Consider the following 57,671-nt stretch of genomic DNA (forward strand, 5'->3'; position numbering starts at 1 on the left):
GCTCTCCACGTCGACATGACCAGGTAGAGGAAGCGATGCCTTCCTTGTCGAAAGGAGAGTTGGGATGGAATCGAACGAATTCACTGTGGCGCTCTTTGCGTTCTCGCCCGAAGGCATTCGCCTTCTCGCCCGCAGTGCTGACCCCGGGCTCGTGGATTCGGTCCGCGAACTCCTGACCGCTGAGCGCAGGCGGGATCTCGCTCGGCTGTGCGGCAGCCCGGTGAGAGCAGTTTTAGCGGGCGATCGTGCGTCTGATGGCGACAGCGGAACGAGCAAATGAGCGGAACCGACAAAACGAAGGGCCGCCGGCTGGCACCAGCGACCCATTCGGGCGCTTGGAGATTGAACATGTTGAAAGATACCAAAATTGGCGGAATGAGTAGCGAGGAAGCGGACCTCCGCGCAGAAATCGGAGAACTCAACGATTTCGACTTTGGTCGGCAACGCAGCGACATCGCGTGTCGTCACAGAATTTCATTCAAGACTCTCGATCGAATCTACGCCGAGGAACATAAGCCGCTCCGGAAGGCGCGAAGTGGCCTGACCCTGACTGAAATCGAACTGTGGCCGGAGGTTGTGGACGGGGCGGACATGCTGGACGGCCTGTCGAAGGCCATCCGGCGCTTTATCGTCCTTGATCCCGAGTCATGCGATGCCGTCGCGCTATGGATCGCCCATGCGCACGCTCATGGGGCATTCGCAATCTCGCCGATTCTTCTGATAACCGCCCCAACCAAGGGTTGTGGGAAAAGTACGTTGCTGGATGTAATCGCTCGTGTGGTCCCGCGTCCACTCTTGAGCGCGGCAACGACTGCTGCGGCGCTTTATCGGAGTGCCGAGCGCATTCCCACAATTTTGTGCGATGAAGGGGACACCTACCTGAGTAGCGATATGCGGCTGGTCACGTTCTTCAACGCGGGTCATCGTCGCGGAGTTCCATTTCGTCTCTGCGAGGGTGAGGACAACCGGCCACGTGAATATCCCTCGTGGTGCCCGAAGGCCATTGCGCAGATCGGATTGCCGAGAGTGCCGCAGATCATCGATCGGTCGATCGTTGTCGAACTGCGCCGCAAGCGTCCCTCGGAACAGTGCAGAGAGTTTTCGTTTCTTGAGTCCTACCCGGATATTCACGAGGTTGCGAGGCGCTGTGCACGATGGACGGACGACATTATGGAGACGCTAGGGGGAATGCGCCCCGTACTTCCGCAGGGATTCGAGAATCGGCTGGCAGATAATTGGCGCCCCCTGTTCGCAATCGCAGAGGCTGCCGGTGGCGATTGGCCAAACCGTGCGCGCCGGGCCGCCTCTGCACTCGGGGAGATAGTGGACGATGACTTGGAGATCATGCTGTTAGAGGACTTTCGGGAGATTTTTGACGATCGAGATTTCGCGTTTACGGAGCAGGCAGTCAGTTTTCTCAATGGTATGTCGGAGCGACCTTGGAATTCGCTTCGACAGGGACGTGGAATCGACGGAAATCGGGTCGCAAGAATGTTGCGAGGCTTCGGCATCCAGCCAGAGCGAATCCAGAATGGGAGCACACGAAGACGTGGCTATCAACCTGGGCAATTCACCGAGGTGTGGTCGCGGTATCTCGAAGGTTCAAAGGATGGAGAGAGCCGGAACAGCTTCTTGGACCCGTCCGACCCGTCCAGCTTGTCCGCTGATCTGGGCCTACTGGACACAGTGGACGGGAGGGACGGACCAGCTTCAGGGCCGTCTGTTGAGTCGGAGCTTGGAGCCGGAACGTGAAAAGCACTCAGCAAACGATCGAACCGCTTCGAGTGGCTCTCCGTCCACGCGAGGCCGCAGAAGCGCTGGGTATTAGCGAGCGGAAGCTGCGTGATTTACTCCCTGAACTCCCGCATCTCCGCTTGGGCGGCGTAGTTCTGATTCCCATTACTGAACTCAAAGACTGGCTTGCGGAACGAGCGAAAACCGCTGTGGCCGAGTCCAAGACAGCTGACGAAATTCTTTCAAGCCTGAAACGCCGAAGACCGTGATGGTTTCGGTATGGTTCAGTTGGAGGTAGTGCCGTGGCAGCGAAAGTCCGTTGGTATCGCGATGCCTGGTGGGTCCGCACCCATGCGCATGGCCGCCGGAGCGACAAGCGGCTCGGCCCGACGAAGGCGGACAAAATTCACGCGCAGACGATCGCGAGGGAAATCAACGCCAAGCTCGTTCTGGGCAATTATCAATCCCACCCTCCCGAGAAACAGGATCAAATCACGTTCCAAGACTTCGCTGAGCTTTGGCTCTCCCGGGAGATCGACCTTCCCTTCGAGCGTCGCTCCGCTGGCCATGTTGCGGCCGGCACTGCACGCACCTACCGACTCCAGATCGAGAAACATCTCGTTCCGTTCTTCGACGATTTCGATCTCCGTACTTTCAAGCGAAGCGACATCCAGCGATTTTATGATCACTGCATCGATTCGGGCAGACCCAGGAGCCCGAAATCGATCGATATGGCGATCAACGTGCTGCGCATGATCCTGGGCTATGCAGAGGGTCAGGAGTTGATCGAGACCAACCCCGTAGAAGCCTGGAAGCGTGGACGGAAGCGCCGGAGGGCTTCTTCGACTGTGACCAAGATCGAGCGCACCAAGGTATTCACCGCCGAGGAATTGACCGACCTTCTGAACCTGGCCGCCGAAGAGTTCACCGAGCACCATCCCTTGCTGCTGTTCTTGGCCCACACGGGGGCGAGAATCGGCGAGGCGTCGGCACTTCGCTGGGAAGACGTAGATCTCGAAGGCGGGACCGCCCGAATTGCGCGAAGTTTTTCGAGCGATATCGAACTCGGTCCGACCAAGACGGGTCGCGAGCGCATCGTCGAACTCTCGAACGATCTAGTGCACACACTCGCGAGGTTCCAACCCAACGTGTTTCCGATCCCAGAAGGCTTGTTGGTGTTCCCAGCCGAGAATGGTGGATTTCTCAGGGCAGCGAACTTCCGCGAACGAGTCTTCAAGAAGTTGGTCCGAGCGACCGTCGGCCCTCACCGGGGTTTGTCTCCCCATTCACTGCGCCACACCTGGGCGAGCCTCCACATGGCCCGGAGCACGCCGCTAAAGTGGATTCAGGAGCAGGGTGGATGGGCCTCAGCGAAGGTCTTGCTCGACACCTACGGCCACTTCATGCCGAGTGAATCGCACGGGTATGCGGACGCAATCATGGGTTCAAACGGCTCTGGGACGGCTCCAACTCTCAGGGCCGCCAATGACCTCAACGACCAACCCGCTCAACCCCCCGAAACTGCAGAAGATCTCACCACCCGCCCCTTCGCGATCAATCCCAGATCCCCGATCATGCACTTAACAGAGCCGCCGCCCTTCTTTAGAAATTCGCTCACGTCGACGGTGATGGGGGTGACGCCGCGATCGCGGACCTGATCCTGCAATCGATCGGATACGCCCATGGGCATGACCAGGAAGCAGTCTCCTTCGCGTTCGTAGCTGAAGGAATTTGCTGCGTAGTGTTGGGCGTCTTCTTTGGACAGTTCGAGGATGTGATCTTTGAAGTGTTTTGTGAGTCGCTTCATGTCGTCGACATCGATCGCGTCGCGGTAGACCATCAACTCGCGGCGGCTCGGCCCGAAGGCGCATAGTGCGGTGTCGCCGTGGTAGTGCGCTTCCAACACGAGACCAACCTTGATGATCGGGGTCGGGGCAATCTTGGGCGCCAGCAGGGTTTCCACCCGAACGTCGGTGCGAAACCCGTATACCCGTTTCCAGGGCGGGATGGCGAGAGTCGGCACGAAGCGCTGAATCTCGAGCGCACCGTGGGTAAAGAGATAGACGTCGCCGGCTGGAAAGAAATCGGCTTCGCCCTCGAAGCGGTACTGCTCGTCGATCTCGGAGATCAAGAAGCCTTCGGCTTCGAGCACCCGGCGGTAGTGGGCCTTCTCTCCGGCGCGAGTCGGTAGCAGGTTTGAAAGGGTGAAGACCTTTGACTTGACGCTGTCGGGATGGTCGACATCACTCTGGCATCCCGCGTTTGCGGGATAGACGAGTCCCGGTTGCTCCGGGTCGGGCGGTACGACGATGACCCGGATGTCGAGATCTTCGAGGGTGTGCTTGAGGCCGCGCCATTGTTCGATCGCCCGCTCGCGATCTACTTTGCGCAGCGTACCCCAGCGCGTACGGGTGTGGGGGTTGGCGCCGCCCTGGACGCTGAAGTGGGACGGGTCGCCCATCAAGACCGTGCGCTGGTAGTCGCAGTCCTGGTGTTCGTTGTCGATCTGCACCTACTCGTCCTTTACTTAGCCCTTTACCCGTCCTTGGGCCTGGGAAAGCCGGGTGGCAAACTGTTCGGGCTGAATCCACCTTCGCTCTCGAGATGTGCCTGGGTGTAGGTTGTATAGATAGAAGCAGTAATGCCGGCGGGCCGGTCGTTGCCGCTCTTCCCCAGTCCGCCAAAGGGTAGCTTGCCACTCGCTCCGGTGGTCCCCTTGTTCCAGTTCAAGATTCCAGTGCGAATGCGACCCACGCTGTAGTCGAAGCTACGTCGCTCTCGAGTGAAGACCGCTGCGGCCAACCCGTAATCTGAATCGTTGATGGCCGCGATCGCTTCGTCGAGGTCGCTGATCGGATAGAGAGCCGCCTCGGGTCCAAAAATTTCCTCGCGCTTGTAGGGATGGTCCTGGTCTGCGTTATGAAAACGCATGAGTCCGGGGCCCACGTAGGGTGAGGGAAGCCCGGGATCGACGTGAAGGATTCTTTCGCCTCCGGCCGTGAGTGCGAACTCTCGATAGTGTTCGACTTTTGCGGCTGCCCCCTTGGAGATCAGCGGGCCCATGAAGACACCGTCATCAAACGGGTGACCGATTCGAATCTCTCGCAGGGTTGCGATCAACTTGTCGGCAAATTCATCGGCGATCGATTGCGCTACGAAGATCCGGCTCGCGCAGGTGCAGCGTTGTCCCGTGCTGACGCAGATCGATAGCGCGGTCTCCGCGACTGCGAGGTCGAGTTCGGCATCGTCGAGCACCGCGATCGCGTTCTTGCCTCCCATCTCCAGGGCCAGGATCTTGTGCGGCTGGTCGAGCACCGCCTCCGCGATTTCACGCCCCACGGCATAGGAGCCGGTAAAGAGAATGCCGTCAACTTCCGGGGCCTCGGCGAGAGCGCGACCCGTATCGGCACCGCCTTGAACAATTTCGAGTACACCGCGCGGCAGCCCGGCGTCTTCCCATAGCTGCGCCATGAACGCGCCGGTGGCCGGGGTGAGATCGCTCGGTTTGAATACGACGGTGTTGCCCGTCGCAAGTGCGGGAACGATGTGTCCGTTGGGTAGATGCGCGGGGAAGTTGAACGGTCCATAGACTGCCAACACGCCGCGCGGGTGATGGGTTGCTCGTGCGCCGCCACCGACATCCTGCACGGAGACCTGCTCCATGCCGAGGCCGAGACTCGTGTCCACTTTGGCGGCGATCAACTTGGCTTCTCCGTTGGCGTCCCAGAGTGCCTTGCCGGATTCCAGCGCGATGAGCCGCGCAAATTCGTCGACCCGCTCGGACGCGATATCGCGAAAGCGGCGCAGGACTGCGGCGCGCTTGTCGAACCCCGCATCCCGCCAATCGGGAAACGCGTGCTTGGCTCGGTCTACAGCTGCGCGTACTTTGGCCGCGTCGGCGATCGGGAAGCGTCCGAGTTCGCGCTCCGGTTCGGCCGGAGATGTACTGATCAGCATTTCACTCATGGCAGCGGTGTGACGGTTACCCGTTCTCCAGCCGCTACGCCGAGGGCTTCGCGGCATTCCTTGGTAACAAGAGGCGTGCCCCACTCTTCTATTGGGACCACGGTTGCGCGGAAACCCCGCTGCGTTTCGCTCGACAGCAGCGCCAGGGGTGCCCCCGCTAGATCGTGTTCGTCGCTGCAGTCTCCCGGGAGCACGAGTTCGCGTCGCTCGCGTACCGATGTAATCGCGTCTCGCGACGCACCGTAGTAAGGACCCCCGTCGAAGGGATCTACCTGGTTGAGGTAGCGGAAGCCGATCTTCTCGAGGATTCGCACCGCGGCTTTGGCGGTCTCGTTCGGCGTACCGATCGTCTCCTGCACGTTCTTTGGAAACAGATTTGCGTAGACGGGATCTCGCGGAAACAGATCGGCGATGAATTGTTTGTTGCGGGCCGAGAGATGGTCTGCTTCGCGGTAATCGAGCCCGGTGAAGTGTTGACCGAACGCGTCCCACAGGAGGTTGCCGCCCGATTCCTTGAACGGAGAGAGCATCTCCGCCGTGATCTCTCGCTGGAATCGATCGGGGTGCATCGACATGTAGGCGAAGCGCACGATCGAAAGGGCTTTGCCGCACTTCTGCGGGTGGTTGCGGTACGCCGGGTCGAGGATCAAGCCGCCGATTTCGGTCGGCCCATCTTCGGTGGAACGCAGCCGGAGTTTTGTATGGACGAAGCGTTTTCCCAGTTCGACACTGCTCCGCTCCTCGGTCGACACTTCGAACCAGTAGTACGGGCTGCCGGGAACGCCGTGTTTGGAGATGATCATCGAAGTCCCGATGACCTTGTCCGCCTCCTGGTCTTTCATCACAAAGACGTAGATTGGCGGATCGTTGGAATTGCCGTGCTGAGCGAAGGAATGCTCAGAGTGTGCAATGCGATGCTTCAGGAACTCCCGATCGCGCGGAAGGTTCATCGAATCGAGTTGCTCGGCCAGGACGAACAGGTCGTCCAGATCCTCGGCCGCAATGGGCCGTAGAATCAGCACGGGAGTCCTAGCTCTTCGCGCACCTGGACCAAGGCCTTCTCCAGGATTGCAAAACCGGCTTCGAGTTCTTCGTCCGTCGTGTTCACCGCGGGCAACATGCGAATCTTGCTCGGGTTCGAACCCGCCCCCAGGAGAATCAAGCCATCGTCGAACGCCGCCTTGAGAACGGCACTCACGACTTCGGGTGCGCCGTTCCAGGGAACGAACGCCTGCATGGCTCCCGTGCCCGAACAGGGGCCGATCGTCTTGGGCATGCGCTTGGCAAGAGATTGGAAGCGTCGCCGGATACGCCCCCCAAGCAGCGCAATGCGTCCTTCCGACCCGAGATAGCCTTCAGTTTCAAGGCGATCAATCATGTGTGCGCCCACCGCCATGCCGACGGTGCTCCCCGCGTAGGTGCCGGCGACGAGACCTGGTCGCGGGTTGTATTCTTTGCAGAACAGCGTGGCGCTGCCCTGCAACAACTTGCCCGCTGTAGCGATGTCGACCAGGTCATCCAACTCGAGCTTGCGGAACGCAAACAGTTCGCCGGTCCTCACAAAGGTCTGCACTTCATCGACCCACACCGCAATCTTCGCTTCCTTGCAGAGACCCATCACGTCGGCAAAAAATTCGCGCGGTGCGGTGTTGAACCCGCCCTCTCCCTGAATTATTTCGAAGCACATGCCGGCAATTTGTCCCGGGTATCTGCGAAGATGCCCCTCGAGCGCGGCCAGGGTTTTGTCAGTTGAATCGGGATCGCTGGGGTCGTAGAACGGCACGTAGAGCACGTTGCCCTTCAACGGGATGCCCTCGCGGAAGGCGGGGCGGTCGGTCATCTCGGCCGTCGCCATCGTGCGACCGTGAAATCCACCTTCGAAGACCACGATCTTCTCGGCCGGGGCATGTTTTTGAAAGATCATCTTGAGGGCGTTTTCGTTTGCCACGGCCCCCGACAACGAAAGCCAGACGTGCTTGAGGCGCGGGCCCGAGTGTCGCAGCAACGCTCGCGACAAGCGCAGTTCCTCCGGGCCGGGCATCAGATGTCCCTGGAAGACGGCATCATTTGCGGCGGCCACGACCGCCGTTTCGAGGAGTTCCGCGTCGTTGTGGCCAAACGCGTAGACCCCGATGCCGCCGATGAAATCGAGCTTCATGGTGCCGTCGGCCAGCCACACCCTTGCACCTCTTCCCGCACCGGAGGTGAGGATCGGATAGATGAGCGGACGCCCTCGCATCCGTTCGAGTTCGCGGATGGATTTGGCGTAGGCTTTCGGACCGAGGGATCGGTCGGCGGCTTCATGTTGCACCGCTGCGATCAGTGCGCGAGCGGCTTCGCGCACCGGTTCCGATCCCACCAGCGAATCAATCGGTGAAGGTTTTTTTCTGCGCGCCATGGCGCCCTTCCTATCGGCGCTTTCGCCGTCCCCCTTTTGCTGGAAATCAGATTCGCACGGCTCTTCGAGAGCCTAGGCGCCCACTTGCCTATCCCTGGAGATTTACGCCCTTAGCCGATATCGTAGTGAAACCGCATCAGCCGAGGCTCAGTCCTTTGTCGTCGATCTGGACCGCTTCGCGGCGAGAGTCGGCATTCTCATTGTGATCTCTGCGTAATCTCCGATAAGAAATGTGTCGACCTACAGACTAATGGTGTCAATTGAGGCACGGTGGCCGGGAATTTGGGGGTATTGAATTGGCACTGCGCCGCAAAAAATCGCGGGCGAAGAAAAAAGCCAAGCGAATGAAGGAAAGGCCGGGACCGCTCGCCAGGGTTTTGGCCAGCGGTCGCGCCATCCGAGCCGCCGCCGAGGCCCCAGCGCTGCCCGCGCCTTCAGTGGTGCCGCCTCCGGCTGGGCACGCGCCGGTGAGTCTCGGCGAAGAGACGAAGATCGCGACCTATAACGTTCATCGCTGGTGTGGGGTCAACGGCCGCGCGGCGATCGACCCCGCTCGGGCGGGTTTCGTCATCTCCGAACTCGACGCCGACGTGATCGCCCTGCAGGAAGTCCTGCGCCCGTACGACAAAGAAGATCCCCTGCTCGCGCTGTGTAGTGCACTGGGTCTGTACTTCGTGTTTGCGGCGACGCGGGTCCACAAGCGCGGCGAGCAGGGCAATGCGATTCTTTCCCGCTTTCCGATCGAGTCCTGTTCCGTTTTCGATATCTCAAATTCGCGAATCGAAAAACGAGGGGTGCTCGCCGCTCAGTTTAGCAATTCGGAACGCAGTCTTTCGGTAATCGCTACCCATCTGTCCCTGGTCGATCGCACGCGATCGCGCCAGGTTCAATCGTTGTTGCAGCACCCCGAACTCAATTCGGGGCCCGCCGTGTTACTCGGCGACATGAATGCCTGGCGCAAATGCAAAGCCACCCGACGACTCGAAAATGAATTTGCGCGGCATGAAAACCAGCAGTGGCCGGCTTCGTTTCCCGCCCTGCGGCCGGTTCTGGCGCTGGACCGCATCTACTCGATCAACGCCGAAATCAAGGAAGTGTATTCGCACAATACACCGTCCTCCCGGCGCGCTTCGGACCATCTACCCATCGTGGCCCGGATACGACTCTCCGGCTAGCAGCCTGTTGAAGAACCCTGACCGAGTCAGGTGCGGTCGTTCGCCCCGAGATCAAGGCGCGGAATCGTGGGCGTAGCCGTAGCTACGGCCGCGGTTTCGCAACGCAGAGATCGGGGTGAAGGGCCGTGCCTGGCGACCGAAGGGTTTTTCAACGGGCTGCTAAATCTCGATCAGCTTCCAGCGACCTCCGCGAAAGCGACCCATCAACACCGCGGTGAGCACGGCGGTAGAGACGAGTCCGCCGATCCATGCCCAGGTCAATCCGCCGTCGAGATAGATTCCCAGAATGTAGGCGGCTGGCAGAAACATGAGCCAACTGATCAGGAAGCGCAGCACCATGGGCCAACGCGTGTCGCCGGCGCCGCGGAGTCCACCGTCGGCAATGATCGAGAGCGCGTCGAAAACTTGATAGATCGCACCGACCAACATCAGGGGCCGCCCTAGTTCGAGGACCCGCGGGTCGTCGGTATAGAGTCTGAGCAGTGGCTCGGCTGCAAACACCAGCAATAGACCCACGACCCCGGCCATTGCGAGACACAACCGCACACCCGAATAAAAACTGCGCTCGGCCGCCGCCAGGTCCTTGGCGCCAATGTATCGACCAACCAAGGTCGAAACCGCGATGCCCAGGCCATAGGCCTGCATGAAAGAGATGGACAGCAGTGAAACGAACACCTGGCTCGCCGCCATGGGGGCGTCGCCCATGCGCGCGACCAGGGTGAGGAACAGCGCATACGAAGACATCTCGAGCCACCACTGTCCCCCTACCGGGAGACCCATGCGCATCAATCGCCGGATATCGCTCTTGATTGGCGCGACCATCTGGGTGGCAAAGGACCGCGCGACGGCAGCGCGCCGAAAGAAATAGAAGAGCGCAAAAAAGTTGGTCCACTCGGCGACCGAGGTCGCGATTCCCGCACCCGCGATACCGAGTTCGGGCAATCCCAACTTGCCAAAAATCAATCCATAGTCGAGCACCGCGTTCAACAGGTTGGCGACGATGCTCGCATAGAGCGGGGTACGGGTATCGCCGACGCCGCGGAAGAACGAACTCAACGCCACTGCCGCGATCAACCCTGGGCACCCCAGTGCGCGGGGCTGCATGTAGTCGATGGCGTAGGGGGCGATCAACGGATCCGGGTCGAGGAAACCGACGAGCAGACCGGCCCCAAAATACAGGGCGGTGCTGAGCAGCAACGTCATCGGTCCCAGCACGTAGATCGCCTGCCAGGCCCAGCTTCCACATGCGCGGTTGTTCCCCGCTCCGTAGTGTTGAGACACAAAGGTCTGGACGCAGGTCGTGGTGCCGACAAAAAAGCACGTCAACGTCCAGAGCCAGACTCCTCCGAAACCTACGCTGGCGAGCTGTGGTGAACCCAGCTGGCCCACCATGATGCTGTCCACGATTTGCATTGCGGTAATCGAGAGGTGAGTCAGAACCACAGGAAGCGCGAGTTTCACCACTTCGGCGGTACCACCGCGCAAGGGGGCGCTGGATTCAGGTCGCGGGTCGGGCGATTGCCGGGATCGGGTTTCGGACGGGTGGCTCATCGGGAAAGGCTCCAGGAGACGACGACGTTTTGGTCATCATTGAGGTCGGGGCGCGGTGCAAAGACGGGGCGCGGTGCAAAGACGAGGCGCGGTGCAAAGACAGGGCGCGGTGCTTCGCGACTGGCTTGTTCCTGAAACCCGGACTATCGGAATCGCGTTTCTGGAACTCGCTATCGCGTCTGTCGCGTATGACGATGACTGCGGAATGAGTCAATGCGCATCATTGGAGTCCTCCTGAACGAAGCCGACCTTTACCACGGGCTAGAGCGTCGTGCAAACTGGTTTGGGGGTTTCTGTGCAAAGATCGACTACACTCGCTCCAGTCGAGCGCTGAGGTGAAGACGATGAGCCGAGCAAATCCTGCGAGAAAGCATTTGAGTGCGGTGCTGATTCTCGCGTTTCTGGCCCTTGATTTTGCGGGATGCGCGAGCTTTCGCGCCGCGCGCTTGTACAACGAGGGGACGGACGCGCTGAACCTGGGCGACTACGAAATCGCGATTTCGCGACTTGATCGCGCAGGCCAGCTGGCGCCCAGAGCGTCTGAGATCCAAAACCATCTCGGCCTGGCGTTTGCATCTACTGGACAGCACGAGAAAGCCCTGTCAGCATTTGAGAAGGCTGTTGATCTCGATTGCTCGAACTCTGCTGCGGTCCACAATCTGGCCAGCGAGCGAGCTTCAGCCCAGAGCCAGTTGAAGACGGGGCTGAAGACAGACACGATATCTGAGCAAGTGCCGTGAGGAGTGCCGCAAGATGAGCGACGAACGAAAGCGGAGTTGGGCCGAGATCGACCAGTTGCGCGACGGCTCGCGCAGAGGCGACCGCGAACGCCCTCGCAATGAGGCGAGTCAGATGCGAACCGAGCAGGCGACCCAGACCTACCTCAAGGAAATCGACAAGCTCTTCTCATCGACCGGCCGCAGCGCCGAGGCGGATGCCCTCGTCAAACGTTTGCGCGACGCCCATGGCACCCCCGAACTCGCAGAAGTTTGCCGGACCTTTCGCGATGCAGTGGGACTGCCCCGAGAAACCGCCCTGCTTTCAATTTTCTTGGATTGCAACGAAGCCGAGCTTGTCGTTGACGCGCTTTCGACCCTGCTCATGTTGCTCGAGCAGGAAGAAATCGAACTCGGCAAGGGCGTTCTGAGTCAGCTCCGCGTCCTGTCCCAGGACTTCGACAACAGCATCGCCGAAGTCGCGGAAGATATTCTCGCAAAGCTCGCCTGAGGGTCTAGCCCATGCGACCCATCGAACTCCAAGTTGGTGGCCACCCCCTATGAAGTACGAAGAAGAACGCGAAAAGTTGGCGAGGTACCTCGACGGTACGGGGTTGAAGCACACAAAGCAGCGCGACGTCATCTTGATCGCATTTCTGGACACTCACGAGCACATCAGCGCCGAGCAGCTGTATCAGGTGGTCATCAAGGAAGCGCCGAGTATCGGTTACACGACGGTGTATCGGACGTTGAAGCTGTTGGTGGACGCTGGCCTTGCCCAGGAGCATCGCTTTGACGACGGCCTCACCCGCTACGAGGTCGAACACGCTCACCACGACCATCTCGTTTGCCTGCAGTGCGGCAAGATCATCGAGTTCAAATCAGAACTCATCGAAGACACGCAGATTGCGATTGCAGATGGATACGGCTTCAAGGTTCTACGTCACCGACACGAACTCTACGGCCATTGCTCGGACTGCCAGGACGCGTAGCGATCGCGATCATTCGGTGCCCGCCGAATTCGCATTCAAGTAGAGCGCGCGAAAATCCGATCCAACCCCCACGGTCGACGAACTGGCACGCCCGTCCTGAGGCGGTCAGCCGCTAGCCGCGGTACTGGGGAAGCAGCTGCGGATCCACTTCGCTGAGCAGGGGCGCCGCAGCGTCCTTTTCGGAAAGCAGCGGTTCCTCGATTGGCCACGGAATTCCGATCGCCGGATCGTTCCACCTCACACCGAATTCTCCCGTGGGATCGTAGACATCGCTGCATTTGTACTCGACCTCGGCGGTCTCACTCGTCACCACGAATCCGTGAATGAAGCCCACCGGCACGAAGAGTTGGCGAAAATTTTCGGCCGACAAGGTGACGCCAGCATATTGACCGAAGGTGGGAGAGCCCCGGCGCACATCGACCGCGACGTCGTAGATCTCGCCGGAAAGGACCCTCACGAGCTTGTCCTGAGGGCGAGCGGTTTGCGCATGCAATCCCCGGAGCGTTCCGCGAACTGAGCGCGAATGGTTGTCCTGGACAAAGGTGACCGTGATCCCTCCCTCACGGAAGCGATCGACGTGGTAGTACTCCAAAAAAAAACCCCGATCGTCACGGTGCACGGCCGGTTCGACCAGGATCACTTCGGGAAGCTGGGTCGGGGAAAATTTCATTTGCGCGGTCCCGCTTCGTTGGCGAGTTGCAGAAGATACGCGCCGTAGCTGTTCTTGCGGAGCTCCTCTCCGCGTTTGATCAATTCGTCTCGGCTGAGATAACCTCGGTGAAAAGCAATTTCCTCCAGGCAGGCAATCTTGAGTCCCTGTCGCTCCTGGATCGTCTGGATGAAATTGGATGCCTGCTGCAGGGATTCGTAGGTACCGGTGTCCAGCCACGCGATACCGCGTCCCAGCACTTCGACTCGCAGATTGTTGGTCTCGAGATACCGCATATTCAGATCGGTGATTTCGAGTTCGCCACGGGGAGAGGGCTCCAGAGCCTTGGCGCGCTCGACTACCGAATTGTCGTAAAAGTAGATACCTACAACTGCATAGTTCGAGCGGGGCTTTTCCGGTTTTTCCACAATCTCGAGCGCGCGAAAGGATGCATCGAACTCGACGACGCCATAGCGCTCGGGATCAGCTACCCAGTATCCAAACACGGTCGCGCCGTCCTCGCTCTCAGCCGCGCGCACGAGTGGCTCGACCAGACCGTGGCCATAAAAGATGTTGTCCCCCAAAGCGAGCGCTACCCCGTCGCCAGCGATGAACTCCTCGCCAATCAAGAATGCCTGGGCGAGACCTCCCGGTGAGGGCTGAACCGCGTAACTGAGTTCGAGTCCGAATTGGCGGCCGTCCCCGAGCAGGCGCCTGAACGACTCCAGATCGTGGGGCGTCGAAATGATCAGAATCTCGCGAATTCCCGACAACATCAGGGTCGAGATCGGGTAGTAGATCATGGGTTTGTCGTAGACGGGCAGCAGCTGCTTGCTCACGCCCAGGGTGATGGGATGAAGGCGCGAGCCCGAACCCCCGGCCAGCACGATGCCCTTCATTGAAACTGACGACATCGACAAAATTCCCTTCTAGTTCTGCGGCTCTCGCGGTCGTGCCCGAGAGCGACCCGGTGGCCGCGATGAGCGCCGCAAGTTAGCTCGAATTGCGGGATTTTGCGGTTGCCGGGGCCGCAGCGGTGGAAGCGATGGGGTTGGCCGCTGCGGACGAGCCCCGGGGCCCGGAGATCAGGCTCGATCTCCGGGCCTCAAGCCTTCAGAAGGCGTCGGCCGCGAAGCGCGTGGGCGGTGGCCCCACAGAGAACGATGCAGAGTACGCTGGCACTCCAGGGGGATAGGCTCGGAACCGGTGGAGCACAGCTGCCGGTTTCTTGGCAAAACATCAATCCGTTGGGAACGGTCGATTGGCCCCACTGGTTGTCCCCCCAACATGTCACGCCGTTGTCGTCGATCGCACAAGTGTGAAAACTGTGCGCGGCAATGTCGCTCGGGTTCACGAGTCCTGAGGGGACCGCCGACGCGCCGTAGCTAGTGAGCCCCCAGCATGTCACGCCGCTGTCGTCGATCGCGCAGGTGTGATAAATCGCTGCGGCGAGGGCGCTGGGGTTTACCAATCCGCCGGGAACGGTCGATTGGCCTTCCATGCTCGCCCCCCAGCAGGTGACACCATTGTCGTCGATTGCACAGGTGTGATCGTAACCCGCGGCGAGCTGGGTGGGGTTCACGAGTCCGCCGGGAACGTTTAGCTGGCCTACGTTATTTCTTCCCCAGCAACTGACGCCATTGAAGTCGATCACGCAGGTGTGATTTTCGCCGGTGGTGATGGCGACGGGGCTCAACAGCCCACCCGGCACGGTCGATTGGCCAAAGTTGCTGCTTCCCCAGCACGTCACACCGACGTTGTCGATCGCACAGCTGTGCTTGGAGCCTGCGGCGACGTGGGTAGGGTTCACGAGCCCACCCGGCACGGATATTCGACCGTTGCCACCGCTCCCCCAGCACGTGACGCCGTTGTCGCTGATCGCGCAGTTATGCGCTTCACCCGAGACGACGACTGTGGGATTCGCGAGGCCGGCGGGCACGTTCAATTGTTCGCTCTCGTTCCACCCCCAGCACGTGATGCCAATGTCGTCGAGCACGCATGTATGGCTGGAGCCCGCCGCGATGTCGTACGCTGAAACTTCACTGGCAACCAGCGTCAGGAACAGAACGAGCATGAGCCGGTGTGGCCACAACGAATACGACGGCACATGCTGTAGATTGATGTTAGAACGATCGCGTGGACTCAAGACAGCCTCCTCTGCTCAGCTACTTACCAACCCAACTACTCAGCCTCTCGAGCATCGATCTTTGCTGCGCGGATAGGCAAGATAGCCGCAATTTTCCTGCAGCGCAGGTGTAATTGAGGGGCTCCATCCGCAGTGGTCGTGGGAGCCGGGCCACTGCGAAGGCGAAATTTTGTGAATTATTGCGAAGTTGCCCACTGCCGTTGCCGGTTGGCCGTCGCGTCGATGAACACAACGGTCCCCCAAAAAAAACGCATCGGATTATTTGCGGGTCGAACGGGCTCTACCACGCTGGGGTCATCGGGTTGGGTTGGCGACTGCGAATCAATCGATCTCGGAAAACCCGAGCCGGGCGGACGCCCTCAGTTGCTGAACTCGGAGATCTTGCAGTCGCGAAAGGTGCCCCGTAGCCTCACCCGCCCTCGGGCGAGCATGGTGATGACGGTGTCGATCACGACCTGGTCGTCTTTGGAGATGGCGCTTATTTCGTAGACGAGTTCGAGCAGGGTGATGGATTCGGGGAGATAGGAGAGCAGCTCCAAGTTGATGGCTCGGCGGTTTTGCGGAACGTGCACTGCGTACGCTGCTCCCATGACGACGATTCCCTTGCACTGATGCACTGATTCCAATGCATTTTCGGTGCCAAAAATGAGCGCTGCCGTGCCGATTTGCGCGGCGTTTGAATTCAGGTACTTGGCGGCGGGCAGGTCTGAATTTCCGGGCAGGGCGGAGCCAAAGTGTCAATTTTGGAACACGCGAGTGACGTTTTTGAGTCGGGACGCCATCGGAGTTTGCATGCAGAGGGCCGGATGAGTCGCTCGTCAGTGCTTCTCGCAACCCAATCTCTGCAAAAGTTCGCAACTGCACGCGACGCTTGGGGGGGGGCGTCGCTGTCAAGAAATTGGTCGGTTCTGAGATTCGGTTCGAGTTGTGAGAGCCTCGGCGATGGCGCTGGCCTCTACGTGTGTTGTTTCCGCCAGGTCCGCAATGGTACGCGCCGTACGCAATACGCGTCTCGCCGCTCGGGCCGAGAGCCCAAACCCATCGACGGCGCGCCCGAGCAGGGTGTTGGCTTCGGGTGTTGGTTTTACGTATTGGTCGAGCTGGGCGTCCGGGATTTCGGCGTTCGAGCGCACGCCGCGTCGATGTTGAAGCTCGCGGGCGCGGACGACGCGCTCCCGCAAGGTTGCGCTCGTGGGTCCCGAGCTGGGTTGCTCGAGGTCTCGCCAGGCCTGCGCGGGCACGTTCACGTGAAGATCGATGCGATCGAGAAGCGGGCCCGACACCCGCTGCTGATAGCGTGCGATCGTCGCGTCGTCGCAGCGACAGTCCCGAACACCGCTCTGGTACCAGCCGCACGGACACGGGTTCGCTGCGGCGATCAGCTGGAAATGAGCCGGAAAGACACAAGAGAATCCCGCGCGTGCGAGACGAACCGAATGCCCTTCCAGCACCGCCCGCAGCGATTCGAGGGAACGGCGATTGAACTCCGGAAGCTCGTCGAGAAACAGCACACCCCGGTGCGCGAGGGAGACTTCGCCGGGCATCGGGGGATTGCCACCCCCCATCAAGCCCGCCGAACTCGCGCTGTGGTGGGGAGCGCGAAACGGCCGCTGCCGAATCATTGGGTGCTCGGCACTCAGCTGTTGCGCCGCGCCGTGAATTCGCGTGGCATCGAGCGCTTCGTCGATCTGCATGGGTGGGAGAATTCCGGGGAGTCTACGCGCGAGCATCGTCTTGCCCGAACCCGGTGGTCCGCAGAGCAGCAGGGCGTGCCCGCCCGCAGCGGCGACTTCGAGGGCGCGCTTGGCGCCTTCCTGCCCCCTGACATCGCTGAGACAGTGAACTGACGTCGGCGGATCTTCGACGAATGGGGGTGGGGTGTGGACTTCGATCGCACTGGCACCTCGCAGGTGGGCGAGGATCAATTCCAGATGTTTGGCTCCATGGATTGCGATACCCGGGGCCACGCTTGCTTCGCGAGCGTTCTCCTCGGCCACGAATGCCGAAGTACAACCCTCATCCCGGGACGCCAGCGCCAGCGCCAGGGTTCCGCGCACCGGTCGCAGCCGTCCGTCGAGTGCGAGTTCCCCCATGAAGGCAGCGTGCTCCAGCGCTCCGTGTTCGATCGCTCCCGCGGCGGCGAGAATCCCGATTGCGATGGGCAGGTCGAGACCCGCGCCGGATTTCTTCAGACCTGCCGGGGCGAGGTTTACGGTAATCCGCCGGTCTGGAAATTTTTCGCCAATGGCCGAGATGGCGGCCCGTACCCGGGCGGCGCTTTCTCGCACTGCGGTTTCGGGTAGACCCACGATGTCGATGCGAGGCAACTGGGAACTGATCCGGACCTCGACCTCGACGCAAACGCCGTCGACGCCCGAAAGCGTGGCACTGTGAACTCGAGACAACAATATGACCTTGAACCTTCCCGGGACCGGGAGGGGGCAGCACGCCAGTGGCGAGCGGAGCCAGAAGTCAAGAATGAAGGAGACAGGGCTCACAGGGGTGAATCCCTGCCTCCTACTTCTGAAGAGTCCCGTGAGGACGGGACACCTATTAATGAAGTGGTCGGCAAAAGCCGAATGTGTCAGATAAGAGCGGAACCCTGCAAAGAAAAAGTCGAAACTAGTCCCGAGCGCGACATCATTCTCGTGTTTTAAGGCTAGTTTGCATTCCGTGGCTCCGCTCCTCACTGGATCGTGTGATTTGCGTCCGTCGGGAACCCCAATCGGCAGAGAACGCGCAAGTTTCACCCCATAGTTTTCGCAAGCAGATTCTGGAATCGGGTCGCAGATGGAACGAATGGTGAAAATTCACACGGTGAAATCGGGCGCAGGGCGGGTTTGCCTGGGATTTTCGCTGGCCGTCTGCCTGCTGCTCACGGGCTGTCAGTCAACTGGGTCCGGGAGTACGCGCGGTGACGTTCCGGGCTGGCAGGGATCCAATGCGAGCGGTGCACAGTTCTTCGCCCCGGCCGCGTGGAGACATATGCGCGCGCTCAACAAGATTGGCTCCCGGGTTTCGGGAAGCGAGGGCTCTGCCCAGTTCCGGAAGTACCTGCGAAGCAGTCTGAGCGAATTCGAGATCGAGTTGAAAGAGCGGGAGGTGTCGGTAGCCGACAACGCGGGCAAGTCCTTCAAACTCACTCATCTGACCGCGGTGATTCCGGGCCACTCTCGGGACGTGCTGCTGTTGGCGGCCCACTACGACACATCCCCCGAAGCGCTGTCTGCGCCGAGCCTCAATGACCAGCGGGCTTCGGGCGCAGCGCTGTTGTTGGAACTTGCTCGGGTGCTAGCTGCCGGGACGACGCCCTCGTATACAATCTGGCTCAGCTGGATTGACGGTGATGCATTGGAAGCGAGCCCGGGTACTCCCTCGCAGGCTCGCCTGGGGAGTCAGAGTCTGTTGGAGGAATGGATTGTCGAACAGGAGTTTTCGCGCATTCGCAGTGCGATCTTCTTCGGGAATGTCGGGGAGCGAGATCGACCCGTCGTACGCGATATCAACTCGCCGCGGATCTACCGCGAAATATTCTGGGAGTCCGCGCATGATCTTGGCTACGTCGAGACGTTCCCGGCAGATAGCCACTATGAGGAGTTGGAAACCGGCCGAAAGATTTTTGCAGAGGCCTCGCTGCGCGCGTCGATCGCCCTGGCGAACCAACAGTGTTCTCAAGCTGAAGCCCCGGTTGCCGCGAGCCGTTCCGAGATCGGTGGACAGCCTCGCCGATTATCCGCTGGTTTTGAGGCCGTGGGCAACGTGACCCTGGAAGCTCTGGCGAGAATTGCCGGCAGATTGCAGAAGATCGATCACTTCGCCCAGTCGCCACTCACCGCGGGACGCGAGATCTCCCCGTGACCCTCCCGACGGGACTGGCAGCAATGCGGTCCCCGATTCCCGTCCTCGTTTTGTGGTTTTGCTTCGCCGCGCTCTCGCCCCTCGCAGGCGGCGCTCTCGCCTTTGCGGCCACAGTCGAATCCGGCAGCGACGCCGCGACGGTCGTGATCGACATCGTGTCCCCAGCTCCGGGTGAGACCGTTCGAAACCGTGTTCACCTCGCTGCAATTCGCGGCTCTGCACGTTCGGGCGCGGAAGACCCGCTCGATTTCGATGTCATGATCGCGATCGACGTCTCCAAGTCGACGAGGTTCCCGAGTGGCATCGATGTCGATCAAAATGGCGAGATCGGCTTCAACCCCCACGAAGAGCTGATCGCTCCCGGCAGCTATCCGGACGAGGTCGTCTGCAGCGATCCAGCAGACAGCATCCTTAGCGCCGAGATTCAGGCGGCGCGCATGCTGGTTGATTCGCTCTCCCCGGGGCGCAGCCGGGTCGGAGTCCTGACCTTTTCGGGAGATGTGGATCTCGAAACCGGCGAGCGAAACGCGCCGGATCAAAAAGACGCCACACTGCGAATTCTACTGACCGACGATTTTGCGTCCGTGATCCGTGTGCTCGGCGAAATCCACGCAGAAGGCCCGCACGGCGCCACCAACTTTGCTGCTGCCATCCATCTCGCTGTAGTCGAATTGGTGGGGTTGTCGGGCTCTCGCAGTGTTGCGCGGCCCGGGGCCAGGCATCTGCTGCAGTTCCTCACCGACGGCGTTCCAACTTTTCCTTTTGGGCGCGGCGACGTGGCGGACCCCGAAGACACCGAGGTGGCGATCAGCGCCGCGCGCCTCGCCCGCAAGGCGGGACTCACGATCAACAGCTTTGCATTGGGGCGCCATGCCCTCGCGTCTCCGGTCGCCACCACCGAGATGGCGAGACTGACGGGTGGCGCCTACACACCGGTGAGGAACCCCGGTGAGATTCTGGCGTTTCTGCGCGGCGTGTCGTTTGCGAACATCGATGACGTCGTGATCACGAACCTGACCACCCACGACATTTCCTACGACGTCCACTTGTCTCCCGACGGTTCGTTTTCGGGCTTCGTGCCCGTCGATCCAGGGTCCAACAAGGTCCAGGTGACCGTGCTTGCTTCTGACGGTGGCGAGAGCACGATCGCGTTTGACGTCAATTTCGAAAAGAGTGGGCTCACGGAAAATGAGTTGATGGTCGAGCTCCGCCGGGTGCGAAAGCGCAACAAAGAAATGATGTTGTTGCTCGAACGAAAACGCATCCGGGCGTTTCGCGAGCGTCAGAAGGGTGTGATTACGATCGAAGGCGAGTAGTGGGCGTCGCTGCGAGACCGGTGCTCACTACGGTCGATTCCTCCCGGTCCCCCGTACCCCTCTCGGTACCCCTTGTATCCCTATAGCGGAACGACTTCTGGCTTGAGGATGTTTCGCTGCACGAGCTTTCCGTTGCGGTAGATCGAAATCACGTCGATTTTTCCATCTCCATCGAGGTCTTCTTCTCGTTGGGCGAGGATGGCCTTGCCCTGCTCTGCGTCGAAGGTTTCGAACGTATCCGCAAAACCGCGGCCAGCGCGATCGGATTCGATCCGGCTGATGGTTTCATATCCGTTCCGGTACTCGTAGCGGATCCAGGTGTCGGTGCGGCCGTCCCGGTCCATGTCCTCTGCTGAGGAGACGCGCCTGCCCTCGTGGTACTGGATCACCAGGTCAATTTCGCCGTCGTTGTCGGCGTCGTGGCGCTCGCGGGCGAGATAGCGCCCTTCGTAGTCGTAGTAGGCATCCACGACGCCATCGTGGTCGCGATCGAGGGATCTCTTCAGCATGCGCCCACCTGCGTAGACCTCAAAGATGTCGAGCCGGCCGTCATCGTTGCTGTCGAGACTCCGCTCGATCAACTGAGATCCCTCGAAGCGGAGAAATGAATCCATCCTGCCGTCGTAGTTGCGGTCTTCCTCCTGCCGAATCCAGGCGCCGGTCTTGCGATCGACGTAGCGAACGATCTCGGGAGTTTCGTCGCTGTCCGCGTCCAACGACAGCCGGATGAGTTTGAGTTTCTGGTCGTTGTCGAAGCCAGCTGTGCCCGGGGCGATCGTGACTGCTTCTTCGCTGAAGATCGCCCGGGGAAGATCTCGAATCTCTGGGGCCGACGGTGCCAGGCGCGCGCTTGAATTTGCCCCCAGCGACCCGACGTCTTGCTGAGCATGAGCACCTAGGGCGTCCCGTGAAGTCGCAGTCTCGTTGCGGTGCTGTCGCTTGATCATTTCGCCCTCGACCTGCATTTCAGCCTCGATCTGGCGGAGCAGACGCTGCTCTCGCGCGCGGTCCTCGTCCGCGATTGCCCGCGGCGCAACGCTCGCGACCAGAACGAACCCGCATAGCAGCAGCCCGATTGGAAGCTTTACGACCGTCTGAAAAGTCATCGACATGTGCCCGATCAACTTGCCATACAACGTTCGACCCGCCAAAGGACGGTCGCTTGCGCCCGCGGGGCAAGCCAGAATTGGGTTCTCATATTCGATCCGTCCAGGGTGCCTCCTTTGTACTCAAGGGAACGGACGCAGCGTCGGCCACCTGTGGGGTGCTTGCACACCAATTAGCTTGGAAGTCACTGAAGTTGCACAGGAATTATCGAAACTCGCGCCGAGAGGACGGTTGCAATTGCGGGGAATTCCCGGTACACTGGTCGGCCTTGGATCCTTCCGGACTGCCCCGTACCGGATGGACGACCCCACGCCCCGGACCTTGCCAGATGTGTACCCTGATTGTCATTCACCGCCGAATTCACGGCGCGCCGCTGGTGGTAGCGGCGAACCGAGACGAGTTCTACGACCGCCCGGTGGAGGCCCCTGCGCTGATACAACTCTCCGATGGGAGCACGATTCTGGCTCCGCGAGACTTGCGGGCTGGCGGGACATGGTTGGGCCTGAATCAGGACGGCGTTTTCGCTGCGATTACAAACCGACCCAATCCGGAGCCGGATTCGAGTCGTCGCTCCAGAGGCCTGCTGGTGCTCGATGCCCTGGCCTTTGCTAGCGCTGAAAAAGCTGCAACAAACTTCGAATCCCTGGGGTCCGATCTGTACAACCCATTCAATTTGTTCGTGGCCGATCGGAACGACGCCTTCGCCGTGGTCCATGACGATTCAAAGGACGCAAAGAACACCAAGCTAACGGTGAACCGCCTCGAGCCCGGCGTCCACGTAATCGGCAATGCAGACCCCAACGATCTTTCGCATCCAAAGACGTGTCGTACGCTGGAGGCGGTGGAGTCTCTGACGGCCTCCTTGGCTGGCAACGCAGCTGGCGCGGCCGATCTGCCTTCGAGCGATCGGGTGCTCGCGGGCCTGGGCGAGATCTGCCGAAGCCACGACGGAACCGAGGGTGTGGCGGGACCCTTGGGTGCAACCTGCGTACATCACGAAGGCTATGGAACTCGAAGCTCGATCCTGCTGCAACTGAGCGAAGACCCGCAACAAGACATTTTCCAATACGCGGATGGTGCACCGTGCACCAATCCGTACGAGAACTTAACACCCCTTCTCCACGAGCTGAGCCGAGTGGCAAGCTACGAAGGATTTGGGTCACTGGCGAGGAAAGCGAGTTGAGGCGAATAGGCAGTAACATCCGCAAGAAGAACTCTGAAGAACGCTCCCATCGTTTGACCAAGAACATCATTACGTACACAAACGACGAAGAGCCCGTAAACGACTATCCGCGGAGGATCGTGTCCCCTCCAACACCCTCCGAATGCTGCACGGACGCGAACCGGCTCACGGTCGGGAGCATGCGCGAAATAGACGGGTTCAAGTTCTGTTACAAGATCTGCCAGGAATGTGGCCATGCGGTGAAGTACTTTTTCCCCGCCATCGAGACCACCAGCGCAGCCGTCAAGGAGTATCGCTCCTGGAAGAAGTACATGGTCCAGTAGAGCGTCTGTTCGGCTCTTCGAGTCGAGTGGATCTCGTCGATCGTTAAACGGTTGGACGCGGAGAGGCGGTCGCTTGCGGCCGCCTCTTCCGTTTTCGATGATCGCCAGTGAATATCCAAAGATTACCCAGAGAAGACCGAGCAACGATGACTTTCCCAATCGAGACCAGTGAGGCCGCGGGCCGGTATCTCGAGACCTTGATCAATTTCGAGCGTCGCCCCGAACTGATGAACGAGCGATTGAGCACGAGCCCCATTCGCGCCCTGCTCGACCGGCTCGGCAAGCCCGAGCAGGGACTGGCGGTGATTCACGTCGCGGGGTCCAAGGGCAAGGGCTCGACCTGCCTGTTTGCAGAGGGCGCGCTGACCGCTGCCGGGAAGCGGACGGGGGTCTTTACTTCGCCTCATCTCCACAGCTGGACTGAGCGATTCCGGATCGCGGGCCGTGAAGTTGACGGAGCGGTGCTGGCAGATGCGGTGACACGCCTGCGCCCCGAAGTCGAATGGTTGCGCGAGCACGAGCCGCTCAACTCCCCAACTTTTTTTGATGCGACGACGGCCGCTGCCCTGCTGATCTTTGCCGAGGCTGCGCTCGACTACGTCATCCTCGAGGTAGGGCTCGGCGGTCGTCTCGATTCGACCAACGTGGTGATGCCCCAGGTCACCTGCATTACCAGCATTGAACTCGAACACACGGACAAGCTCGGCAACAGCATCGCTGAAATTGCGGCCGAAAAAGCCGGCATCCTGAAACCTGGAATCCCTTGTTTGATGGGGCGGCTATCGCCCGAGGCCGAACGCGTGGTGCGAGCGCGCGCGCTGAAAATCGGCGCACCGTTGTTGAAAATTGGCGATGACTTTCCAGCGGCGGACCCACACGATCTGACAGTCCTGGGCAATCATCAGCTCGACAACGCCGGGATCGCCCTGGCGGCGCTCGACCTGCTCGGAGAGCCTGATCGCGAGCAGTTCCTCGCGGCGGGACGTCTGGGGCTCGCGCAAACTCGCCTGCCCGGCCGCCTGGAAGTCCTGTGCGAGGATCCCTGGATCATCGTCGACGGCGCCCATACCCGAGCGTCCGCTCGCGCCCTGGCTCGAGTTCTGGCAGGGCGCCCGTTGAACCGTGGCACGCTCTTGCTCTCGGTTTCTCAGGGCAAAGACCTCGACGCGATTCTGCAGGCCCTGTTGCCCTTCGCGGACGAAGTCGTGGTGACCTGTGCAGAGCCGATCCGCTCGTTCCCGGCAGCAGATCTCGCCGCGACGATCCGCGCGCGCAACCCCGAGCTGCCCCTGCAGGTCGTTCCCGATCCAGGCGAGGCTGCGCGCGCTGCACGCGAGAGCACCGGCCCGGGAGAGCTGCTTTTCGCCGCGGGAAGCATCTATCTTGCGGCGGCCGCACGCGAAGTATGGAGTGCAGATCCCGTGGGTCTGAATTCGAATTCGCGTTGAGGATTGAGGAATGCGGCCGATTGCTTCATCCTCATGTCGACGGCTCGACGGCTGGCAACTGCAACTCTTGGAGACCCCCTGGATGAGACTGAAATACGGCTGTAATCCCCACCAGGAATTCGCCGAAGCCGTGCCCATCGATCCCGAGAGCCTTCCGATCGAACTGCTGAATGGCAATCCGTCGATGATCAACTACCTCGACGCCAGCAACGCCTGGCAGTTGGTGAGAGAGCTTCGAATCGCCCTCGACCTGCCCGCCGCGGCGAGCTTCAAGCATTGTTCCCCGGCCGGTGCCGCCGTCGCGGTCGACCTGGACGCAGACCTCGCACGGGCCTATGAGGTGGCGGGAAGCGATCTCACGCCGCAAGCCTGTGCCTATGTTCGCGCTCGGGGTGCGGATCCCAAGAGTTCATTTGGCGACTTTGTCGCGTTGTCCGATCCGGTGGATCTCGCGACCGCCAACTTTTTGAAGGGAGTCGTGTCGGACGGAGTCGTGGCCCCTGCTTACGAGCCGGAAGCCCTCGAAGTTCTCAGTTCGAAGAAGAACGGCGGCTTCATCGTTCTGCGCGGCGACCCTGACTTTGTCCCGCCCGAACGAGAAGTCCGCGAAGTTTTCGGGATGCGCCTCACGCAAGACCGCAACAACCGGGTGGTGACGGCAAGCGACGTTGCCACGCCGGTGTGCGGAACCTTGACCGACGCGGCGCAGCGGGACATGGTGCTCGGCTTGATCGCCCTCAAGTACACCCAGTCTAACTCGGTGGGTTATGTCCTCGATGGACAGATGATCGGGATCGGGGCGGGCCAGCAATCGCGCGTCGACTGCACGAAGTTGGCCGGACAAAAGGCCGACACCTGGCATCTCGGTCGTCATCCACGCGTACTCGATCTCGAGTTCAAGTCCGGCGTCAAGCGTCAGGAACGCATCAATTGGCGCATTCGATATCTAGAAGGAGACCTCACGCAGTTCGAAGAAGTCGCCCTGCGCGAGCTGCTCGAAGGCGAGTTGCAGGTGCTGAGCGCCGAAGAGAAGACGGAATGGATTCAGAAGCTGACGGGGGTTTCACTGGTCTCCGATGGATTCATTCCTTTTCGAGACAACATCGACCACGCTGCGAAGCACGGCGTCAAGTTCATTGCCCAGCCCGGCGGATCTTCTCGGGATGCCGAGATCGAATCTGCCTGCAAGGACTACGGCATTGCGATGGTCCACACCGGCCTGCGACTCTTTCATCACTAGATCCATCACATGAGCGGGATGCGTGAGAACCTTGAAATGGTGAGCCCCAAAGCTTCCGAGCTAAAGACCCATTGGGGACTCGACCCCGAAGTCACGTATCTGAATCACGGATCGTTTGGCGCCTGTCCAAAAGTCGTACTCGCGGAACTCCACCGACTGCAGGTCGAACTGGAGAGCGAGCCCGCGACGTTCTTGACTCGAATGGCACGCGAGCGATTGCTTGCGGCGCGCCGCTCCCTGGGCCAATTCGTAGGTGCGAACCCCGACGATCTCGCCTTTCTGCCAAACGTCACGACCGCGCTCAATGCAGTTCTCCGGTCGCTGCCACTGCGCGCCGGCGATGAACTCATCGTCAGCAGTCACGAGTACAACGCGTCGCGCAATGTTCTCGAATACGTCGCGCAAAAAACACAGAGCCGGGTGGTGGTAGTCGAGATTCCGTTTCCGATCGCCGGACCCGATGTCGTGATGGAGCGAATGCGAGATGCCATCACCCCCCGCACCCGGCTCGCGTTGGTCGATCACGTAACCAGCGCCACGGGGATGCTGATGCCTCTGGCGGAACTCATCGGACTGTTTCACGAGCGCGACGTGGAGGTCATGGTCGATGGCGCGCATGCCCCGGGGATGATTCCGCTGGACATCGAAGCGTTGGCTCCCGACTATTACACCGGAAACTGTCATAAGTGGATCTGCGCGCCCAAGGGTGCGGGCTTTCTCTATGTGCGCCCGGATCTGCAAGAACAAGTTCGACCCGCGGTCATCAGCCACGGGGCCAACGCCGGCCTGGTGGGCAATGCGCGCTTTCGCGCGGAGTTCGAGTGGACGGGAACCCGCGACATCACACCCTGGTTGTGTGTCCCCAGCGCCATCTCCTGTCTGGGTTCGCTACTCCCGGGCGGCTGGCCCGAAGTCATGGACCGCAACCACGCGCTCGCAGTCGAGGGGCGTGCTCTGCTCGCAGCCAGTCTTGGCGTCGAGCTTCCCTGCCCAGACGATATGTTGGGGAGCCTCGCGACACTTCACCTGCCCGAGAGCGCGCGGTTCGAAGCGGAGTCTTCAGCCTCAGCGCTCGACCTCAACCCGCTCCAGGAAGCCCTGTTTCATCAACACAAAATCGAGATGCCGGTGCTCAGCTGCCCGGAATCTGGCAGACCCATGTTGCGCGTCTCCGCCCAGCTCTACAACGAACTCGACGACTACGAGCGACTCGCTCGGGCGCTTCGGTCGCTGTTGTAGCTGTAGCTGTAGCTGTAGTCGTGGAGCAGGTTCGGAACCGATTCCGGGAATCGCGCCAGACTATTCGCTGGCAGGCTCAGTCTGGAATAGCACGCAGCCCGGCCCTCGGTTCGTCACGAGATAGAGACCGAACCCCTCAGTCGGAAAGTTGTCGCCGCGGGGCGGTGTGAGTCGAGATTCATCGGTGTCGCTGCATGCCGCGGTTTTGGCGCTGCCCATCAACAGATTGAGAAATTCGCCGAGGGCGTCATCGGCGTCGCCGGGATCGAGTTCACTGGGCTCGCACATGAGCATTGCAGCCGCGATCTGGTGGGCGAGTTGCTCGCTTGCCGCGATGCCGATGATGAGGTGTTCCCCGCCTTCAACCTCGATCCAACGTCGGTGTTCAAGGGCTGGGTCATCGAACCACTCCGGTCCCCACTGGGTCAAGATCTGAAGGCGCGCCATTCTCGAGGCAATCCTGGGCAACGCTTCGAGGGTCAGCGCTGCAATTCGGTTGCGAGTGATTTCCACGGGAGCTTGATTCCGTTCGTTGAAGGCCGAGACTTCGTGTTTGTATTGATCGAGCAGATCTTCCAGCGCGGAACGCGTCACGATATCGAGCCGCACGAGGGATTCGCCGATATAGAGGTGACTCGTAGTGCGTTGATGAGTAAGCGTCTGGAGTTGTGACTCGGTGAGGAACTCCATCGCAACGGCGATTTCACCGAAGCGCCGATCAATGGATCGTTGTTTCTCCAGCACCTCGCGAACCTGCCCCTTGTCCATCCAGTTTTCGCGAACCGCGAGTTCGCCGATCCGGAGGTTGACCTGATCGCACAACTCCAGCGCCTCTTGGAGGTGACGGTGTTCGATTTCGCCCGTGGCGATCAAGAATTCACCAAAAAATCGCGGCATTACTGAAAGACCCTTCGCCGTGGAGCCGGAAGTTCGTGTGCACTATCTCGTTACAAGCTCAATGTCGGCAAAAGATCGGCATCACTTAACCCTGTGCGGTTGTGTGCCCACGTCCAAAACTGACGCTTCGATGCTTCTCAACTGCGATGGACCCTGGTCAACAACCGAACCAGCAGCGCAAGGAAAATCAAGCCAGCGAAATAGACATAGGATTGGAGAATGTTGAAGTTTGTCTCGGCGAGGCGGTTGAGCAAGCGAAAATTATTGCTGATCAACATGAAGCTGATGAGCAGGGGTGCGAGGTAGCGCGCTCGCTCGCGCGACTCGAGTGCGAGAACTGCGGGCAGTGCGATGGCGAACAGTGGCAGCGTCACCCCATAGTGATGGGTCCAGACTGTGGGTGAAGCCAGAGTTGCGCACAGAACAACGATCGACAGCTCCAGTGGCCCTGCGCTTCGCGGACCAGAGCGAGGCGGAAATAGCCCGACGACCATCAGCCCCAGGGTGCTCACCAGCGTGCCCCCGTGCACCCAGGGGTGGTAGGTCATGAGCAGGTTCCGATCCCAGGTAAGGGAATCGCCGTTGTGGAACAAGCGATGGAGCAGGCCATTCATCGACTGATTTGGATGAAATATTTCTCCTTGTTGGGAGATGTATGAGAGAACGCCGAGGTAGTCGGTGTGGTTGTCCCAGCCAAAAACCAATAGCGAGACAAGAGCGAAACACGCCATCGGTAAGGTGAAGCCCTTGATGAATTCCCATTGCTTGCGCACAGCACCCCAAATGACGACAAGCGCAAAGGTGGGTTTTATCACGCAGATCAACGCCAGGAATACGCCGCTCGTCCGCCGGTACCCCTCCAACCACGCCCAGAGCACTCCCGCGATCAACAAGTCGATCCAGACCTGAATTTGCCCGAGGTAGTAGCCGCGCACGATTGGGTAGAAGGTGAGGGTGAATCCGAAAGCCAGCACGGCGAACAAAATCTCGGAGCTTCTCGAAACCTCATGCGTGAGACCAAACCGTTTTCGCGCGAGGAAAAACACCCGTGCGAGCACCGCAGCTAGTCCCCAGATACACCACCAGGAAATCCGGTTCAGTCGCTGGTCGCCAATCGGATCGGCGAGACCGGTCCCGCGCAGCGCTTTGAGTATGAGTAAGCTCGAGGGGGGATATTGAAAGCGAACATTGTTGTCGAAGTAGAGAGCTGAATAGAGCGGCTTGTTGCGCGGTTCGTCGGTGTAGAAGAGCGCGGTTCGCATTGCCTTCCACGAGTCGGCGTGGGCGCCTTGCTCGATGAAGGCCTTGGTGTAGTCGAGCGTCGTGACCTGTTGGGGTTGCCAGGGCAGACGGGGCAGTGCCCAGTTGATCACCAGGCCGTTTGCGATCACAAATAGGAGAAGCCCGGTCTTGAGTGTCAACTTGGAGGTCAAGGCGCCCCTTTGCCAGCTGCCGCTCGGGTTGGCGTAGCCGCATTGCGATCTCGTCGTTCGAGAAAAGAAAAGTACCCCGATTGTCCATTGATCGCGTCGGTCAAGAAGACCGAACCAACCCGGTACTCCCGCGCGACCAGTTCATCGACTTCGTCGACCAACAGCGGGATCCCGGCCAGGGGTTCCTTGCGAAGCCTGCGACTGAACATATAGAAAGTGGGTTGCTTGGCGAAGATGTAGGGGTAGTCGGTCTTTTCGTGTCCCGGGAGTCCGCTCCCCAGTTCTTCTCGCCCATGACTCCGATGGGCGATGTGACGATCCGTGATTCCGTGAACATCGTAGACTGCGAGTCCCGAAAAGTATGCCACCGCCCCAATCGCACCCGTCGCGAGGCTTTCTCCCGGGCGCCCATAGTGCGCGAAGAACTCGCCGATCAACTGATGACGCGCAACATACCAGCGCTCGGTCAAGACTCCGCGATAGTTGCCGTGCATGAGTTCGGGTTTTTTGACCCAATTGCTTTCGAGTGGTGTCGAGTGGAACAGACTTCCAGCCAAACCGAGCAACGTTGCGGCCTTGATCCCCTGGGCCAGGCCCTGATTGGAGCCAATTCCGCTGATGGCCCGGTGGAGTGCCGCGCTGATGAGTAAATAGAGGAAGGGAAGAATCGGCACGTAGAACCGGTACATCGCCATGTAGTCCCCCCCGACCCACGTAACGTAGACCGAGTAGAACGAGACGATCGCCGCGCAGAGGGGAAGCAAGCCGCGATCGCCATCTCCAGCGGGAGTCGCATCCGGTGTGGTTCTCTTGCGAGCAAACGTGGCCAGACCGAGGACTGCGATCCAGGGCAAGACAAAATGGAGCGCAAAGAGCGCGGTGTAGTGTGCACCGCGAAGCGCCTGCGCGGCGCCACCGCCCGTCTTGGCGTAAAACGTATTGGGCAGGAAGTCGCCAAAGTAATTCCAACGCCAGAGCCAATAGAGCCCGGCCAGTACGCCATAGCCCACCAGCGCGAGCAGCAACGTGAGCACCCAAGCGCGTTTGCGCTGGTCCGCGCGATACACGGACCAGCCAGACGCGGCAGCCATGAGCATCGCGATCAACAGGCCTTCGGGACGGGTGAGGGTTGCGAGAAACAGTGACCCGTAGGCGAGCCACGCATCGCTTGTGTGTCCGGTGTTGAGAAAGCGCGCATGGAGATAGACCGCCGCAGTGATCCACAAGCAGAACACGTTGGTTTCCATCCCCGATGTCGCCCAGGTGGCGAACGGACCCGAGCAGGCGAGGGCCAGGCACGGAAGCGCGGCAAAGCGGCTTGTCCAACCCAGCAGTTTCGCAGAGCGGTACACGAGGAGCAGGGTCGCGAGGCTTGCCGCCGCGCCGATCCACTGGGCTGTAAGCGGCAGGTCGAGCCCCAACCCGAGGATCCCGGCGGAAATCAGCAGCCAGAGAAAATTTGTATATCCCTCGACCGGGGCATCGCCAACGTTCCATACCAGGCCGTGATCGGCAACGAGATTCTTGGCGAAGCGAAATGTGATGTAGGCGTCTTCAGTGACACACGCGAGATACACCGCATGAACGATGAAGATGAGCGCAACGGACCCGCAGATCGTTGCAGAACGCGAATCAATGCCAAAGCGTTCCCCGAGTGCACGCATGCGCGACTAAGCCTATCACAGCGCCTATCACAGCAAAGGTTGCGATAATTTGGAGCCTGCGCGCTGCGTGAGTAGAAAATTTGCCAGACGCCTAAAGCCAGACCCCGATACGAGTCGATAGACGAGCGCAAATCACACTTGCAGGATACGGGAGTCACGAGTGCAATCCGATTATCAACGGCTGGTTCGCAACCGCAGATCGCGCGGACTCGTACGCGAACTAGGGCTCGGGGTCGCGCTTCTCATCGCGATCGTGCTGGGCTGTATCCTGCTCCCGGACATGCCCGGGAATGCTCACATCCAAGCGGTGGGTACGGCGCCGCCGGCAATCCAGTCTTCGTCACCACACGAAAGCGAACGCCCCGAAGTCATCGCGGCGGAATCTTAGGCCGCCGGGTTCGCTACCCGTCAGGCCAGCAGGCCGAACCCGGATTCGAACGCCACGGTTCCGTCCTCGGAAACCGAAAAACCCACAGTGGCGTGCGGCTTGAACCAGCGATCGCTGTTCACCTCGCAGGCGCTGCCCGAAACCGTGAGGGTTGGGTCGCGGCTCGACCCGACGCTCACGTGCATTTCCAGGCGATACTCGGTTCCAGATTTACCGGTGGCGATCTTGACCGGCTCGTGGCCGACGAGTTCGATCAACTCGCGGCGGCGCCAACTCCGATACGGAGAGACGAAATGGGCCAGCAGGGCTTGCGCTTCGGGCAGGTTCATGGGATCGCGACCTCTGATCTCGAAAGTATCGTGGGCCGGGGACTCGCTCGCACGCTGGACGGACCTGTTTCTGCCGATCCGGCTTGCTTTACAGAAACGATACGTATCGTTATTGTATACCGGCGGCATCGATCAAGACCCCCTCGTTCCGGGATGACAGCCAGCCCCCTGCGGGAAGTCGGCGAAATAGCGCGATCTGGGCGGACATTTCGCGATAATCCGAACACTGCCCAATCGACTCGTGGTGATCCGGGCGGCCTGTGACCGCGCCCGCGACTCTCGGGAGAAAAGGTTTCGATTCGTGGATAAACGAACCACCGAGCAGGAAGTCATCGACGAATTGCGCGATGGCATGACGATCGGGATCGGGGGCTGGGGCTCGCGACGCAAGCCGATGTCGCTGGTGCGCGAAATCATTCGCTCGAAACTCAAGGATCTCACCATCGTTTCCTACGGCGGCCCTGACGTCGGGCTGCTGTGCGCCACGGGCAAAGTAAAGAAAGTCATTTACGGCTTTGTCTCCCTGGACTCGATTCCTCTCGAACCCCATTTCCGAATCGCACGACAGACCGCTTCGATCGAAGCAGTCGAACTCGACGAAGGCATGCTGCAATGGGGATTGTTGGCGGCCGTGCATCGGGTTCCATTCCTTCCGACTCGCGCGGGCCTGGGATCGGATCTGGAAAGAAACAACCCCGATTTCAAGCGGATCCAATCCCCCTACGACGACGGCGAGACCTTCATCGCCATGCCCGCGTTGGAACTCGACGTGGCCCTCATCCACATGAACCGCGGCGATGAATCGGGCAACGGTCAGTTTCTCGGCCCGGACCCCTTCTTCGACGACCTCTACTGCCTTGCGGCCAAGCGCCGATTCATGTCGGTGGAAAAAATCGTTCCAACCCAGGACCTGATCAAGCAAGCCAGCGTCCACACCCTGCGGATCAACCGCACCATGATCGACGGAGTGATCGAAGCCCCAAACGGAGCGCACTTTACCGAGTGTCCCCCGGACTACGAGCGCGACGAAGCATTCCAGAAAGAATACGCCGCGACGGCAAAGGATCTCGAAGCCTGGGAAGCGTTCAAGAAGCGCTACCTCGATGTGTCCTCGGAGAAGGAATATCAGGAGGCTGTAAAGTCTCGATGAGCGAATTCACTAGAGCTGAACAATGTGCGGTCGCGATTGCAGAATGCTTTCGAGGTGACGGAGAAATTTTGGTGAGTCCGATCGGGAACCTGCCGATACTCGGCGCGCGCCTGGCCAAACTCACCTTCGAGCCCGACATCTTGCTGACCGACGGCGTGGCTTCGATCGTCTCGACTTGCCAACCCATTGGCGGGGCGCCCGGCCCCGAACCGATCGTCGAAAGTTGGATGCCGTACCGCACGATTTTCGAGTGCGTGGCTTCCGGACGTCGCCATGTCATGATGGGCGCGACCCAGATCGATCGCTTCGGCAACCAGAACATCGCCTGCATCGGTGACTTCAAGAAGCCCAAGGTTCAACTCCTCGGACTGAGAGGAGCGCCGGGCAACACGATCAATCACACCACGAGCTATTGGGTGCCAAATCACAGTCCCAAGGTATACGTAGAGAAAGTCGACGTCGTTTCGGGACTCGGCTACGACCGCGCCGCGGCATTGGGTCCCGAGGGCTCCCGCTTCCACGAAATCCGGCGGGTGGTGTCCAACCTTTGCGTCATCGACTTTGGCGGCCCGGATCACGCGATGCGGCTCGTGTCGGTTCACAACGGTGTCACGATCGACGAGGTCGTCGCGGCGACGAGTTTCGAATTGGTGACCGAAGACGTCGGTGAAACCCGCGCGCCTAGCGACGCTGAACTCACGATTCTGCGCGAGCAGTTGGATCCAAACGCAATTGCGACCAAAGAGGTCCCGGGCTGAAAAGAGCCCCCTCCCCCTGGAGATCCTCCGATTGTCTTCTGCACTCCACACCGAAATTTGTGACCGACTGGGTATCCGCTACCCGATCATTCAGACAGGCATGGGATGGGTCGCGACCCCCGAGCTCGTGGCGGCGGTGAGCAATGCTGGCGCGATCGGTTTTTTGGCGGCGGCGACCATACCTCCAGCTGAAGTCGAGGCCGCGATCCTGGACGTAAAGAAGCTGACCGACAAACCGTTCGGCGTAAATTTTTTGATGGACGCGCCGGGCGCCGATGTCATTACTGAGGCGATCATCCGCCAGGGAGTCAAGGCGGCGGGATACAACCGGGCCCCCAATGCGGACTTGATCGGAACTCTCAAAGACGCGGGCGTCGTATGTGTCCCGACCTGCGGTGCCGTGAAACACGTGCAGAAGGCCGAGCAGTTGGGTGCGGACATCGTGGTCGTTCAGGGCGGGGAAGGCGGTGGGCATACGGGACCCGTTCCAACTTCGATTTTGTTGCCCGCTGCTGCCGCTGCCGTCGATATCCCTGTCGTCGGTGCAGGGGGCTTCAAGGACGGCAGGGGGTTGGTGGCTGCGCTCGCATTCGGAGCCGCCGGAATCGCGATGGGAACCCGCTTCGTCCTGACCCAGGAGAGTCCGGTACCCAAGACGAGCACCGATCGTTTCCTGGCCGCCGAGGTCGCGGATGTGGTCGTCACGAGACAGATCGACGGTCTGCCCCAACGCGTCGTGATGAATGAATTGGTAAGGCGCCTCGAAGAAGCGTCGCCATTGGTGCGCTTGCTCCTGGCGCTGCGCAACGGGCTCGCCTTCCGCAAAACGTCCGGTGCATCCGTTTCCGAACTGGTAAGCAGCGCGCTCAAAATGCGCCGCAACCAACGGCTGACCAACGCCCAGACGATCATGGCCGCCAACGCGCCAATGCTCGCGAAGAAGGGCATGGCGGAGGGCGATCCGATCAACGGCTACCTGCCCGGCGGCAGCATCGCGGGGGTCATTGACGACATTCCAACCTGTGAAGAATTGATCCAACGAATCATGAGCGAAGCCGAGACCACGATCTCGGCGCTCGCGAACTAGACGGGAACCCGTATGGCAATCGACATCGAAGTAAATGACGGCATTGGCGAAGTGGTGATCAACAATCCGCCGGTGAACGCGCTGGGGAGCCAGGACTGGTTCGAATTTGCAGCGGGGATCAAGGCCCTGGGCGAAAACCCGGACGTCAATTGCGTCGTGATTCGCGCCGAGGGCAAGGGCTTTCAGGCGGGAGTCGACATCAAGGAACTCGCGCAAGACAGCAGCAAGATTCTCGAGGTGAACCGCGGCTGCTACGACACCTTCGGCAATATCTACGATTGTCCCATCCCGGTAATCTCGGCGGTTCACGGCTACTGCATCGGCGGCGGCATCGGAATCGCCGGTGCTTCGGATATCGTGATCGCGTCGGAGTGCGCCACGTTTTCTCTTCCCGAAATCGATCGCGGGGCGCTGGGCGCGGCGACCCACTTGATGCGGCTGTTCGGCATGCAGAAGACCCGCCGCATGCTCTACACCGGTGAGGCGATCGATGTCCAGGAGGCGTATCGCCTCGGCGGTGTCGAATCGATCGTGCCCAAAGAAAAGCTGCGCGATGAAGCGATGAAGCTCGCGCGCTGCATTGCGGATAAATCCCCCAAGGCGCTGCGCCTGGCCAAGTTGTCGCTGAACGGGATCGAATTGCTGGATCCCAAGGAGAGCTACAAATTTGAACAGGGGCTCACCTTGGAATTGTATAAGTCGTCGGATTCCCAGGAAGCGCGCGACGCGTTCTTGGAAAAACGAGAGGCCAACTTCACCGACAAATCGTAGACCGCGAGCGAGACGGGGCGAGAAACTACCCAGCAACTACACAGAACGACAAGGAAGTACGACGAAGCATGGATCTCAATTTTACATCCGAACAAATGGCTTTCCGTAGCGAAGCCCGAACCTGGCTGGAGAGCAACGTCCCTTCGGAACCGCTGCAGTCATTCGATACCAAGGTGGGCTTCGAAGAACACCGGGACTGGGAGCAAAAGCTCAACGCCGGAGGCTGGGCAATGGTTCCCTGGCCCGTCGAATACGGCGGGCGCGGGGCCAATCTTCTCGAGTGGCTGATTTTCGAAGAGGAGTACTACCGCGCCGGTGCACCGGCGCGCGTCAACCAGAACGGGATCTTCTTGCTCGGCCCCACCATCATGGAGTACGGAACCGACGAACAGAAGGCGCGCTTCTTGCCCGCGATGGCGTCGAGTGAAGAGGTCTGGGCCCAGGGTTGGTCCGAACCCAACGCCGGTTCCGACATGGCCAACATCCAGGCCAGCGCAATTCTCGACGGCGACGAATACGTGATCAATGGACAAAAGACCTGGGCCTCGCGTGGCGCCTACGCGCACTGGCTCTTTGGCATGTTCCGCACGGATCCCGATTCGAAGCGACACCACGGACTCACCTTCATCTTGTGTCCCCTCGACGCGCCGGGGATCACCGTGCGGCCGATCGAAAAATTGAGCGGCAAGGCGGCCTTCGCCGAGGTGTTCTTCGACAACGCCCGGGTCAAGGCCGAAAACCGTCTCGGTCCGATGGGCGAAGGCTGGGGGGTCGCGATGGCGACTGCGGGCTTCGAGCGCGGCTTGATGTTGCGCAGCCCCGCGCGTTTTCAGAACACCGCGCGCAAGCTCGTCGAACTTTATCGCGAGACTCATGCGCAAGGAGAACTCATCGACGCTTCCGTTCGCGATGGTGTCGCGCGTTGTTGGATGGACGCCGAGGCCTACGCGCTAAACACGTACCAAACGGTTTCACGCATGATGGCGGGAGGCAAGATCGGCGCCGAGGCGAGCTTGAACAAAATTTTCTGGTCCGAGCTCGACATTAAAATGCACGAACTCGCCCTCGAACTCCTCGGCTCGCGAGGCGAACTGCTGCCGAGCGCCCCCGCGGCAAAGGGTGTTGGCGATTGGCTCGACGGTTTCATCTTTGCCCTGGCGGGTCCCATTTACGCGGGCACCAACGAAGTGCAGCGCAACATCATCGCCGAGCGCATTCTCGGTCTCCCCAGGAAATAGTCGACATGGATTTCGGATTTACAGAAGACCAACAACTCCTGCAGCAAACCGTGCGCGACTTTCTCGAGGGTGAATGCACGGTCGAGCACGTGCGCTCGCTGTGGGACACTGAAACCGGGCGTAGCCCGGCGTTCTGGCAGAAGCTCGCCGAGATCGGGATATCGGGACTGCTGGTTCCCGACGAGCACGGGGGCCTGGGGATGAACGAGGTCGATATGGTTCTCGTCCTCGAAGAAACCGGTCGCGCGGCCCTCGCCGAGCCCGTGATCCACACCGCCTTCGTGGGGGTGCCGCTGCTGGTAGAAGCCGGGGACGAGGCGCTGGCAAAGAAATGGCTTCCCAAGGTCGCCGATGGCTCTGCGATCCTGGCCGTCGCCCACGCCCAAAGCCCCTTCGTGAGTGATGCCCACGTTGCCGACCTGCTCCTGCTCAACTCGGGGGACGCCGTCCACGCGGTCCCCCGGGCCGACGCAAGCGTCACCCCGCAGTCCGCCAACGACCCGGCAAAGCGAATTTTTACCGTAGACTGGACTCCGCGTTCCAAGATGCTGCTCGCGGATGGCGAAGCCGGAAAACAACTTCAAGCCAAAGCCTTCGATCGCGGTGCCCTGGCAAGCGCCGCCCAGTTGTTGGGCGTGGTGCAGCAGCTACTCGACATGGCCGTGCTCTACGCGACCCAGCGCAAGCAGTTCGGCGTACCGATCGGTTCGTTCCAGGCGGTGAAGCACATGCTCGCCGACGAGAAGGTCAAGATCGAATACGCGCGCGCCCTCGTGTATCGCGCCGCCGATTCGCTGGCCCACGATGTACCGAGTCGCGCGGTGGATGTGTCGATGGCGAAGATCGCCGGGGCGGAGGCCGCGGTATCGACGGCGAAGACGGCGCTTCAGGTCCACGGAGCGCTCGGCTATACCTGGGAGCAGGATCTTCACGTCTGGATGCGGCGCGCCTGGTCCCTCGATTCCGCCTGGGGAACTACGGCGTATCATCGCGCCCGGTTGGCAAATGGAGTGATCGACGGAAACAGTCCCGCGGTAAACTTCGGGTATCAAGCTCCCGCGGCATAGTGGAAAGGCATAGTGGAAGGCATAGTGGAAAGTAAAGCGAGGAGAGCAAGCATGGCAGAACAAGTTCCCGCAATCGAAGGATGGTTCACAACCGGTCCCGAGCCCAAGTTGCTCGGTAGCCAATGCAGTGGCTGCAAGACCTACTTCTTTCCCAAAGAGACGACCTACTGCCGCAACCCCGGCTGCCAGTCGACTGCGTTTGAAGAAGTGGAGCTGAGTCGCACCGGGACCATCTGGTCCTATACCGAGCACTACTACAAACCGCCGGCTCCCTACATCGCCGACGAGCCCTTCGAGCCCTACACGATCGCGGCGGTAGAACTCGCCGACGAAAAACTCGTGGTGCTCGGTCAAATGGCCGCCGGAGTCAATCACAGCGACCTCAAGGCGGGCATGCAAGTGGAACTCGTGGTTGAACGTGCTTACGACGTGGAAGACGTCGAGCACACCATGTGGAAGTGGAAGCCGCTCGCGGCCTGATCGGATTTTTCCGGCGAGGAGAAGACAGATGAGCAAGGACGTCGCAGTTCTCGGTGTGGGAATGCATCCCTGGGGCAAATGGGGAAAGAACTTTGTCGAATACGGCGTTGTGGCTTGCAACGCCGCACTCAAGGACGCGGGGATCGACTGGAAGGAAGTCGATTTCATTTCGGGCGCCGAGACTGTGCGCAACGGCTACCCGGGCTATGTCGCGGGCGCCACGTTTGCCCAGGCGCTCGGCTGGTCGGGCGCCTCGGTCGCGACTTCGTACGCCGCCTGCGCGTCCGGTGCCACCGGGATCAACGCCGCCCGCGCTCGCATCCTTGCCGGCATGAGCGACGTTGCACTGGTGATTGGTGCGGACACCACACCCAAGGGATTTCTCGCCCCCAACGCCGGCGAACGTTGGGACGATCCAGATTGGCTGCGCTTTCGCTTGATGGGTTGCACGAATCCCACCTATTTCGCCCTGTATGCGCGACGCCGCATGGATATTTACGGCGCCACCGAAGAAGACTTCGCCCAGATCAAGGTCAAGAATTCGAACCACGGCTTTACCAATCCCAACGCGCGCTATCGAAAACAGTTCACCATGGAAGAGGTGTTGGGTTCGAACATGGTGGCGGAGCCCCTGCGCCTGTTCGAAATTTGCGCGACCAGCGACGGGGCGGCGTGCGTGGTGCTCACCAGCATGGAATATGCACGCAAGCGCTCGCTCAAGCCCGTGCGGATCTCTGGGGTCTCGACCGTGACGCCGAAATTTCCGAGCACCGTGATCGAGATGCCGAATCTATCCACCGATTCGGCATACAGCGTTTCGGTGCCCGACATGGCGTTCCGAGATTCGATCGCAGCCGCGGCCTATGAAGAAGCGGGTATCGGCCCCGAAGACATGTCGCTCGCCGAGGTCTACGACCTTTCATCGGCCCTCGAACTCGACTGGTATGAGAACATCGGTCTGTGCAAGCCCGGTGAAGCCGAGAAACTTTTGCGCGACGGCGACACCACGATCGGGGGTCGCATCCCCGTCAACCCGAGCGGTGGGCTGGCGTGCTTTGGAGAAGCGGTTCCCGCCCAGGCGATTGCGCAGGTGTGTGAGTTGGTCTGGCAGTTGCGCGGAGATGCGGGAGATCGTCAGGTCGAAGGCGCCACGGCGGGAATCACCGCCAACCAGGGACTCTTCGGTCATGGATCGTCGGTGGTCTGCACGCGCTAGTCGCGAGCCCTGCACACGGATCCGGAACGGAGCAAGGCAAAGAGCCGAGAGGAATTTGGAGCATGCCAGAGGCGTACATCGTCGACGCGGTTCGTACCCCGGTGGGGAAGAAAAAGGGAAGCCTCGCGGCGGAACATCCCGCCGATCTCGGTGCGCATGTCCTCAAGGCGCTGATTGAGCGAAACGACATCGACCCGCTCGCGGTCGAAGATGTGGTGTTCGGTTGCGTCGACACGATTGGTCCGCAGGCGGGCGACATTGCGCGCACCTGTTGGCTCGCGGCCGGATTGCCCGAAGAAGTGCCGGGGACGACGATCGATCGTCAGTGTGGTTCTGCCCAACAGGCGCTGCACTTCGCCGCCCAGGGGGTCATGAGTGGCACGCAAGATGTGGTGATCGCCGGCGGCGTGCAGGCCATGAATCTGATCCCCATTTCCTCCGCCATGACCTGTGCCGAGGGACTCGGCTTCAGCGACCCCTTCTCCACCAGCAAGGGTTGGGTCGAGCGCTACGGCACGGTCGAGGTTTCGCAGTTCAACGCGGCGGAGATGATCGCGGAAAAGTGGGACATCAGCCGAGAGGACATGGAGAAGTTTGCCCTGGAGAGCCACCGGCGAGCTCTCGCTGCGATCGCGGCAGGGCGTTTCAAGCGAGAGATCATCCCTTACGGTGACATGGACACCGATGAACCGCCCCGAGAGTCGAGTCTGGAGAAGATGGCGTCACTGCGGACCCTGGTCGAAGGCGGCCGCCTGACCGCAGCGGTATCGAGTCAGATTGCAGACGCGTCGGCTGCGCTGCTGATCGTTTCTGAAAGAGCGCTCGAGCAACACAATTTGACCCCCCGCGCGCGGATCCATCATATGAGCGTTCGCGGTGCGGATCCGATCTGGATGTTGACGGCTCCGATTCCCGCAACGGCCTACGCGATGGAAAAGTCCGGGATGAAGCTTTCGGAGATCGATCTCATCGAGATCAACGAAGCCTTTGCTTCGGTGGTGCTCGCATGGCAGAAGGAAACGGGCGCGGACCTCGACAAGGTCAACGTGAACGGGGGTGCGATCGCATTGGGTCATCCGCTTGGCGCAACCGGTGCCCGCTTGATGACCACGATGCTCCACGAACTCGAACGCACCGATGGACGCTACGGTATGCAGACGATGTGCGAGGGCGGGGGTCAGGCCAACGTCACGATCATCGAACGGCTCTAGCCGACAGTTCTAGCGGGCACGAAAATCGAAGAGGCGAAGATATAGATGACCAGCAAAATTTGTCAGGACCGCGTCGTCATCGTGACGGGTTCAGGCCGGGGGATCGGACGCGCCCACGCGCTCGAGTTCGCGCGCCAAGGGGCGAAGGTCGTGGTCAACGATCTCGGCGCCGAAGCCGATGGCCAGGGAAACTCAACGGGACCCGCGGGGGAGGTGGTCAACGAAATTCGAGCCATGGGAGGCGAGGCCGTGGCCAATGGCGCCGACGTCGCCGATTTCGAAGCTGCACGCGAATTGGTCAAGACCGCGATCGATACCTTTGGACGCCTTGACGTCGTCGTGAACAACGCGGGTTTCTTGCGCGACCGTATGTTCTTGAAGATCTCCGAAGACGAGTGGGACGCGGTAATCCGGGTTCATCTCAAGGGACACTTTTGTGTGAGCCGTCACGCCGCCGAGTATTGGCGCAACGAATCGAAGGCTGGCAACCCGGTGGATGCGCGCATCATCAACACGAGCTCTGGCGCCGGCCTGCAGGGCAGCGTCGGACAATCGACCTACTCGGCGGCCAAGGGAGGCATCGCCACCTTGACCCTGGTCCAGGCGGCAGAACTCGGACGCTATGGCGTCACGGCCAATGCCATCGCCCCGGCGGCGCGCACGCGCATGACCGAGGCAATCTTTAGCGACATGAAAGCACCAGAAGACGGCGAATTCGACGAGAGCGCCCCCGAGAACATTTCGCCCCTGGTCGTGTGGCTGGGGAGCAGCGAGTCGCGGGAAGTCACCGGGCGGGTATTCGAAGTGAAGGGCGGCATCATCGGCACTTCCGATGGCTACCGAGACGGACCCATCGTCGACAAGGGCGGGCGCTGGGAACCCGACGAAGTCGGCGCGGCGGTTCAACAAGTGCTCGAAAAGTCGCCGATCCCTCAAAAGGTATTCGGTACCTGAGCAGCAGTGCTTGCACGAACTGGCGAGGCGGGAAAGCAGGGAAAATGAACTTCGCGTTCAACGAAGAACAGGAAGAATTGCGATCGATGGCGCGGACGTTTCTCGACGAAAATTCGGGCAGCGAACAGATCCGCAATGCCATGGAGAGCGAACTCGGCTACGACCCCGAGGTCTGGCGCCAGATCGGCGCCGAGTTGGGTTGGACCTCGGTCCACATTCCCGAAGAGTACGGGGGCCTGGGGCTTGGCTATGTCGAACTCGTAGCCCTGATGGAAATCATGGGCGGCTCGCTCTTGTGCGCGCCGTTCTTCTCGAGCGTTTGCCTCGCCGCCAACGCACTGTTGGTCGCCGGTAGCGAAGAACAAAAGAAAGAGTACCTGCCCGGCATCGCCGCGGGCACAACTCGGGCGACCCTCGCCTACTCGGGTTCTTCTGGCAGCTGGGATGCGTCGTCGGTCGAAGTCGTGGCCAGGCGCACCGGTGATGAGTTTGTGCTGCACGGCAAGACGTCTTTCGTGGTCGACGGTCATTGTGCAGATCTCATCATCGTGGCTGCGCGGAGTGACGGGAGTGTCGGGCGAGAGGGCGTGAGCTTGTTTGTCGTTCCCGTCGGCACTCAAGGCTTGCGTCGCAAGTTGCTTCCCACCATGGACCTGACCCGTCGTCTGGCGGAGATTGAATTCGACGAGATGCGTTTGCCAGCATCGGCACTCTTGGGAGAGGAAGGGGGCGGCTGGCCAGGGCTCTCGCGGACCCTCGACCTCGCAGCAATCGCGTTGGCGGCCGAACAAGTGGGCGGGGCCCAGCGCTGTCTCGATCTCGCCGTCGCCTACGCGAAAGAACGCGAACAGTTCGGTCGTCCCATCGCATCCTTCCAGGCCATCAAGCACAAATGTGCCGACATGATGGTGAAGGTCGAATCGGCACGGTCCGCAGCCTACTATGCGGGATGCGCCGTCGCCGAGGGCAATGAAGCCGAACTCGACACCGTAGCCCCGCTGGCGAAGGCCTATTGTTCGGACGCGTATTTTCAAGTTGCGGCCGACTGTATTCAGATTCACGGCGGAGTGGGCTTTACCTCGGAGTACGACGTCCACCTGTATTTCAAGCGAGCGAAGTCTTCGGAATCGCTGCTCGGCGACGCGACGTTCCACCGCGAACTCCTCGCACAACGCATCAATCTCTAGCAGTCCATAGCAACGGTCGCATAGTAAGGAAGAACAGGGAGAAACTCGGGTCATGAACAACCCTCTCGATTTTTCGGGCCAGGTCGTGATCGTCACCGGTGGGGGGCGCGGCGTCGGACTGGGAATTACGACGCGGTTCCTGGAAGCCAATGCCGACGTCGTCATCTGCGGTCGCAATGAACTGAAAAGCATTCCGGAAGTGGGCGGGCGCAAGGCGGAGTTCATCACGGCCGACGTGCGCGAAGTCGAACAAATCGAAAGCGTGGTGTCCTTTGCCAAGCAGCGCTTCGGTCGCCTGGATGTGCTGGTGAACAACGCGGGCGGCGCACCCGAGGCTGAGGCCGCGACCGCTTCCCCGCGATTCTCCGAGGCGATCATTCGCCTGAATCTCATGGCACCTTTGAACTTCGCCCAACAGGCCAATGCCGTCATGCAGGAACAGGATACGGGTGGCGTGATCATCAACATCGCGAGCGTGAGCGGAACCCGCCCATCCCCCGGCACCGCCGCCTACGGGGCCGCGAAGGCGGGGCTTTTGAGTCTGACCCAGAGCCTCGCGGTTGAATGGGCGCCCAAGGTGCGGGTAACGGGGATCATCGCCGGCATGATCCGCACGGAGCTTGCACATCTCCACTACGGTGACGAAGAAGGTGTTGCGGCAGTCGCGGCTACGGTGCCGCTCGAGCGCATGGGTGAGCCTGCGGATGTTGGCAATACCTGCCTGTACCTGGCGTCTTCCCTTGCGAGCTACGTGAGTGGGACCAGCGTCTGGGTACACGGTGGCGGAGAGAAACCCGCGTTTCTCGATGCGGCCAAGAACAAGTCCGACGCTGGCAGCTCGAAGTAGCAACCGAAGCCAAGAGAGGAAGAAGCGACATGGCGACGATCTTCAACAGTCCCGCCGATCTCGAGGCTGCGGTTGGCAAGCAGCTCGGAGTGAGCGAGTGGTTGGAAATTGACCAGGCTCGTATCGACAAGTTTGCCGATGCAACCGGCGATCACCAATGGATTCACGTCGACCCCGAGCGCGCGAAGAACGGCCCCTTCGGTTCGACAATTGCCCACGGCTACCTGACCCAATCTCTCGTCAACTACTTCCTGCCTCAGATCATTGAGGTGAAGGGTATTTCAATGGGAGTGAACTACGGCGCCGATCGCCTGCGCTTCCCCGCACCGGTGCCGGTCGGCTCGCGGCTCCGAGGAAGTGCGGAGTTGATCAAGGTCGAAACCGTCAAGGGTGGAGCCGTGCAGACCACCGTTCGGGTCACGGTAGAAATCGAAGGCAGCGAGCGCCCCGCCTGCGTGATCGACACGATCAGTCGATACTATCCCGAGTAATTCCGCAACCAATGGCTACGCGACGATTCAAGGCTCCGCGCTACCCCGGACCTTTTGTTCCATGATTTTCTTCACTCGAGCGACCTCGTCTGGACGTTCTTCCATTTTGTACAAGAAGCCCAGATACCGGTAGATGGGTGCGAAATCGGGATGCGTATCGGCCATCGCCTCGAGTATTGCGATGGCTTCTCCCGGGGTCTTTAGATGTCCACGCATGCGAGCCAAAAATTTGTTCCAGATTGGTATCGGGGAATTCCCCGTATGGACTTTGCCCATCAGGTCGAGGATTTCGAGATACAGAGGCAGTACCAGTTTGGGATCGGGTCCATACTGGCCGGACTCGAACGCTTGTCCGGCCGTGACCACGTAGCCGAGGGCTTCGAGTCTTGCAACGTCTGCTTCGTCGAGGTCTGTCATGGTGGGTACCGCGAGTAGCGCATTCTCCCCTCGGAGTGCCTGCAATTGTTGCTTCAGCTCGCCGGCCTCTCGTCGTCGCTCGGAAAAGATGTTGTGCGCTTCCAGCGGATCCCGTTCCAGATCGAATAGCTCTGGATTGGGTCCGTCGATGTACTTGAGGGAGCCGCGATACAATGCGGCGAGTCCCGCCCAACCAAAACGCGCCTGGCCTTCCACGGCCTCTGCGATCACTGCCCTGTCGGGATCCTGTGCTTGTGTGAGATCGACGCCGTCGAGCGGCTGAGGAACATTGAGTCCCAGCAATGAAGCGATCGTCGGCAAGATGTCCACCTGGGAAACTCTCGTATTCACATGACGGCCGCTTCCAATCACTCCCGGTGCATGCATGATGAGTGGAATCCGAAGCGTTGCTTCATACACGAAGTAGGAGTGGGTTCGCTCGCCGTGTTCTCCCAAGGATTCCGCGTGGTCTGCGACTATGATGATCAGCGGTTCGTCTTTGCTCGTTGCCCTCACCTTATCGAGGAGGCGGCCGAGTTCGTGGTCCATGAAGGCGATTTCGCCGTCATAAGGGTGCGGGTTCTGATCCAAGAAGGGAGCGGGGGGTTCGAGGGAATGATGGGGATCAAAGTAGTGGACCCAGAGAAAGTACGGCCGCGAGGACTTTGTCTCGAGCCACTCGATCGCCTGCCGAGTGGTGTCGTCGCCGCGACGTTGGGCATATCCAAACACCGTGGTAGGCGAACCCATCTCGTCGTCGTAGTGAGAAAATCCCTGGTTGACACCGAATTGTTTGGCCAAAACAAATGCCGAGATGAACGCCGCGGTGTCGTAGTCGTTCTCTCTCAGCATCTCGGCGATCGTGCGATGTTCTTCAGCGAGGACATAGACGCCGTTTGCGCGCGCGCCGTGGTGGTGCGGATATAGTCCGGTAAAGATCGAAGCGTGGGTGGGGAGCGTTGCGGAAGCTGTCGCGATGGCGTTAGAGAAGATCACACCCTCGGCAGCCAGGCGATCGAGGGTTGGAGTCTTGATGTTGTCATTCCCGTAGCAGCCCAGCCGGTCGGGCCGGGTCGTATCCAGGGTGACGAGAATGACATCGCGACCCCGCATTGCGCCCGGAGACGCGGGGATGGCCGGAACGGTGATTGCGTCTGCGGAGACTTTGAGAGGGATCATCGGGATTGGAGCCGAGAGATGCCGACCGCCTTCCTTCATGTAGCTGATCAACGACATCACGATGAACGACACTGAGACGAGACGAATCAACAAGGTACGTCGAGAGTCCTTGTTGCTCCCCCGCTCCTCGTCCTCCTGGTTGTCCACTTCCATCAGCTTCGCATTCTCATGGGGTACGATGTTAGCAGCTCATTGATGAACGTTTAGGACGCCGAGTACGCATCGAAAGGAAAGCGAGAAATCGACCGACACTCGGCTAAACTAACTCCTCATCCAAATTGGGAAATGAAATGAAGAGCCAGTGGTCTGACGCGGACGCTAAAGCGATGATCGATCGCTACGCGGACGACTCTGTAAACGAAGACCTCGCCCTGCGGGTCTACACCTCTCGCTTGATTGGGCAGGACCCCGCACTGGTGCTGCACGGGGGCGGAAACACTTCGGTCAAGACGCGCCTGCCCGACGATCTGGGTGAGCCCATCGATGTCCTGTGTGTGAAGGGGAGCGGCTGGGATCTCGGCGACATCGAGCCCGCCGGCCTGCCCGCCGTGCGCTTGTCTTCGCTGGGAGCCTTGCGCGAACGCGATTCACTCAGTGACGAAGACATGGTCAATGCCCAGCGGATCCGACTTTTGAACGCAGCGGCCCCAAATCCTTCCGTCGAGACTCTGCTGCACGCATTTCTGCCCCACAAGTTCATCGACCACTCTCACGCGGACGCGATCCTGAGCATTGTGGATCAGCCCGACGCCGAACAGATCTGTCGCGATATCTACGGTGAGCGACTGGCCATTGTGCCCTACGTGATGCCGGGCTTCGATCTCTCAAAGCTGGCCGCGCAAGTGCACGAAGCCAACCCTGAGGCCGAGGGGCTCTTGTTGTTACAGCATGGCCTGTTTACCTACGGCGACACCGCAAAGATTTCCTACGAGCGTCACATTCGTGCGGTCGACGAAGCAGAGCAGTGCATTGCGAACCGCGGAGCGGCCATCACTGTGCCACGGCGTCCCGATGTCAACTACACGACGTTCGCGCCGGTGCTGCGCGGGCTGCTCGGTGAGGGGGAGCGCCGCTATGTCCTGTGTCTAAGGACCTCCGAGAAGATCCGCGCATTTGTCGATCGCCCGGAACTCGCGAGCTGGTCCCAGCGCGGTGTCGTGACCCCTGACCACGTCATTCGCACCAAGCGTGTGCCGATGTTGCTGGAACTCGACGTCGTCGACACCAAGAACACCAAGAACACCAAGAACACCGGGTCATTGGATCTGGACGACGTACAAAAGCGAATTCGAACTCAGCTGGACGACTATCGCAATGCCTACCGGGCTTATGTCAAAGAGCAGGTGGACGGGCGCGGGCTCGAGGTCAAATCGCTCGATCCCGATCCGCGAATCGTGCTGGTGCCAGGCCTGGGAATCATCGCCGTCGGGGCATCGCCTCGGGCCGCGCAGATTGCCGCCGATGTCTACGAACACACGGTCAACACGATTACCGACGCAGAAGCGGTGGGAACCTTTCAGGCGCTGCCCAATGCGGATCTTTTCGACATGGAGTACTGGTCACTCGAGCAGGCCAAGCTCGGCAAGGCCAAGCCACTTCCTCTCGCCGGACGCGTGGTTTTGATCACTGGCGCTGCCGGCGGGATCGGTGAGGCCGTGGCGCGAGCCTTCGCACGAGAGGGTGCTTCTATTTATCTGGTCGATCGAGACGCCGAGGGTGTGGCGCGGGTGGCCGATGCTTTGGGGGCGGCCCACGAGGCCCTGGATTTGACCGACGCCGCTGCCGTGGCGGATTGCGTCGAACGTATCGTTGCACTGCACGGCGGTGTCGACGGCGTGGTGTCCAACGCGGGGACCGCTCCCCAGGCGGACATCGATACCTGCGATCCCGAACTGTTGCGTGAGAGCCTCGAAATCAATCTTCTATCTCATCAGTGGGTTGCCCAGTCAATTACCGCGCGGTTGCGCGCACAGGGGACTGGAGGCTTCTTGCTCTTCAACGCATCGAAGGCGGCTTTCAATCCGGGCAAGGGCTTTGGTCCCTACGCGATTGCGAAGGCGGCATTGGTGGCCCTCACAAAACAATACGCCCTCGAATGTGGTGGCGACGGGATCCGCGCCAACGCGGTAAACGCCGACCGCATCCGCACCAGCCTGCTCGACGCCGATGACGTCACCCGCCGCGCCGAAGCGCGCGGACTCAGCGCAGACGAATACTATCGAGCGAATCTATTGGGAGCAGAGGTAACGGCGGACGATGTCGCAGAGGCGTTTTTGAACCTCGCGCTCGCGCGAAGCACGACCGGCTGCATCGTCACGGTGGACGGGGGAAACATTGCGGCCTCTCCGCGCTGACTCCTAGAGCTTCACCGTTTCGTGTAACCAGAAGCCCGTGCGACTACCGCGGCCCGCGTCGCCTCACTCTCATGTGAACCCCTGAGCAGCTACGTCCCCAGTTCTATCCGCGAAGTTTCCAAACGGTACAGCCGAACCCGATTCGGATCGATAAACCGGTTGTGGGAATTTACCCGACAGGTCACCGGGCACGCGAGAATCATCGGGCCATCGGCTGCGCAAGAGCCATGGCGTTCGCCCTTGTTTGGACCGTATTTCTCGCGGGAGATGTTGCGGCAGAACTGACGAAGCCAGACACGAGCGAACCTACTCCCGATCCCCGCATGATCGAAGCCAGTTCACTCCTTTCCGACCGCGCATCGCACGATCGCGCAATCGAACTCTATCGCGAGGTCCTGGCCGGTGATCCTGCTCATCGGATGTCCAGGTTGTGGCTCGCTCGAGTTCTATCTTGGGGAGGAGACTACGAAGAATCCCTCGCGCAGTACCGCGAGATCGCCCTGCGCGAATCCGACCCGCCCTGGGCGCAAAAGGAAGCGGCGGATGTCCTCACCTGGTCGGGGCGTTACGAAGAAGCGTTTTTAATCTACGCGAGTCTTCTGGAGCGACATCCGGACGACTTTGATCTCAACCTTGCGCTCGCCCGGGCTTACGGTTGGGGAGGGCGTACGAAAGAGGCCATGCGCGCGTTCCGGCGCACCCTCCAAATTCGCGACGATGTCAGTGTGCGGAAAGAACTGGCGAAACTCTCACAAGCTGCATCAAAAGCCGCGAAGACAGATTCGAATCGGGGTCAGGGTCTCGGAACATTCCTTCGCGACAGTGACAACCTCGAAATTTGGCGGGAGGTTGCGGGGACTCACTACAAGCTCGGCGACAATTCGAGCGTGGAGGCGCATCTCGGCTACACGCGCATCGGCGCCGACCCGCGCGTGCCCGGGGCTCGCGATCTCTTTCAGGCCTTCGATTGGGATTTTGCCCTGCGGCGTTCGCTCAACCCAGTGTTTCTCGCTCGGCGCCTCGAGATCGAAGTCGGCCTGGGAGCGCGTCACTGGGATCATGCCAAGGATCAATTCGTCGTTCGCAGTCGCGTCGAATACAGCCCGAGCGCGACCACGGCTTTTGCTGCGTCCCTCGAGCACGGCGACTTTCTCGATACATCCGCGTCTCTGGAAGCGGTGCGCCGCGGTCTTTCCCGCACGAGCCTGGCTGCTTCGTGTTGGCAGAGTCTCGGGGGCGCGAACTCGGTCTTTGGGATTTTTACCGCGACCTTTGTAAGCGACGCCAACGAAGCCTTGTCTACCTACCTGAGTGCAACGACTGCGCCCTGGTCCGGACATTCACTTCGGTTGTCTCTTTCGGCCAACTCCATCAGCTATACGGGAAGGAGCGACCACTACTACGATCCCGTCATGGACATCGGCACAATGTTGAGTGCGAGCGTGCGTTATCCCGAAACCGGCGGCTTGTATCTTCGCGCTGATGTCGGGATCGGATTTGGCTACGCGAAGCAAGACGGGGTGTCTGGCTCCGGTTTCACCTATCGCACGGAGTTGGGCACACGACTGGAATTGCGCGACTGGTGGTTCGATCTCAGCGGCTACCGGGCCGAGTCTCAACGGGCCAGCGTCTACACGACCCACGGTGCCCACGCGCGGTTGGGGCGAAGCTTCTAGTCGTGGGGCCGACCGCCCTGGGCGCGCTAGTTGCAGTCGTCGCGCTGAACGGGTTCAGGCAACTGCTCCGCGAAATCAAAAACACGGGGATCAAGGTCCTGCCCTTGTCCGAAGTGTTCGACGCGTGCGAGACGGCACGCTGCGCCCTACCCGATTCTCGAGATACGATCAGCCCGGCTGAGTGATGCGCGGCAGGCTGACACAGAAACGTGCCCCGCCATCGCTACCGGTTTCGATGTGAATCGATCCACCGGCACCTTCGATCAGTTTCTTGGTAATCGCCAGCCCCAATCCCCCCGCCCGGTCGTCATGGGTCGAGAAGAAGGGCTCGAACAAACGGTTTCGCATCGATTCGGATACCCCTGCGCCCTGATCCTCGACGCTGAACTCTACCTTGGTGTCGAATCGTTGGGCGCGCAGGGTCACGCGACTCGAAAAGGGCGCAGCCTCCAGGGCGTTGAGCATCAGGTTCAGCAGAATTTGGCGCAGGGCATCTTCATCGATTGCGATGTCGTCGGTCGCAAGGTCGATCTCGGTCGAAAGCTTTATGTTGCGTTCCGCCGCCCGCTGTTTGAGCAGACTGAGTAGAGAAGAGAAAACCCGCTCGAGATCTGCGGTGTCATGGGCGGTTTCGCTCGCGACACGATTGGTCGCCGGTCGCGCGTGTTCGAGCAGCGTGTCGAGCAGGCGCTCCATGCGCTGGAGTTCTTCGAGGACGACACTGCGAAATTCTCCCTGAAAATCTGGATCATCGAGATGATCGGGCAGCAGGTGCAGGAAGGTCTTCACCGAAACCAGCGGATTGCGAATCTCGTGCGCGACTTCGGCCAGCAGGCTCCCCATCGTGGCCAATCGATCGAGGCGGCAGACCTCGGCGTCGAGTTCGGTAATGCGCGCGAGTGCAGTTGCGGCGGCGGCAGGAGTGCGGAGCCGGGCGACGGTTGCGCCGAGTGCCGCGAGGGTGCGGGGTCGAACGCCCCCCGGTGGATCGTCCGGGCCGCCGAGCAGCACCATGGCGATTCGCTCGTTGCCAGTGGAAACCAGCGGCATTGCGCAGCTCATGTCATAGCGCGCTGCCAACTGTGCAAGCGCGCTCGGAGCGTCAGATGCTCCGAGATCAATCGGCTGATCCGTTGTCCAAAGAGTTTCGAGTGCCGCGAGGGCATTTGCGTCAGGGGATTTGGGCGAGGTGGTGTCGCGGTAGGCCGCCGCGATCACATAGGGTTCCCCCTGCGGTCGCCACGCCCAGGCGCAGACCCGGAGGCTTCCGGTGGTTTCGGCGAGTCGCCGCAGCGCATCCGCGAGCAAGCTCTGGAGATCTCCAGAGTCGACGTACCCCAGCCGCGATTCGCACGGCTGGGTACGCTCGCTCCCAGGCGTTGACTGGTGCCTGGGATCGATCTCGAACATGGTTGTTTTACCACCCCCCATAGGCAATTAGCTACCTCAATCGGCTGCGATCTGCGACCCCCGTGCGCGATTGGGGCCGATCAAAAGAAGTCTTCTCGAATCGTGCGCTGGGTGTCGCCGGCTGATTTGCGGGTTGTACTCGACTCGGTGGGTTCGGTCCCTTCGAGGAAGGGCTGGAAGTATGCGTCTGTGGTTGTCCGGTCGGCGAGCAGGCCATTGGCCCGGTCTATGCGGACCGTAACGATGTGATCTGGTTCTTGAAAATTGAGCACGGGACGGCCCGCGAGGGCGGCTTCCATGTAGTCGACCCAGATGGGCGCCGCGGCGCGCGAGCCGGTTTCGCCCCAGCCCAGAACGGTCGAATCGTCCCGTCCGACCCATACCCCGGTCACGATGTCGGGAGAGAAGCCCATGAACCAGGCGTCTTTCTGATCGTTGGTGGTCCCCGTCTTCCCGCCCAGCGGCCGCCCGAGTTTGCGCAGACGCCAGCCCGTGCCCCGAGGATCTTTCACCACCGCCTGCAGCAGATCACACATCAAATAAGCGTCGGCCTCCGAGATGATCTGATCCGTCGGCACGATCTCGGCATCGGGATAGCCGCCACCAATCCCCAGCGCCAGATCCTCTTCGTTGGCCGGACCATCGTCATCGGTTTCGGTGCCTTCGTCAGTCACGAATTGAAGCGGTCGCAACACCGGGGGTGGTTGCGGACCCAGGGGAACGTCCTCGAGCAGTACATTGCCGTTGCGGTCGGTGACACGAGTGATAAAGCGGGGAGTGACGCGCCGTCCGCGATTGGGAAAGACCGCGTACGCACTGGTGAGTTCCACAAGCCCGACCGAACTGGAACCGAGTGCCAGCGACAAGTCGCGGCTCAGCGGCGATTGAATGCCGAGCCTGCGCGCGTAGTCGATCACATAGTCCACACCTACGTCGCGAAACAGGTGAACGGTTGCATTGTTGACCGATCGCACCAACGCCGTGCGCATCGGCATGGGTCCGTAAAAATGTCGGCCGTAGTTCTGGGGACGCCAGACAAAGCCCGACACCGGGTCTTTGTAGACCGCGGGCCGATCGTAGAGGGTGGACACCGGCGTATAGTCGCGTGAGAGCGCGGCACCGTAGATGAATGGTTTGAAGGCAGAACCCGGCTGGCGCAGCGCTTGAGTGGCGCGGTTGAACTGGCTGCGATCGTAGTCGTAGCCCCCGACCATTGCGCGTACGTCCCCGGTTGCGACCTCCATCGAAAGCAGCGCGCCCTCGACGAGGGGATCCTGATAGATCGTGACCCGTACGAGTGGAGCAGATGCGGGTTCGTCCTCCGCGACTTCGTCCAGCAGCTCCGAAACCGTGTCTTCCAGTTCGAGAGCTGCCACTTCGCTTTCGTCGGCATTTTCGTCTTCGAGTTCCGGTTCTTCCGTGGAAACCAACGGGTCGCCTTCCAGACGGATGAAGTTTGCGACGTCGCCCACCGCAAAGATGTCCTCGATGTCCTTGACCGGTCGCGGTCGCCGCTTGACGTCCGCTTCGCGCGCCCAGCTGACGTCTTCGAGCGCAACCTGGCCTTCGACGCGATGCGCGAAAGCGATGCGGGCGGTGTCGCGCTCGGGGTCGACACTCACCACGACGCCCTGCACTTGTTGGCCGACTTCGATGGGTTTGGGCAGCTCGGGCACGATCGCACCTTCCTTCGCGCCACCCTGTAGCCAGTCGATGGAGTTTTCGACCGCATTCACCAGGCTTTCAATCGGAACGGATCCAATATCACCCCCTTCATTCCCCGTGCCGTCTCCGACCTCGAGGTCATTGATTTGCGCGAGCTTGTCAATTTCGATGTTGAGGTCGAACACCGACACCTGGTGCAAGGGCCCGCGGTAGCCGCGACGCTGGTCGTGTTCGATGAGCCTTGCCCGGACCGAGGCGCGCGCGATTTTTTGCAGCTCGATGTCGAGCGTGGTCTCGATCACCAGCCCCCCGCTGAGTACGCGTTCGCCGCCCAGGCGTTCGAACAGGTAGCGGCGTACTTCTTCGGTGAAATGTTTGGCCGCGATGAAGTCGAGATTGCGTTTGCGCACCGCCAGCACGGGCGGCTTCGCCAACTCTTCTCGATATACCTCTTCGCTGATGATCGTGTCTTCGCGCATGCGCCTGAGTACGTAAACACGCCGGTTCTCGGCCAGATCCGGATTGACGAACGGCGAATAGGCAGATGGGCGCTGGGGCAGACCCGCCAACAGCGCAGATTCAGAAATCGTAAGCTCACTCGCGGGTTTGTCGAAGTAGGTCGCGGCCGCTTCGCCGATCCCCCAGGCGCCCGAGCCGAAGTAGATCTGATTCAGATACAGATAGAGGATCTCGTCTTTGGTGAAGTGGCTCTCGATCTTTCGCGCCAGCACCATCTCGCGGAGCTTGCGCGAGAAGCGCCGTTCGGGGCTGAGCAGCATCTGCTTGACCAGCTGCATGGTGATCGTGCTGGCGCCCTGCTTGATGCCGCCGGCGCGGATGTCCACCCAGGCGGCGCGCAGGATCGACACATAGTCGATCCCACCGTGCTCGAAGAAGTGGCTGTCCTCCGCGGCCACGAAAGCGAGGCTTGTGTGCTCGGGCAACGATCCCAGCGGTACCATGACCCGCCGCTCGGTCGCAAAGCGACCGATGAGCACGCCCTTGTGATCCAGCACGCGGCTGGTCAACGGTGGCTGATAATCTTCGACGGTACGTAAGTCGGGGAGGTCCTGCAGGAACGTGACGTAGACGAATGCGCCGCCCGCGCCCGCGCCAAATGCCAGCAAAAGCACGAGCGAGAGCAGAACCCGGAACCCCCCGGCCCGGATGAAAGCCATGCGAACTCCAATAGTTATCCTACCCTAGCCGAGGCTGGCCCAGCTGCGCTAGAGGTTTGAACGAGCATTCTCGGCAGTGGCCCAGGCCCGGTCCTCGATCGGCATGTCGAGATCGGTGATTAGAGATCAATAGAGAATTCAACGAAGCGGCGCTTTGCACGCACTCCTTCGAAACCGCTCGGGATAAGGACGTTCACGATGCGACCCCGCCAGCTCACAATGGCATTCGTCATGGACCCTGTGACGCAGCTGGATATTTCCGCAGACACCACCTTTGTGCTGATGCTCGAAGCTCAGCGGCGGGGCCACGAGGTGCTGTACGTCGACCAGGCGGATCTGTCGATCGAAAACGGCCAGGCGGCTGCGCTCGTGACGCCCGTGACGCTGCGAGTCGAAGAGGAAAATTTTGTCGACCTGGGCCCCGCGCGCCGGGTGATTCTCGATGACGAGGTCGACGTCGCCTTTCAGCGCAAGGATCCGCCGGTAGACCCGGCCTATATCGCCGCCACCCAGATCCTCGGCACATGTCGCAAGACTCTCGTCCTGAACCGCCCCGAGGCGATTCTCGCGTTCAACGAGAAGCTCTTCGCCCTCCACTTCCCCGACCTCATGCCCAGGACCACGGTGACTCGCAGCATCGCTGAACTGCAGAGCTTCATGGAAGCTCTGGGTGGCGAGATGATCGTGAAACCCCTGAACGGCAAGGGTGGCGAGGGGGTTTTTCATCTGGTGGCGGGAGAGAAGAACATTTCGTCGATCCTCGAACAGTCGACCCAGTTCGAGACCAGCCTGGTGATGGCCCAGGAGTATCTCCCCGCGATTCGCCTGGGCGACAAACGGATATTGCTGCTCGAGGGCGAAGCCATTGGCGCTGTCCTGCGGGTGCCAGCGGACGCCGAGGTTCGCGCAAACCTCCACGTAGGCGCCCGGGCTGAAAAGGCGGACCTCTCTCCGGCCGATCGCGAGATCATCCGCCGGCTGGGCCCGATCCTCAAACGCGAAGGCCTGTTCTTCGTGGGGATCGACGTGATCGGCGACCGTTTGACCGAGATCAACGTGACGAGCCCGACGGGAATTCAGGAAATCAACGCCCTCGATAGCGCGTGTCTGGAAGCGAAGGTGATCGATGCGGTCGAAGCCCGGGTCGCAGCCGGCGCGGGAGACGCCGATGGATGATTTCGCCGCCGAGGATCGCGAGGCATCTGGCAAGCGCTACGGGATATTGATCGTCGACGACGAGGAGGCAATTCTCGAATCCCTCGAGTTTACGCTCGGTACCGAGTATCGCGTTTTTGTCGCGACCAACGGACGCGATGGTCTTGCGATATTCGACGCCGAAGAGATTGCCCTGGTGATCGCGGACCAGAACATGCCCGGGATGAGCGGCGTCGAGTTTCTCGAAAAGGTGATCGAGCGCGACGTGCGGGCCATCCGCATGATGCTCACCGGCTACGCCGATATTTCATCCCTGGCCCGAGCGATCAACAGCGGTCGCATCTATCGCTACATCACCAAGCCGTGGGAACCCGACGAGCTGCGGATCAACGTAAAGCGCGCGCTGGAATCCTACGCGCTCAGCAGTGAAAACAGCTCACTCGCCGGGGCGCTCGCCGAGGCCAACGAGCGACTGCAGGCCGAGAACCGCTATCTGCGAGACGAGGTCGAGCGCCGCTACTCGTTCGAGGGGATCGTCGCCGACAGCCCAGCGATGCAGCGGGTTTTCGAAATCATGAGGAAAGTCGCGGAAACCGATGCCACGGTGCTGATCACCGGCGAAACCGGCACCGGCAAGGAACTCGTCGCCCGGGCCATCCACTACACGGGGGCTCGACACGAGCAACGCTTTGTCGCCCAAAATTGCGCGGCACTGCCCGACACCCTGCTCGAGAGCGAACTCTTCGGTCACCGCAGAGGCGCGTTCACCGGGGCCCATCGGGACAAAAAGGGTCTCTTTGAAGCGGCCGACCGTGGGACGATCTTTCTGGACGAGATTGGTGAGACCGAGCCGGGCATGCAGGTGCGTCTGTTGCGCGTGCTGCAGGAGGGTGAGATCCGGCCGATTGGTTCGTCCGACACGCTCCAAGTCGACGTGCGCGTGTTGGCCGCCACCAACAGTGATTTGGAGGCCCTGGTCCGGGAGGGCCGCTTCCGCGAAGACCTTTTCTATCGCCTGAGAGTGGTCGAGATCAAGGTCCCGCCCCTGCGCGAACGGCGCAGTGACATTCCCGCCCTGGCTCAGCATTTCCTCGAAGGGGCGAACAAACGCATGCAGCGCCAGCTTTCGGGCTTTAGCAACGCTGCGATGGAGCTTCTCACCGCCAACGCCTGGCGGGGCAATGTGCGCGAACTGGAAAACGAAATCGAGCGCGTCGTGGTCTTGGCCGGGGAGGAGGAACAGGTCTCGGTCGAGATGCTCTCGGGGCACATCCGCGGTGGTCGCTCCGAGGTCTTGGCGAGCGAAGTTGGCGACGACGGAATCCTGGACTGGAATCTCAATCACGCGGTGGACAACATGAAGCGCCACATGATCATGGCCGCGATGCGCGAGACCGGGAGCAAGACCCGGGCTGCCGAGCGCCTGGGCATCCCCCGTCAATCATTGCAGAAGATGATGAAACGTCTGGGTCTGACCGACGCGACCGTCGACGGTTGAGCGCCGCTCCCGCGATCGATCCGCCAGCCCCAAACACTGTCAGGACTCTTTTCCAAGTGAGTTTCGATCGATCTTCGCGCCTTGCGAACTTTCTCTTCCCCAACTCGATCTCGGTGTGTATTGTGAGCTACGTGCCGGAGATCATCCAGACCGCGGACTTCGAAACCAAGATAGGAACGATCCGCATCGCGTCTTCCGAGCGCGGACTGGTGTACCTGGGCTTCCCGCTGAACAACGGTCGCGGTTACGGGGGATGGCGACAGCGCTTCGCGCCCGGGTGCAAAACCGTAAACAACGAGAGCGTGAATCAGCCGATTTACGAGCAGGTGGTCGAGTTCATCGCGCATGAGCGGACGGATTTCGAGTTTCCCATCGACCTGCGGGCCACAGCGTTTCACGAGAAGATCTTCAAGATCGTCTCAGAGATCCGATACGGCGAGACGCTTTCCTACAAAGAAGTCGCCCAGATTGCCGGGGATGAAAAGTTGGTCCGCGCAGTGGGTGCAGCGCTCGGCGCAAACCCCATTTCCCTGGTCATCCCGTGCCATCGCGTCGTGGGCAGTGGTGGAAAATTGCAGGGCTATTCCGGGGGCATTCAGATGAAAGCCAGGCTCCTCGCCGCCGAGCAGACGGGGCCGGCAAACGGGCGCTTGTTCTAAGCTCTGTTGACAGCCTGTTGAAAAACCCTTTGAAGCCTGTCTCGCAGGCCCGTCAGTCCGCGCTGCCGAGTGCGGCAATCCCCCGCAGGAGGCCCGGAAGGCTGATCTCCTCGCCGAGTTCCTTCCACTCGATACGTCGCCCTTCGTCGGTAATCTCGAAGTTTTTCAGCACTTTAGCCGAGGCTTCGACGAGCCCGGGGAACCAGTCCAGGGGCACCTCGAGTGCATCTCCGTCGGCCAGTTCAACCGTGAGCGTGTCGCCGTCGATTCT

52 protein-coding genes (1 of these 52 running past the window's edge) are annotated in these 57,671 nt (G+C 60.6%); 34 read left to right on the forward strand and 18 right to left on the reverse strand.

Annotated features, from left to right (window positions below; all coding sequences use genetic code 11):
• Nucleotides 1–64 precede the first annotated feature (64 nt).
• The 4 genes from IH881_09495 to IH881_09510 all read left to right on the forward strand — a co-directional run bounded on the left by IH881_09495 (nt 65) and on the right by IH881_09510 (nt 3,392).
• Nucleotides 65–280 (forward strand): hypothetical protein, encoded by a 216-nt coding sequence (locus tag IH881_09495; GenBank protein MCH7867918.1) that lies wholly within the window; start codon nt 65–67, stop codon nt 278–280.
• A gap of 68 nt (nt 281–348) precedes the next feature.
• Nucleotides 349–1,752: a DUF3631 domain-containing protein gene (locus IH881_09500; GenBank protein ID MCH7867919.1), complete on the forward strand. Its 1,404-nt coding sequence runs from the start codon at nt 349–351 to the stop codon at nt 1,750–1,752.
• Nucleotides 1,749–2,003 (forward strand): helix-turn-helix domain-containing protein, encoded by a 255-nt coding sequence (locus IH881_09505; GenBank protein ID MCH7867920.1) that lies wholly within the window; start codon nt 1,749–1,751, stop codon nt 2,001–2,003. The genes IH881_09500 and IH881_09505 overlap by 4 nt, the downstream gene beginning before the upstream one ends.
• Before the next feature lie 33 nt (nt 2,004–2,036).
• Nucleotides 2,037–3,392 (forward strand): site-specific integrase, encoded by a 1,356-nt coding sequence (locus IH881_09510; GenBank protein ID MCH7867921.1) that lies wholly within the window; start codon nt 2,037–2,039, stop codon nt 3,390–3,392.
• 877 nt (nt 3,393–4,269) lie between these two features.
• Here IH881_09510 and IH881_09515 read toward each other — a convergent pair.
• Genes IH881_09515 through IH881_09525 form a run of 3 tightly spaced genes read right to left on the reverse strand, consistent with a single transcriptional unit; the run spans nt 4,270 to nt 8,098 of the window.
• On the reverse strand, nt 4,270–5,691 hold the full coding sequence (locus tag IH881_09515; protein ID MCH7867922.1) for an aldehyde dehydrogenase family protein: 1,422 nt from the start codon (nt 5,689–5,691) through the stop codon (nt 4,270–4,272).
• 5 nt (nt 5,692–5,696) lie between these two features.
• Nucleotides 5,697–6,722: an arginine N-succinyltransferase gene (locus IH881_09520; protein MCH7867923.1), complete on the reverse strand. Its 1,026-nt coding sequence runs from the start codon at nt 6,720–6,722 to the stop codon at nt 5,697–5,699.
• Nucleotides 6,716–8,098, reverse strand: a complete 1,383-nt coding sequence (locus tag IH881_09525) for an aminotransferase class III-fold pyridoxal phosphate-dependent enzyme (GenBank protein ID MCH7867924.1) — start codon at nt 8,096–8,098, stop codon at nt 6,716–6,718. Before IH881_09525 ends, IH881_09520 begins: the two co-directional genes overlap by 7 nt.
• A 344-nt stretch (nt 8,099–8,442) precedes the next feature.
• Here IH881_09525 and IH881_09530 point away from each other — a divergent pair, with 344 nt between their 5' ends.
• Entirely contained in the window at nt 8,443–9,273 is an 831-nt protein-coding gene (locus IH881_09530; protein MCH7867925.1) for an endonuclease/exonuclease/phosphatase family protein, read from the forward strand.
• A gap of 159 nt (nt 9,274–9,432) precedes the next feature.
• On the opposite strand, the gene IH881_09535 is transcribed toward IH881_09530, so the two are convergent.
• Nucleotides 9,433–10,824 (reverse strand): MATE family efflux transporter, encoded by a 1,392-nt coding sequence (locus tag IH881_09535; GenBank protein MCH7867926.1) that lies wholly within the window; start codon nt 10,822–10,824, stop codon nt 9,433–9,435.
• Between the two features lie 344 nt (nt 10,825–11,168).
• Here IH881_09535 and IH881_09540 point away from each other — a divergent pair, with 344 nt between their 5' ends.
• From IH881_09540 to IH881_09550, 3 genes are read left to right on the forward strand one after another with little or no spacing between them, the layout of a single operon-like run.
• Nucleotides 11,169–11,564 (forward strand): tetratricopeptide repeat protein, encoded by a 396-nt coding sequence (locus IH881_09540; protein ID MCH7867927.1) that lies wholly within the window; start codon nt 11,169–11,171, stop codon nt 11,562–11,564.
• A gap of 13 nt (nt 11,565–11,577) precedes the next feature.
• Nucleotides 11,578–12,051, forward strand: a complete 474-nt coding sequence (locus tag IH881_09545) for a hypothetical protein (protein ID MCH7867928.1) — start codon at nt 11,578–11,580, stop codon at nt 12,049–12,051.
• Between the two features lie 49 nt (nt 12,052–12,100).
• On the forward strand, nt 12,101–12,532 hold the full coding sequence (locus IH881_09550; GenBank protein ID MCH7867929.1) for a transcriptional repressor: 432 nt from the start codon (nt 12,101–12,103) through the stop codon (nt 12,530–12,532).
• Between the two features lie 112 nt (nt 12,533–12,644).
• Here IH881_09550 and rfbC read toward each other — a convergent pair whose 3' ends face one another.
• The 5 genes from rfbC to IH881_09575 all read right to left on the reverse strand — a co-directional run bounded on the left by rfbC (nt 12,645) and on the right by IH881_09575 (nt 17,735).
• Entirely contained in the window at nt 12,645–13,202 is a 558-nt protein-coding gene (rfbC, locus tag IH881_09555; protein ID MCH7867930.1) for a dTDP-4-dehydrorhamnose 3,5-epimerase, read from the reverse strand.
• Nucleotides 13,199–14,080 (reverse strand): glucose-1-phosphate thymidylyltransferase RfbA, encoded by an 882-nt coding sequence (gene rfbA / locus IH881_09560; GenBank protein ID MCH7867931.1) that lies wholly within the window; start codon nt 14,078–14,080, stop codon nt 13,199–13,201. The genes rfbC and rfbA overlap by 4 nt, the downstream gene beginning before the upstream one ends.
• A gap of 206 nt (nt 14,081–14,286) precedes the next feature.
• On the reverse strand, nt 14,287–15,327 hold the full coding sequence (locus IH881_09565; GenBank protein MCH7867932.1) for a hypothetical protein: 1,041 nt from the start codon (nt 15,325–15,327) through the stop codon (nt 14,287–14,289).
• A gap of 359 nt (nt 15,328–15,686) precedes the next feature.
• Nucleotides 15,687–15,917: a hypothetical protein gene (locus tag IH881_09570; GenBank protein ID MCH7867933.1), complete on the reverse strand. Its 231-nt coding sequence runs from the start codon at nt 15,915–15,917 to the stop codon at nt 15,687–15,689.
• 300 nt (nt 15,918–16,217) lie between these two features.
• Nucleotides 16,218–17,735: a YifB family Mg chelatase-like AAA ATPase gene (locus IH881_09575; protein MCH7867934.1), complete on the reverse strand. Its 1,518-nt coding sequence runs from the start codon at nt 17,733–17,735 to the stop codon at nt 16,218–16,220.
• A gap of 382 nt (nt 17,736–18,117) precedes the next feature.
• Here IH881_09575 and IH881_09580 point away from each other — a divergent pair, with 382 nt between their 5' ends.
• Together IH881_09580 and IH881_09585 are read left to right on the forward strand one after the other, a co-directional pair.
• Nucleotides 18,118–19,185, forward strand: coding sequence for a M28 family peptidase (locus IH881_09580; protein MCH7867935.1), 1,068 nt, complete (start codon nt 18,118–18,120; stop codon nt 19,183–19,185).
• A gap of 23 nt (nt 19,186–19,208) precedes the next feature.
• Nucleotides 19,209–20,501 (forward strand): VWA domain-containing protein, encoded by a 1,293-nt coding sequence (locus IH881_09585; protein MCH7867936.1) that lies wholly within the window; start codon nt 19,209–19,211, stop codon nt 20,499–20,501.
• Nucleotides 20,502–20,581: 80 nt separating this feature from the next.
• Here IH881_09585 and IH881_09590 read toward each other — a convergent pair whose 3' ends face one another.
• On the reverse strand, nt 20,582–21,607 hold the full coding sequence (locus IH881_09590; GenBank protein MCH7867937.1) for a hypothetical protein: 1,026 nt from the start codon (nt 21,605–21,607) through the stop codon (nt 20,582–20,584).
• A gap of 329 nt (nt 21,608–21,936) precedes the next feature.
• On the opposite strand from IH881_09590, the gene IH881_09595 reads away from it, so the two are divergent.
• The 5 genes from IH881_09595 (at nt 21,937) to IH881_09615 (ending at nt 27,041) form a co-directional block, all read left to right on the forward strand.
• Complete coding sequence (locus IH881_09595; protein MCH7867938.1) at nt 21,937–22,791, forward strand: NRDE family protein; 855 nt, start codon at nt 21,937–21,939, stop codon at nt 22,789–22,791.
• Entirely contained in the window at nt 22,788–23,114 is a 327-nt protein-coding gene (locus tag IH881_09600) for a hypothetical protein (protein ID MCH7867939.1), read from the forward strand. The genes IH881_09595 and IH881_09600 overlap by 4 nt, the downstream gene beginning before the upstream one ends.
• 146 nt (nt 23,115–23,260) lie before the next feature.
• Nucleotides 23,261–24,562: a bifunctional folylpolyglutamate synthase/dihydrofolate synthase gene (locus IH881_09605; protein ID MCH7867940.1), complete on the forward strand. Its 1,302-nt coding sequence runs from the start codon at nt 23,261–23,263 to the stop codon at nt 24,560–24,562.
• Nucleotides 24,563–24,644: 82 nt separating this feature from the next.
• Nucleotides 24,645–25,802, forward strand: coding sequence for a phosphoribosylaminoimidazolecarboxamide formyltransferase (locus IH881_09610; GenBank protein MCH7867941.1), 1,158 nt, complete (start codon nt 24,645–24,647; stop codon nt 25,800–25,802).
• Between the two features lie 36 nt (nt 25,803–25,838).
• On the forward strand, nt 25,839–27,041 hold the full coding sequence (locus tag IH881_09615) for an aminotransferase class V-fold PLP-dependent enzyme (protein ID MCH7867942.1): 1,203 nt from the start codon (nt 25,839–25,841) through the stop codon (nt 27,039–27,041).
• A 60-nt stretch (nt 27,042–27,101) separates the two neighbouring features.
• On the opposite strand, the gene IH881_09620 is transcribed toward IH881_09615, so the two are convergent.
• The 3 genes from IH881_09620 to IH881_09630 form a co-directional block, all read right to left on the reverse strand.
• Nucleotides 27,102–27,938 (reverse strand): chemotaxis protein CheX, encoded by an 837-nt coding sequence (locus IH881_09620; protein ID MCH7867943.1) that lies wholly within the window; start codon nt 27,936–27,938, stop codon nt 27,102–27,104.
• Nucleotides 27,939–28,075: 137 nt separating this feature from the next.
• Complete coding sequence (locus tag IH881_09625; protein ID MCH7867944.1) at nt 28,076–29,371, reverse strand: DUF2029 domain-containing protein; 1,296 nt, start codon at nt 29,369–29,371, stop codon at nt 28,076–28,078.
• Nucleotides 29,368–31,035, reverse strand: a complete 1,668-nt coding sequence (locus tag IH881_09630) for a hypothetical protein (protein ID MCH7867945.1) — start codon at nt 31,033–31,035, stop codon at nt 29,368–29,370. Before IH881_09630 ends, IH881_09625 begins: the two co-directional genes overlap by 4 nt.
• Before the next feature lie 160 nt (nt 31,036–31,195).
• Between IH881_09630 and IH881_09635 the strand changes: the two genes are divergently transcribed.
• Complete coding sequence (locus tag IH881_09635) at nt 31,196–31,423, forward strand: hypothetical protein (protein ID MCH7867946.1); 228 nt, start codon at nt 31,196–31,198, stop codon at nt 31,421–31,423.
• Between the two features lie 20 nt (nt 31,424–31,443).
• On the opposite strand, the gene IH881_09640 is transcribed toward IH881_09635, so the two are convergent.
• Nucleotides 31,444–31,752, reverse strand: a complete 309-nt coding sequence (locus tag IH881_09640; GenBank protein ID MCH7867947.1) for a hypothetical protein — start codon at nt 31,750–31,752, stop codon at nt 31,444–31,446.
• A 352-nt stretch (nt 31,753–32,104) separates the two neighbouring features.
• On the opposite strand from IH881_09640, the gene IH881_09645 reads away from it, so the two are divergent.
• The 13 genes from IH881_09645 to IH881_09705 all read left to right on the forward strand — a co-directional run bounded on the left by IH881_09645 (nt 32,105) and on the right by IH881_09705 (nt 44,209).
• A complete protein-coding gene (locus tag IH881_09645) occupies nt 32,105–32,902 on the forward strand; it encodes an acyl CoA--acetate/3-ketoacid CoA transferase subunit alpha (protein MCH7867948.1) in 798 nt (265 codons plus the stop codon).
• A complete protein-coding gene (locus IH881_09650) occupies nt 32,899–33,660 on the forward strand; it encodes a CoA-transferase (GenBank protein MCH7867949.1) in 762 nt (253 codons plus the stop codon). The genes IH881_09645 and IH881_09650 overlap by 4 nt, the downstream gene beginning before the upstream one ends.
• Before the next feature lie 31 nt (nt 33,661–33,691).
• Nucleotides 33,692–34,747 (forward strand): nitronate monooxygenase, encoded by a 1,056-nt coding sequence (locus tag IH881_09655; protein ID MCH7867950.1) that lies wholly within the window; start codon nt 33,692–33,694, stop codon nt 34,745–34,747.
• Nucleotides 34,748–34,759: 12 nt separating this feature from the next.
• Nucleotides 34,760–35,518: an enoyl-CoA hydratase family protein gene (locus IH881_09660; protein ID MCH7867951.1), complete on the forward strand. Its 759-nt coding sequence runs from the start codon at nt 34,760–34,762 to the stop codon at nt 35,516–35,518.
• Nucleotides 35,519–35,586: 68 nt separating this feature from the next.
• Entirely contained in the window at nt 35,587–36,756 is a 1,170-nt protein-coding gene (locus tag IH881_09665) for an acyl-CoA dehydrogenase family protein (GenBank protein ID MCH7867952.1), read from the forward strand.
• A gap of 5 nt (nt 36,757–36,761) precedes the next feature.
• On the forward strand, nt 36,762–37,823 hold the full coding sequence (locus tag IH881_09670; protein MCH7867953.1) for an acyl-CoA/acyl-ACP dehydrogenase: 1,062 nt from the start codon (nt 36,762–36,764) through the stop codon (nt 37,821–37,823).
• 51 nt (nt 37,824–37,874) lie between these two features.
• Complete coding sequence (locus IH881_09675) at nt 37,875–38,303, forward strand: OB-fold domain-containing protein (protein MCH7867954.1); 429 nt, start codon at nt 37,875–37,877, stop codon at nt 38,301–38,303.
• Between the two features lie 28 nt (nt 38,304–38,331).
• Nucleotides 38,332–39,519 carry a lipid-transfer protein gene (locus tag IH881_09680; GenBank protein ID MCH7867955.1) on the forward strand — a complete coding sequence of 396 codons (1,188 nt, stop codon included), beginning with the start codon at nt 38,332–38,334 and terminating at the stop codon, nt 39,517–39,519.
• Nucleotides 39,520–39,581: 62 nt separating this feature from the next.
• Nucleotides 39,582–40,730 (forward strand): acetyl-CoA C-acetyltransferase, encoded by a 1,149-nt coding sequence (locus tag IH881_09685; GenBank protein MCH7867956.1) that lies wholly within the window; start codon nt 39,582–39,584, stop codon nt 40,728–40,730.
• A gap of 45 nt (nt 40,731–40,775) precedes the next feature.
• A complete protein-coding gene (locus IH881_09690; GenBank protein MCH7867957.1) occupies nt 40,776–41,684 on the forward strand; it encodes an SDR family oxidoreductase in 909 nt (302 codons plus the stop codon).
• A 44-nt stretch (nt 41,685–41,728) separates the two neighbouring features.
• Nucleotides 41,729–42,871, forward strand: a complete 1,143-nt coding sequence (locus IH881_09695) for an acyl-CoA/acyl-ACP dehydrogenase (protein MCH7867958.1) — start codon at nt 41,729–41,731, stop codon at nt 42,869–42,871.
• A gap of 52 nt (nt 42,872–42,923) precedes the next feature.
• On the forward strand, nt 42,924–43,718 hold the full coding sequence (locus tag IH881_09700; GenBank protein MCH7867959.1) for an SDR family oxidoreductase: 795 nt from the start codon (nt 42,924–42,926) through the stop codon (nt 43,716–43,718).
• A 29-nt stretch (nt 43,719–43,747) separates the two neighbouring features.
• A complete protein-coding gene (locus tag IH881_09705) occupies nt 43,748–44,209 on the forward strand; it encodes a MaoC family dehydratase (protein ID MCH7867960.1) in 462 nt (153 codons plus the stop codon).
• A 27-nt stretch (nt 44,210–44,236) separates the two neighbouring features.
• Here the strand turns inward: IH881_09705 and IH881_09710 are convergent, their stop codons facing one another.
• Nucleotides 44,237–45,958, reverse strand: coding sequence for a sulfatase-like hydrolase/transferase (locus IH881_09710; GenBank protein ID MCH7867961.1), 1,722 nt, complete (start codon nt 45,956–45,958; stop codon nt 44,237–44,239).
• Between the two features lie 137 nt (nt 45,959–46,095).
• Between IH881_09710 and IH881_09715 the strand changes: the two genes are divergently transcribed.
• Both IH881_09715 and IH881_09720 read left to right on the forward strand, forming a co-directional pair.
• Nucleotides 46,096–48,159, forward strand: coding sequence for a bifunctional aldolase/short-chain dehydrogenase (locus IH881_09715; protein ID MCH7867962.1), 2,064 nt, complete (start codon nt 46,096–46,098; stop codon nt 48,157–48,159).
• A 227-nt stretch (nt 48,160–48,386) separates the two neighbouring features.
• Complete coding sequence (locus tag IH881_09720; GenBank protein MCH7867963.1) at nt 48,387–49,835, forward strand: tetratricopeptide repeat protein; 1,449 nt, start codon at nt 48,387–48,389, stop codon at nt 49,833–49,835.
• A gap of 168 nt (nt 49,836–50,003) precedes the next feature.
• Here IH881_09720 and IH881_09725 read toward each other — a convergent pair whose 3' ends face one another.
• Both IH881_09725 and IH881_09730 read right to left on the reverse strand, forming a co-directional pair.
• Entirely contained in the window at nt 50,004–51,245 is a 1,242-nt protein-coding gene (locus tag IH881_09725; GenBank protein MCH7867964.1) for a GAF domain-containing sensor histidine kinase, read from the reverse strand.
• Between the two features lie 80 nt (nt 51,246–51,325).
• Nucleotides 51,326–54,088 carry a PBP1A family penicillin-binding protein gene (locus IH881_09730; protein ID MCH7867965.1) on the reverse strand — a complete coding sequence of 921 codons (2,763 nt, stop codon included), beginning with the start codon at nt 54,086–54,088 and terminating at the stop codon, nt 51,326–51,328.
• A gap of 198 nt (nt 54,089–54,286) precedes the next feature.
• Between IH881_09730 and gshB the strand changes: the two genes are divergently transcribed.
• From gshB to IH881_09745, 3 genes are read left to right on the forward strand one after another with little or no spacing between them, the layout of a single operon-like run.
• A complete protein-coding gene (gene gshB / locus IH881_09735) occupies nt 54,287–55,264 on the forward strand; it encodes a glutathione synthase (GenBank protein ID MCH7867966.1) in 978 nt (325 codons plus the stop codon).
• On the forward strand, nt 55,257–56,741 hold the full coding sequence (locus tag IH881_09740; GenBank protein ID MCH7867967.1) for a sigma-54-dependent Fis family transcriptional regulator: 1,485 nt from the start codon (nt 55,257–55,259) through the stop codon (nt 56,739–56,741). Before gshB ends, IH881_09740 begins: the two co-directional genes overlap by 8 nt.
• Before the next feature lie 56 nt (nt 56,742–56,797).
• Nucleotides 56,798–57,400: a methylated-DNA--[protein]-cysteine S-methyltransferase gene (locus IH881_09745; GenBank protein ID MCH7867968.1), complete on the forward strand. Its 603-nt coding sequence runs from the start codon at nt 56,798–56,800 to the stop codon at nt 57,398–57,400.
• Nucleotides 57,401–57,452: 52 nt separating this feature from the next.
• Here IH881_09745 and IH881_09750 read toward each other — a convergent pair whose 3' ends face one another.
• On the reverse strand, nt 57,453–57,671 hold the 3' portion of the coding sequence (locus IH881_09750; protein MCH7867969.1) for a DUF2442 domain-containing protein. The gene runs 45 nt beyond the window's last position; only the last 219 of its 264 coding nucleotides appear in the window; its start codon lies beyond the right edge, outside the window; it ends in the stop codon at nt 57,453–57,455.

This window comes from Myxococcales bacterium, from assembly GCA_022563535.1.
In the GTDB taxonomy this organism is placed as follows: Bacteria; Myxococcota_A; UBA9160; order UBA9160; family UBA4427; genus DUBZ01.

Excerpts from the sequence above, each read along its gene's own strand:
- IH881_09495 (MCH7867918.1), top strand. The coding sequence starts at position 65 with ATGGAATCGAACGAATTCACTGTGGCGCTCTTTGCGTTCTCGCCCGAA.
- IH881_09500 (MCH7867919.1), top strand. The coding sequence starts at position 349 with ATGTTGAAAGATACCAAAATTGGCGGAATGAGTAGCGAGGAAGCGGAC.
- IH881_09515 (MCH7867922.1), bottom strand. The coding sequence starts at position 5,691 with ATGCTGATCAGTACATCTCCGGCCGAACCGGAGCGCGAACTCGGACGC.
- IH881_09525 (MCH7867924.1), bottom strand. The coding sequence starts at position 8,098 with ATGGCGCGCAGAAAAAAACCTTCACCGATTGATTCGCTGGTGGGATCG.
- IH881_09530 (MCH7867925.1), top strand. The coding sequence starts at position 8,443 with ATGAAGGAAAGGCCGGGACCGCTCGCCAGGGTTTTGGCCAGCGGTCGC.
- IH881_09535 (MCH7867926.1), bottom strand. The coding sequence starts at position 10,824 with ATGAGCCACCCGTCCGAAACCCGATCCCGGCAATCGCCCGACCCGCGA.
- IH881_09540 (MCH7867927.1), top strand. The coding sequence starts at position 11,169 with ATGAGCCGAGCAAATCCTGCGAGAAAGCATTTGAGTGCGGTGCTGATT.
- IH881_09545 (MCH7867928.1), top strand. The coding sequence starts at position 11,578 with ATGAGCGACGAACGAAAGCGGAGTTGGGCCGAGATCGACCAGTTGCGC.
- IH881_09550 (MCH7867929.1), top strand. The coding sequence starts at position 12,101 with ATGAAGTACGAAGAAGAACGCGAAAAGTTGGCGAGGTACCTCGACGGT.
- rfbC (MCH7867930.1), bottom strand. The coding sequence starts at position 13,202 with ATGAAATTTTCCCCGACCCAGCTTCCCGAAGTGATCCTGGTCGAACCG.
- rfbA (MCH7867931.1), bottom strand. The coding sequence starts at position 14,080 with ATGAAGGGCATCGTGCTGGCCGGGGGTTCGGGCTCGCGCCTTCATCCC.
- IH881_09570 (MCH7867933.1), bottom strand. The coding sequence starts at position 15,917 with ATGGGAGCAGCGTACGCAGTGCACGTTCCGCAAAACCGCCGAGCCATC.
- IH881_09580 (MCH7867935.1), top strand. The coding sequence starts at position 18,118 with ATGGAACGAATGGTGAAAATTCACACGGTGAAATCGGGCGCAGGGCGG.
- IH881_09585 (MCH7867936.1), top strand. The coding sequence starts at position 19,209 with ATGCGGTCCCCGATTCCCGTCCTCGTTTTGTGGTTTTGCTTCGCCGCG.
- IH881_09590 (MCH7867937.1), bottom strand. The coding sequence starts at position 21,607 with ATGACTTTTCAGACGGTCGTAAAGCTTCCAATCGGGCTGCTGCTATGC.
- IH881_09595 (MCH7867938.1), top strand. The coding sequence starts at position 21,937 with ATGTGTACCCTGATTGTCATTCACCGCCGAATTCACGGCGCGCCGCTG.
- IH881_09605 (MCH7867940.1), top strand. The coding sequence starts at position 23,261 with ATGACTTTCCCAATCGAGACCAGTGAGGCCGCGGGCCGGTATCTCGAG.
- IH881_09610 (MCH7867941.1), top strand. The coding sequence starts at position 24,645 with ATGAGACTGAAATACGGCTGTAATCCCCACCAGGAATTCGCCGAAGCC.
- IH881_09615 (MCH7867942.1), top strand. The coding sequence starts at position 25,839 with ATGGTGAGCCCCAAAGCTTCCGAGCTAAAGACCCATTGGGGACTCGAC.
- IH881_09620 (MCH7867943.1), bottom strand. The coding sequence starts at position 27,938 with ATGCCGCGATTTTTTGGTGAATTCTTGATCGCCACGGGCGAAATCGAA.
- IH881_09630 (MCH7867945.1), bottom strand. The coding sequence starts at position 31,035 with ATGCGTGCACTCGGGGAACGCTTTGGCATTGATTCGCGTTCTGCAACG.
- IH881_09640 (MCH7867947.1), bottom strand. The coding sequence starts at position 31,752 with ATGAACCTGCCCGAAGCGCAAGCCCTGCTGGCCCATTTCGTCTCTCCG.
- IH881_09645 (MCH7867948.1), top strand. The coding sequence starts at position 32,105 with ATGACGATCGGGATCGGGGGCTGGGGCTCGCGACGCAAGCCGATGTCG.
- IH881_09650 (MCH7867949.1), top strand. The coding sequence starts at position 32,899 with ATGAGCGAATTCACTAGAGCTGAACAATGTGCGGTCGCGATTGCAGAA.
- IH881_09660 (MCH7867951.1), top strand. The coding sequence starts at position 34,760 with ATGGCAATCGACATCGAAGTAAATGACGGCATTGGCGAAGTGGTGATC.
- IH881_09665 (MCH7867952.1), top strand. The coding sequence starts at position 35,587 with ATGGATCTCAATTTTACATCCGAACAAATGGCTTTCCGTAGCGAAGCC.
- IH881_09670 (MCH7867953.1), top strand. The coding sequence starts at position 36,762 with ATGGATTTCGGATTTACAGAAGACCAACAACTCCTGCAGCAAACCGTG.
- IH881_09675 (MCH7867954.1), top strand. The coding sequence starts at position 37,875 with ATGGCAGAACAAGTTCCCGCAATCGAAGGATGGTTCACAACCGGTCCC.
- IH881_09680 (MCH7867955.1), top strand. The coding sequence starts at position 38,332 with ATGAGCAAGGACGTCGCAGTTCTCGGTGTGGGAATGCATCCCTGGGGC.
- IH881_09685 (MCH7867956.1), top strand. The coding sequence starts at position 39,582 with ATGCCAGAGGCGTACATCGTCGACGCGGTTCGTACCCCGGTGGGGAAG.
- IH881_09690 (MCH7867957.1), top strand. The coding sequence starts at position 40,776 with ATGACCAGCAAAATTTGTCAGGACCGCGTCGTCATCGTGACGGGTTCA.
- IH881_09695 (MCH7867958.1), top strand. The coding sequence starts at position 41,729 with ATGAACTTCGCGTTCAACGAAGAACAGGAAGAATTGCGATCGATGGCG.
- IH881_09700 (MCH7867959.1), top strand. The coding sequence starts at position 42,924 with ATGAACAACCCTCTCGATTTTTCGGGCCAGGTCGTGATCGTCACCGGT.
- IH881_09705 (MCH7867960.1), top strand. The coding sequence starts at position 43,748 with ATGGCGACGATCTTCAACAGTCCCGCCGATCTCGAGGCTGCGGTTGGC.
- IH881_09710 (MCH7867961.1), bottom strand. The coding sequence starts at position 45,958 with ATGGAAGTGGACAACCAGGAGGACGAGGAGCGGGGGAGCAACAAGGAC.
- IH881_09715 (MCH7867962.1), top strand. The coding sequence starts at position 46,096 with ATGAAGAGCCAGTGGTCTGACGCGGACGCTAAAGCGATGATCGATCGC.
- IH881_09720 (MCH7867963.1), top strand. The coding sequence starts at position 48,387 with ATGGCGTTCGCCCTTGTTTGGACCGTATTTCTCGCGGGAGATGTTGCG.
- IH881_09725 (MCH7867964.1), bottom strand. The coding sequence starts at position 51,245 with ATGTTCGAGATCGATCCCAGGCACCAGTCAACGCCTGGGAGCGAGCGT.
- IH881_09730 (MCH7867965.1), bottom strand. The coding sequence starts at position 54,088 with ATGGCTTTCATCCGGGCCGGGGGGTTCCGGGTTCTGCTCTCGCTCGTG.
- gshB (MCH7867966.1), top strand. The coding sequence starts at position 54,287 with ATGCGACCCCGCCAGCTCACAATGGCATTCGTCATGGACCCTGTGACG.
- IH881_09740 (MCH7867967.1), top strand. The coding sequence starts at position 55,257 with ATGGATGATTTCGCCGCCGAGGATCGCGAGGCATCTGGCAAGCGCTAC.